This window comes from Pseudomonas sp. PDM16 (assembly GCF_014851865.1).
GTDB lineage: Bacteria > Pseudomonadota > Gammaproteobacteria > Pseudomonadales > Pseudomonadaceae > Aquipseudomonas.
In genome coordinates, this window is the sequence record NZ_JACVAM010000007.1 from 169,268 (window position 1) to 224,911 (window position 55,644).

Annotated in this window: 57 protein-coding genes (2 of these 57 only partly in view); 14 read left to right on the forward strand and 43 right to left on the reverse strand. The window is 63.3% G+C overall.

What is annotated here, in order from left to right:
- A protein-coding gene (locus IB234_RS21490; protein WP_192321847.1) for an SDR family oxidoreductase crosses the window boundary here: on the reverse strand, positions 1–664 show its 5' portion. 206 nt of this gene lie to the left of the window's left edge; the window shows 664 of its 870 coding nt (coding positions 1–664); its start codon is at positions 662–664; its stop codon lies off the left edge, out of view.
- Between the two features lie 14 nt (positions 665–678).
- On the reverse strand, positions 679–2,466 hold the full coding sequence (locus IB234_RS21495) for an acyclic terpene utilization AtuA family protein (protein ID WP_192321848.1): 1,788 nt from the start codon (positions 2,464–2,466) through the stop codon (positions 679–681).
- A 193-nt stretch (positions 2,467–2,659) separates the two neighbouring features.
- On the opposite strand from IB234_RS21495, the gene IB234_RS21500 reads away from it, so the two are divergent.
- The 3 genes from IB234_RS21500 to IB234_RS21510 all read left to right on the forward strand — a co-directional run bounded on the left by IB234_RS21500 (position 2,660) and on the right by IB234_RS21510 (position 5,091).
- Positions 2,660–3,283, forward strand: coding sequence for a TetR/AcrR family transcriptional regulator (locus IB234_RS21500; RefSeq protein ID WP_192321849.1), 624 nt, complete (start codon positions 2,660–2,662; stop codon positions 3,281–3,283).
- A 112-nt stretch (positions 3,284–3,395) separates the two neighbouring features.
- Positions 3,396–4,181, forward strand: coding sequence for a transporter substrate-binding domain-containing protein (locus IB234_RS21505; RefSeq protein ID WP_192321944.1), 786 nt, complete (start codon positions 3,396–3,398; stop codon positions 4,179–4,181).
- A 133-nt stretch (positions 4,182–4,314) separates the two neighbouring features.
- Positions 4,315–5,091, forward strand: coding sequence for an amino acid ABC transporter substrate-binding protein (locus IB234_RS21510; RefSeq protein ID WP_192321850.1), 777 nt, complete (start codon positions 4,315–4,317; stop codon positions 5,089–5,091).
- On the opposite strand, the gene IB234_RS21515 is transcribed toward IB234_RS21510, so the two are convergent.
- Positions 5,042–5,803 carry a CPBP family intramembrane glutamic endopeptidase gene (locus tag IB234_RS21515; RefSeq protein ID WP_192321852.1) on the reverse strand — a complete coding sequence of 254 codons (762 nt, stop codon included), beginning with the start codon at positions 5,801–5,803 and terminating at the stop codon, positions 5,042–5,044. The genes IB234_RS21510 and IB234_RS21515 overlap by 50 nt on opposite strands.
- A 24-nt stretch (positions 5,804–5,827) precedes the next feature.
- On the reverse strand, positions 5,828–5,995 hold the full coding sequence (locus IB234_RS21520; protein ID WP_192321854.1) for a DUF2897 family protein: 168 nt from the start codon (positions 5,993–5,995) through the stop codon (positions 5,828–5,830).
- Positions 5,996–6,241: 246 nt separating this feature from the next.
- On the opposite strand from IB234_RS21520, the gene IB234_RS21525 reads away from it, so the two are divergent.
- Entirely contained in the window at positions 6,242–6,436 is a 195-nt protein-coding gene (locus tag IB234_RS21525; protein WP_192321856.1) for a hypothetical protein, read from the forward strand.
- Positions 6,437–6,568: 132 nt separating this feature from the next.
- On the forward strand, positions 6,569–7,432 hold the full coding sequence (locus IB234_RS21530; protein WP_192321858.1) for an alpha/beta fold hydrolase: 864 nt from the start codon (positions 6,569–6,571) through the stop codon (positions 7,430–7,432).
- Here the strand turns inward: IB234_RS21530 and IB234_RS21535 are convergent.
- The 5 genes from IB234_RS21535 to IB234_RS21555 all read right to left on the reverse strand — a co-directional run bounded on the left by IB234_RS21535 (position 7,404) and on the right by IB234_RS21555 (position 11,506).
- On the reverse strand, positions 7,404–7,778 hold the full coding sequence (locus tag IB234_RS21535) for an MAPEG family protein (RefSeq protein WP_192321860.1): 375 nt from the start codon (positions 7,776–7,778) through the stop codon (positions 7,404–7,406). The genes IB234_RS21530 and IB234_RS21535 overlap by 29 nt on opposite strands.
- A 113-nt stretch (positions 7,779–7,891) precedes the next feature.
- Positions 7,892–8,683, reverse strand: a complete 792-nt coding sequence (locus IB234_RS21540) for an ABC transporter ATP-binding protein (RefSeq protein WP_192321862.1) — start codon at positions 8,681–8,683, stop codon at positions 7,892–7,894.
- 10 nt (positions 8,684–8,693) lie between these two features.
- Entirely contained in the window at positions 8,694–9,536 is an 843-nt protein-coding gene (gene ntrB, locus IB234_RS21545; RefSeq protein ID WP_192321864.1) for a nitrate ABC transporter permease, read from the reverse strand.
- 13 nt (positions 9,537–9,549) lie between these two features.
- Positions 9,550–10,833, reverse strand: coding sequence for a CmpA/NrtA family ABC transporter substrate-binding protein (locus tag IB234_RS21550; RefSeq protein WP_192321866.1), 1,284 nt, complete (start codon positions 10,831–10,833; stop codon positions 9,550–9,552).
- A 361-nt stretch (positions 10,834–11,194) separates the two neighbouring features.
- A complete protein-coding gene (locus IB234_RS21555) occupies positions 11,195–11,506 on the reverse strand; it encodes a hypothetical protein (RefSeq protein ID WP_043310176.1) in 312 nt (103 codons plus the stop codon).
- A gap of 135 nt (positions 11,507–11,641) precedes the next feature.
- On the opposite strand from IB234_RS21555, the gene IB234_RS21560 reads away from it, so the two are divergent.
- Positions 11,642–12,031, forward strand: a complete 390-nt coding sequence (locus tag IB234_RS21560) for a hypothetical protein (protein ID WP_192321868.1) — start codon at positions 11,642–11,644, stop codon at positions 12,029–12,031.
- A gap of 67 nt (positions 12,032–12,098) precedes the next feature.
- Here IB234_RS21560 and alaC read toward each other — a convergent pair whose 3' ends face one another.
- From alaC to acnB, 7 genes are all read right to left on the reverse strand, one after another.
- Positions 12,099–13,355, reverse strand: coding sequence for an alanine transaminase (alaC, locus tag IB234_RS21565; protein WP_192321870.1), 1,257 nt, complete (start codon positions 13,353–13,355; stop codon positions 12,099–12,101).
- Positions 13,356–13,486: 131 nt separating this feature from the next.
- The gene (locus IB234_RS21570) at positions 13,487–14,836 is read right to left on the reverse strand and encodes a pyridoxal phosphate-dependent decarboxylase family protein (protein WP_192321872.1); all 1,350 of its coding nucleotides are present in this window, start codon (positions 14,834–14,836) and stop codon (positions 13,487–13,489) included.
- Positions 14,837–14,997: 161 nt separating this feature from the next.
- Positions 14,998–15,576 carry an ANTAR domain-containing response regulator gene (locus IB234_RS21575; RefSeq protein WP_043310172.1) on the reverse strand — a complete coding sequence of 193 codons (579 nt, stop codon included), beginning with the start codon at positions 15,574–15,576 and terminating at the stop codon, positions 14,998–15,000.
- A 20-nt stretch (positions 15,577–15,596) separates the two neighbouring features.
- On the reverse strand, positions 15,597–16,808 hold the full coding sequence (locus IB234_RS21580) for a CmpA/NrtA family ABC transporter substrate-binding protein (RefSeq protein ID WP_192321874.1): 1,212 nt from the start codon (positions 16,806–16,808) through the stop codon (positions 15,597–15,599).
- 167 nt (positions 16,809–16,975) lie between these two features.
- Positions 16,976–17,185, reverse strand: a complete 210-nt coding sequence (locus IB234_RS21585; protein WP_192321876.1) for a YgdI/YgdR family lipoprotein — start codon at positions 17,183–17,185, stop codon at positions 16,976–16,978.
- Between the two features lie 82 nt (positions 17,186–17,267).
- Entirely contained in the window at positions 17,268–17,477 is a 210-nt protein-coding gene (locus IB234_RS21590; protein ID WP_192321878.1) for a YgdI/YgdR family lipoprotein, read from the reverse strand.
- Positions 17,478–17,598: 121 nt separating this feature from the next.
- Positions 17,599–20,208: a bifunctional aconitate hydratase 2/2-methylisocitrate dehydratase gene (gene acnB / locus IB234_RS21595; protein ID WP_192321880.1), complete on the reverse strand. Its 2,610-nt coding sequence runs from the start codon at positions 20,206–20,208 to the stop codon at positions 17,599–17,601.
- A 451-nt stretch (positions 20,209–20,659) separates the two neighbouring features.
- Here acnB and IB234_RS21600 point away from each other — a divergent pair, with 451 nt between their 5' ends.
- The gene (locus IB234_RS21600; protein ID WP_192321882.1) at positions 20,660–21,136 is read left to right on the forward strand and encodes a DUF1289 domain-containing protein; all 477 of its coding nucleotides are present in this window, start codon (positions 20,660–20,662) and stop codon (positions 21,134–21,136) included.
- A 128-nt stretch (positions 21,137–21,264) separates the two neighbouring features.
- Here the strand turns inward: IB234_RS21600 and ccoN are convergent, their stop codons facing one another.
- Positions 21,265–22,689 (reverse strand): cytochrome-c oxidase, cbb3-type subunit I, encoded by a 1,425-nt coding sequence (gene ccoN / locus IB234_RS21605; RefSeq protein ID WP_192321884.1) that lies wholly within the window; start codon positions 22,687–22,689, stop codon positions 21,265–21,267.
- A 352-nt stretch (positions 22,690–23,041) separates the two neighbouring features.
- Here ccoN and IB234_RS21610 point away from each other — a divergent pair, with 352 nt between their 5' ends.
- Together IB234_RS21610 and IB234_RS21615 are read left to right on the forward strand one after the other, a co-directional pair.
- Positions 23,042–23,395, forward strand: coding sequence for a CidA/LrgA family protein (locus IB234_RS21610; protein ID WP_192321887.1), 354 nt, complete (start codon positions 23,042–23,044; stop codon positions 23,393–23,395).
- Positions 23,392–24,090 carry an LrgB family protein gene (locus IB234_RS21615; protein ID WP_192321889.1) on the forward strand — a complete coding sequence of 233 codons (699 nt, stop codon included), beginning with the start codon at positions 23,392–23,394 and terminating at the stop codon, positions 24,088–24,090. Before IB234_RS21610 ends, IB234_RS21615 begins: the two co-directional genes overlap by 4 nt.
- A gap of 34 nt (positions 24,091–24,124) precedes the next feature.
- Here IB234_RS21615 and IB234_RS21620 read toward each other — a convergent pair whose 3' ends face one another.
- A complete protein-coding gene (locus IB234_RS21620; protein ID WP_192321891.1) occupies positions 24,125–25,069 on the reverse strand; it encodes a DMT family transporter in 945 nt (314 codons plus the stop codon).
- A 91-nt stretch (positions 25,070–25,160) separates the two neighbouring features.
- Between IB234_RS21620 and IB234_RS21625 the strand changes: the two genes are divergently transcribed.
- Complete coding sequence (locus IB234_RS21625; protein ID WP_192321893.1) at positions 25,161–26,585, forward strand: PLP-dependent aminotransferase family protein; 1,425 nt, start codon at positions 25,161–25,163, stop codon at positions 26,583–26,585.
- A 66-nt stretch (positions 26,586–26,651) separates the two neighbouring features.
- Here the strand turns inward: IB234_RS21625 and IB234_RS21630 are convergent, their stop codons facing one another.
- Complete coding sequence (locus tag IB234_RS21630) at positions 26,652–26,870, reverse strand: LysR family transcriptional regulator (RefSeq protein ID WP_412547943.1); 219 nt, start codon at positions 26,868–26,870, stop codon at positions 26,652–26,654.
- Positions 26,871–27,031: 161 nt separating this feature from the next.
- Between IB234_RS21630 and IB234_RS21635 the strand changes: the two genes are divergently transcribed.
- Positions 27,032–27,622, forward strand: a complete 591-nt coding sequence (locus IB234_RS21635; RefSeq protein WP_192321894.1) for a hypothetical protein — start codon at positions 27,032–27,034, stop codon at positions 27,620–27,622.
- A gap of 173 nt (positions 27,623–27,795) precedes the next feature.
- On the opposite strand, the gene IB234_RS21640 is transcribed toward IB234_RS21635, so the two are convergent.
- The 7 genes from IB234_RS21640 to IB234_RS21670 are packed head-to-tail and all read right to left on the reverse strand — an operon-like array spanning position 27,796 to position 36,510.
- Positions 27,796–29,241: a hypothetical protein gene (locus tag IB234_RS21640; RefSeq protein ID WP_192321896.1), complete on the reverse strand. Its 1,446-nt coding sequence runs from the start codon at positions 29,239–29,241 to the stop codon at positions 27,796–27,798.
- Positions 29,238–30,506: a glycosyl transferase gene (locus tag IB234_RS21645; RefSeq protein WP_192321898.1), complete on the reverse strand. Its 1,269-nt coding sequence runs from the start codon at positions 30,504–30,506 to the stop codon at positions 29,238–29,240. The genes IB234_RS21640 and IB234_RS21645 overlap by 4 nt, the downstream gene beginning before the upstream one ends.
- Positions 30,503–32,146, reverse strand: a complete 1,644-nt coding sequence (locus tag IB234_RS21650; protein ID WP_192321900.1) for a glycosyltransferase — start codon at positions 32,144–32,146, stop codon at positions 30,503–30,505. Before IB234_RS21650 ends, IB234_RS21645 begins: the two co-directional genes overlap by 4 nt.
- The gene (locus tag IB234_RS21655) at positions 32,143–33,648 is read right to left on the reverse strand and encodes a hypothetical protein (protein WP_192321902.1); all 1,506 of its coding nucleotides are present in this window, start codon (positions 33,646–33,648) and stop codon (positions 32,143–32,145) included. Before IB234_RS21655 ends, IB234_RS21650 begins: the two co-directional genes overlap by 4 nt.
- Complete coding sequence (locus IB234_RS21660; RefSeq protein ID WP_192321904.1) at positions 33,636–34,355, reverse strand: sulfotransferase family protein; 720 nt, start codon at positions 34,353–34,355, stop codon at positions 33,636–33,638. The genes IB234_RS21655 and IB234_RS21660 overlap by 13 nt, the downstream gene beginning before the upstream one ends.
- Positions 34,356–34,358: 3 nt before the next feature.
- Entirely contained in the window at positions 34,359–35,690 is a 1,332-nt protein-coding gene (locus tag IB234_RS21665; RefSeq protein WP_192321906.1) for an ABC transporter ATP-binding protein, read from the reverse strand.
- Complete coding sequence (locus tag IB234_RS21670) at positions 35,680–36,510, reverse strand: ABC transporter permease (RefSeq protein ID WP_192321908.1); 831 nt, start codon at positions 36,508–36,510, stop codon at positions 35,680–35,682. Before IB234_RS21670 ends, IB234_RS21665 begins: the two co-directional genes overlap by 11 nt.
- Before the next feature lie 435 nt (positions 36,511–36,945).
- On the opposite strand from IB234_RS21670, the gene IB234_RS21675 reads away from it, so the two are divergent.
- Together IB234_RS21675 and IB234_RS24490 are read left to right on the forward strand one after the other, a co-directional pair.
- Positions 36,946–38,109 carry a GGDEF domain-containing protein gene (locus tag IB234_RS21675; RefSeq protein WP_192321910.1) on the forward strand — a complete coding sequence of 388 codons (1,164 nt, stop codon included), beginning with the start codon at positions 36,946–36,948 and terminating at the stop codon, positions 38,107–38,109.
- Positions 38,110–38,168: 59 nt separating this feature from the next.
- The gene (locus IB234_RS24490) at positions 38,169–38,321 is read left to right on the forward strand and encodes a hypothetical protein (protein ID WP_412547944.1); all 153 of its coding nucleotides are present in this window, start codon (positions 38,169–38,171) and stop codon (positions 38,319–38,321) included.
- 317 nt (positions 38,322–38,638) lie between these two features.
- On the opposite strand, the gene IB234_RS21685 is transcribed toward IB234_RS24490, so the two are convergent.
- From IB234_RS21685 to IB234_RS21750, 14 genes are all read right to left on the reverse strand, one after another.
- Positions 38,639–38,860, reverse strand: a complete 222-nt coding sequence (locus tag IB234_RS21685) for a hypothetical protein (protein ID WP_192321912.1) — start codon at positions 38,858–38,860, stop codon at positions 38,639–38,641.
- Positions 38,861–39,085: 225 nt separating this feature from the next.
- On the reverse strand, positions 39,086–39,376 hold the full coding sequence (locus IB234_RS21690; RefSeq protein WP_192321914.1) for a hypothetical protein: 291 nt from the start codon (positions 39,374–39,376) through the stop codon (positions 39,086–39,088).
- A gap of 91 nt (positions 39,377–39,467) precedes the next feature.
- Positions 39,468–40,739: an acetyl-CoA hydrolase/transferase family protein gene (locus tag IB234_RS21695; RefSeq protein ID WP_192321916.1), complete on the reverse strand. Its 1,272-nt coding sequence runs from the start codon at positions 40,737–40,739 to the stop codon at positions 39,468–39,470.
- A 219-nt stretch (positions 40,740–40,958) separates the two neighbouring features.
- Entirely contained in the window at positions 40,959–41,237 is a 279-nt protein-coding gene (gene catC / locus IB234_RS21700; RefSeq protein ID WP_192321918.1) for a muconolactone Delta-isomerase, read from the reverse strand.
- Positions 41,238–41,257: 20 nt separating this feature from the next.
- Complete coding sequence (locus tag IB234_RS21705) at positions 41,258–42,559, reverse strand: MFS transporter (RefSeq protein ID WP_192321920.1); 1,302 nt, start codon at positions 42,557–42,559, stop codon at positions 41,258–41,260.
- Positions 42,560–42,803: 244 nt separating this feature from the next.
- Positions 42,804–43,691, reverse strand: a complete 888-nt coding sequence (locus IB234_RS21710) for an acyl-CoA thioesterase (RefSeq protein WP_192321922.1) — start codon at positions 43,689–43,691, stop codon at positions 42,804–42,806.
- Positions 43,692–43,700: 9 nt separating this feature from the next.
- A complete protein-coding gene (locus IB234_RS21715) occupies positions 43,701–44,402 on the reverse strand; it encodes a 3-oxoacid CoA-transferase subunit B (RefSeq protein ID WP_192321924.1) in 702 nt (233 codons plus the stop codon).
- A gap of 5 nt (positions 44,403–44,407) precedes the next feature.
- Positions 44,408–45,100: a 3-oxoacid CoA-transferase subunit A gene (locus IB234_RS21720; RefSeq protein WP_192321925.1), complete on the reverse strand. Its 693-nt coding sequence runs from the start codon at positions 45,098–45,100 to the stop codon at positions 44,408–44,410.
- 220 nt (positions 45,101–45,320) lie between these two features.
- Positions 45,321–46,022: an SDR family oxidoreductase gene (locus IB234_RS21725; RefSeq protein ID WP_192321926.1), complete on the reverse strand. Its 702-nt coding sequence runs from the start codon at positions 46,020–46,022 to the stop codon at positions 45,321–45,323.
- Positions 46,023–46,038: 16 nt separating this feature from the next.
- Positions 46,039–47,091 (reverse strand): cyclase family protein, encoded by a 1,053-nt coding sequence (locus tag IB234_RS21730; RefSeq protein WP_192321927.1) that lies wholly within the window; start codon positions 47,089–47,091, stop codon positions 46,039–46,041.
- A 125-nt stretch (positions 47,092–47,216) separates the two neighbouring features.
- On the reverse strand, positions 47,217–48,140 hold the full coding sequence (locus IB234_RS21735; RefSeq protein WP_192321928.1) for a LysR substrate-binding domain-containing protein: 924 nt from the start codon (positions 48,138–48,140) through the stop codon (positions 47,217–47,219).
- A gap of 120 nt (positions 48,141–48,260) precedes the next feature.
- Positions 48,261–49,151: an MBL fold metallo-hydrolase gene (locus tag IB234_RS21740; RefSeq protein WP_192321929.1), complete on the reverse strand. Its 891-nt coding sequence runs from the start codon at positions 49,149–49,151 to the stop codon at positions 48,261–48,263.
- A 135-nt stretch (positions 49,152–49,286) separates the two neighbouring features.
- Positions 49,287–50,153, reverse strand: a complete 867-nt coding sequence (locus tag IB234_RS21745) for an alpha/beta fold hydrolase (RefSeq protein ID WP_192321930.1) — start codon at positions 50,151–50,153, stop codon at positions 49,287–49,289.
- Between the two features lie 10 nt (positions 50,154–50,163).
- Entirely contained in the window at positions 50,164–51,360 is a 1,197-nt protein-coding gene (locus IB234_RS21750; RefSeq protein WP_192321931.1) for an acetyl-CoA C-acetyltransferase, read from the reverse strand.
- A gap of 262 nt (positions 51,361–51,622) precedes the next feature.
- Here IB234_RS21750 and IB234_RS21755 point away from each other — a divergent pair, with 262 nt between their 5' ends.
- On the forward strand, positions 51,623–52,864 hold the full coding sequence (locus IB234_RS21755) for an OprD family porin (protein ID WP_192321932.1): 1,242 nt from the start codon (positions 51,623–51,625) through the stop codon (positions 52,862–52,864).
- 502 nt (positions 52,865–53,366) lie between these two features.
- On the opposite strand, the gene IB234_RS21760 is transcribed toward IB234_RS21755, so the two are convergent.
- The 3 genes from IB234_RS21760 to IB234_RS21770 form a co-directional block, all read right to left on the reverse strand.
- The gene (locus IB234_RS21760) at positions 53,367–54,173 is read right to left on the reverse strand and encodes an HpcH/HpaI aldolase/citrate lyase family protein (protein ID WP_192321933.1); all 807 of its coding nucleotides are present in this window, start codon (positions 54,171–54,173) and stop codon (positions 53,367–53,369) included.
- Between the two features lies 1 nt (position 54,174).
- On the reverse strand, positions 54,175–55,335 hold the full coding sequence (locus IB234_RS21765) for an acyl-CoA dehydrogenase family protein (protein WP_192321945.1): 1,161 nt from the start codon (positions 55,333–55,335) through the stop codon (positions 54,175–54,177).
- Between the two features lie 66 nt (positions 55,336–55,401).
- A protein-coding gene (locus IB234_RS21770; RefSeq protein WP_192321934.1) for a MaoC family dehydratase N-terminal domain-containing protein crosses the window boundary here: on the reverse strand, positions 55,402–55,644 show its final stretch. The gene runs 585 nt beyond the window's last position; the window shows 243 of its 828 coding nt (coding positions 586–828); its start codon lies beyond the right edge, outside the window; its stop codon occupies positions 55,402–55,404.

Below are 55,644 nucleotides of genomic sequence, written 5' to 3' on the forward strand. Positions count from 1 at the left end.
GCTGCAGCGGCACGTGATCCTTGAGGTTGCGGATCATGTTCTTCATCGACTCGGGGTAGGTGTCCATGCCGCTGGAGGCGATCCAGCCTGGCGCCACGGCGTTGACCCGCACACCGGCGTGGCCCCACTCGTAGGCGGCGGTCTTGGTGAAGTTCTCCATGCCGGCGCGGGCGGCGCCGGAGTGGCCCATGCCGGGCATGCCGCCCCACATGTCGGCGAGCATGTTGACGATGCTGCCGCCGGTCTTGCTCATGCTCTGGCTGAACACTTCGCGGGCGATCAGGAAACCACCGACCAGGTTGGTGCGCACCACGGTCTCGAAGCCTTTCTGGTTGATCGACACCAGCGGCGCGGGGAACTGGCCGCCGGCGTTGTTGACCAGGTGGTGGATCGGCCCGCGCTCGGCGATCACTGCCTTGACCATGGCCTTGACCGCTTCTTCCTCACGGATATCGCACACGGCAAAGCTGGCGCTGCCACCGTCTTCTGCAATCTCGCCGGCGGTCTTTTCCAGCTTCTCCAGCTTGCGCCCGACCAGCACCACATGGGCGCCCAGGTGGGCCAGTTCATGGGCCACGCAGCGGCCGATACCGCTGCCGCCGCCGGTGACCAGGATGGTCTGGCCGCTGAACAGGCCGGGTTTGAAGACTGAGTCGTATGCCATTGTTATTGTCCTTGTTACAGGCTGTCAGCCAGTGCGCGCGGCACCGGAATCGGGAACTCCAGCAACTGCTGGGCGAAGGCCTTGCCCTGCGGGTCGATGCGCAGGCTGGCCACGCCGCCGCCGCCCAGGGCGTTCTCCAGCAGGAAGTTGAGGCTGTGGCTGCTCGGCAGGTACCAGCGGCTGACCTTGCCGGTCTGGCCGTCGATCACGTGCTGCATCCATTCGGCCACGGCACCCTCGCTGAGTGCAGCGGCGATCCAGGCCAGATACTCGGGCTTTCTCGCCATCACACCGATATTGCTGTGGTTGCCCTTGTCACCGGAGCGGGCTACGGCCAGCTTGATCAGCGGCACCGTGGTATCGGCCTGGCCGCTGGTGGCCGGCACGGCGACTTCGGCGGCGATCTGTGTTGGGTCGAAGGTGTCCAGTTGGGGCAGGGCGAGTGGGCTGCGCTGGCCACCCAGTTCCACTTCCAGGCTACAGGCGGTCTTGTCGGCCAGGAAGCTGAACAGGCGGATCACCGGGTACACGGTGGGGCGGCCGCCGACTATGCCGGTCAGGCCCGGCGCCATGCCGGTTGCGGCCTGGGCGATCTCGCGGGAGAACAACACCAGCGCTTCCTTCTTGGCATGGCGCACACCGATCTTCACCACCACTTCGCGGGTGTCGCGGCGCTGGCCGTGCGGGCCGTAAGTCGCTTCAGTGCCGAGCAGTTCGATGCAGACTTCCTTGTATGGCCCCCAGCCTCGCTCGGCGAACATCTCTTCGGTCTTGTTGATGATCGCCCGGCTGACCCGCTCGGCCTTGGCCACTGCGTCGATGCCGGCCAGCAGGCAGCTGGCGGTGCAGCGGAAGCCATCAGGGTGGGTGGCGCTGACCTTGTACTGCGCGGTCGGTGCCAGGCCGCGAGCGCCTTTCAGTTCGACGCGGTTGGCGCCGACCTGGGTCAGTTGCACCCGGGTGAAGTCGCAGACCACATCGGGCAGGTAATAGGCACGCGGGTCGCCAATCTCGTAGAGCATCTGCTCGCCCACCGACAAGGTGGAGATCAGCCCGCCAGTGCCTTCCGGTTTGCTGACCACGAAGCTGCCATCGGCCTGTACCTCGACGACGGGGAAGCCGATATGTTCGTAATCCGGGACGTCGCGCCAGTCGGTGAAGTTGCCGCCGGTGCACTGCGCGCCACATTCGATGATGTGGCCGGCCAGGGCGGCCTGAGCCAGCTTGTCGTAGTCGTTCCAGGCCCAGCCGAATTCATGCACCAGGGCGGCGCTGACCACGGCGCTGTCGACCACACGGCCGGTGATGACGATATCGGCGCCGAGCTTCAGCGCTTCGACCAGGCCCGGTGCGCCGAGGTAGGCGTTGACCGATACGCACATGGGCGGCAGCGGGGCGCCGGTGAACATCTCCACGGTGCCGGCTTTGGCCAGTTCGCCCAGCTTGGGTTGCAGGTTGTCGCCGTGCACCACGGCGATGGTCAGATCGACGCCAGCCTTGGCGCAGACGGCGGCCAGGGCAGCGGCGCAGGCGCTGGGGTTGACCCCGCCGGCATTGCTGATGACGCGGATGTTCTTCGCGGCGATGTCCTGCAGCAGCGGGGCGAGCACTTCGACGAAGTCGGTGGCATAACCTTCGTCCGGCTTCTTCATGCGCGCGCCGGCCATGATCGACATGGTCACTTCGGCCAGGTAGTCGAACACCAGGTAATCCAGCTCGGTGCCACGCACCAGCTGGGCGGCGGCAGTGGAGGTGTCGCCCCAGAAGGCGGAGGCGCAGCCAATGCGGATGGTCTTGCTCATTTTTATTGGGATTCCATCGTCGCCAGAAGATGAATAGGACATTACCAAGCAAGCGCTTGGTTTTAAAGTCCCTGGCGCAACTTTTTAGCCAAGCGCTTGCTTGGGTGGCTTGCGCCCCGTAAATTTCGTCCAATCAGTTTCCGCGACGCGCCAGCTCTGGCGTGCCGCCTATTTTCCTCTGGAGAAAACGAGTTTGGACGATCGCAAGGCCCGCGCCGTGATGCAGCAACTGGTGGCCAGCGGCCAGGTGACCGACCCGGAAAGCGCGCGCGGCAAGCTGCTGCAAACCGCTGCTCATCTGTTTCGCAGCAAAGGCTATGAGCGCACCACTGTGCGTGACCTGGCCGGTGCCGTGGGTATCCAGTCCGGCAGCATCTTTCACCACTTCAAGAGCAAGGATGAAATCCTCAAAGCGGTGATGGAGGAGACCATCCTCTACAACACCGCACTGATGCGCTCGGCCCTGGCGCAGAGCACTAGCCCCCGCGAGCGCCTGCTGGCGCTTATTCGCTGCGAGCTGCAGTCAATCGTGGGTGGCACCGGTGAGGCCATGGGCGTTCTGGTCTATGAATGGCGCTCGCTGTCTGAGGAGAGCCAGGCCTACATCCTAAGCCTGCGTGACACCTATGAGCAGATTTGGCTCGATGTTCTCGGCGAGGCGCGTGACGCTGGCTACTTCAAGGCCGATCCGTTCGTGTTGCGGCGCTTCCTTACCGGCGCGCTGAGCTGGACCACCACCTGGTTCAAGCCGGAAGGCAAGATGACTCTGGATCAGTTGGCCGAAGAGGCGCTGACGCTGGTATTCAAGGAAAGCTGACAACTAGGCTACGCTGCTACAAGCACTGGCCGCGGCCGGTAGTGGCACAGGGAGGCGCCGGACATCTGGCCGCTTTCCTATTGAGGTAACCGCGTTGCGTGTCTCTTTCCGCCTGCTGCTGATTGCCCTGGCCTTCTGTGTGCCCGCCGTAGCTGCCGAGCAGAGCGTGCGCGTTGGTGCCTATCATTTCCCTCCTTACGTGTTCAAACCGGAGAGCGAGGCGCCCGAGGGGCTGGTGCCCGAGTTGCTGGAGGCACTTAATGCTGCCCAAAGCGCGTATCGCTTCGAGTTGGTGCCGACCTCGGTTACCCGACGATACAGGGACCTCACTCACGCCCGCTATGACATGATCCTGTTCGAATCACCGGACTGGGGTTGGCAGGACATCCCGCTGGACAAGCTCAATCTCCAGGTCGTAGATGCCGAGGTCTATGTCGCTCGCAAGGAGGAGGGGCGTGATCAGCATTTCTTTGATCGCCTGGGCGACAAGCGCATGGCGCTGTACAACGGCTATCACTATGGTTTTGCCGGCTACAACGCCGATCAGGACTACCTGACGCGCAACTTCAACGCGGTGCTCACTTATTCTCACGACAGCAATCTTCTGATGCTGCTTCATGGTCGCGTCGACATCAGCGTGGTGACACGCTCCTATCTGCGTCTCTATCAAGATGAACACCCGCAAGAGAGCAGTCAGCTTCTGGTGTCCGAGCGCGCTGATCAGGTCTATTACCACCACGCTTTGCTACGCCCGAACGGGCCTATCGACGCGGTACGCCTGCAAGCGCTGCTCGCTCAGTTGCAGAGCAGCGGAAAGCTGGGTGATCTGATTCGGCGCTATCACTTGCAGGTGGGCAGGCCAGAGCGGTTGGAGCATGCCAATCCCATGCCGCGCTGAGTGGCCGCGATCCGGCGAATTGTGAACATTTACGCAATCATGGCACTGGGCTAGTCTTCGTTCAGCTCAGTTGTCTATGAGGTCAACAATGTATCGGCGTCGACAGGGATGGCCTGGCGCTTTGGTGCTGGCGATGGCAACGCTATTCGGTCCGGGCTTCTGTGTGGCGGAAGACGTGCTGATTGCTGCGGTGCATTTTCCTCCTTATGTGATCAAGCCCGAGTCCAACCCCAACAGTGGGCTGCTCGGTGAATTGGTCGAGGCTCTCAACAAGGCGCAGAGCGAACACCGCTTCGCCTTGCGTGCGACTTCACTGAATCGGCGCTTCGATGATTTCCGTCAGGCGCGCATCCACATCGCCATCTTCGAGAACCCCGACTGGGACTGGCAGGGCATCTCCGGTTCTCGCATCGACCTGGGACTGGAGGATGCCGAGATACTGGTTGCCCGCCGCGAGGCGGGCCGCGATCAACGCTATTTCGACAACCTGATGGACAAGCGTCTGGCGCTGTTCAATGGCTATCACTACGGTTTCGCCGGTTTCAATAATGATCCCCAGTGGCTGGAAGAGAACTTCCAGGCGGTGATTACCTATTCCCATGAGAGCAATCTCAAGCTGGTATTGCGGGGACGTGCGGATGTGGCGCCTATCACTCGTTCCTGGCTTGGAGCGCGCCTGCGCGAACGGCCACAATTACGTGATGAGCTGCTGATATCGGACTGGGAAGACCAGCGCTACCGCCACTACGCGATCCTGCATCCCAATGCACCGATCAGCGCGGACGAGTTTCGCCGAGATTTGCAGACCCTGCGCGACAATGGCGAGCTGGCCCGTATCTTTTCCCCCTATGGCATCGACGTTACCCAGACCGTAGCGGGTAGCTCAGCAAAAGCAGATGCAGAAGATTGACCGCACTGTGCAGGGCCACTGCCGGCCATAGCCTGCCGCTGTAATGGAAGGTCAGCCCGTACCCCAGACCAGCGACAGCAGCGACCAGCGCAAACAGTTGACTGAAGGGAGCATGGGCGGCTCCGAACAGCAGGGCGGTGGCGACTATTCCTCCTGCTGCACCAAGGCGTGCAATCAGCACCGGCTGCAGCCAGGCGCGGAACAGCAGTTCTTCGGCCAGGACGACGGCGCCCAGATTAACCACTACCCATAGCCACAACTCCTGTGGCCACTTTGGCTGCCACCCCACCAGGCCAAGCAGCAGGGCCAATGACGGGATCGCCAGCAGGGTGGCGATGGCGACCAGTAGGGCAATGCGTGGTCGTTCTGCGGGGCGTAGCGGCTGGCCCATCCACCAGGCCAACAGCGTCAAGCCGAGCAGCAACTTGTCCCAGGACAGGCGCAAGGCATAGGGCGTGGCATCGGTGCTCAGACGTCGTGCCGGCCACAATGATGTAGGCGTAAAACCAGGCACCAGATGTGCAGCAAGGGCTATGCCTCCGAGTAGCCCCCCACACCACCACAGCCAGCGCGGCAGTCGCTGCTCGCCGAACAGGATCCAGGCGACATACGCCGTACCCAGTGCTAGTCCTGGCAATGTGATGAAGCCCAGGGCCAGGCCTGTGCCGAGTGCTAGCACCGGCAGCAGCAAACGCAGGTGTAGCGGTGGCATGCAGCGTCCTTGTCGGGGGGCTAATCAGCGGTCTTGAGCGTCCTTGGCGTCCATTTCCACATTGCGCTCATGAATGCGCTTGAGCTGTTCCTCGGTCAACGGCAGCTTTCGCGCGCTGTCGCGCAGCAGCATCAGGCTGCCGACTATGGAGCCGAGGGCCAGGATGATGATCAACCAGGCGTACCAGGGCATGGGCGTCTCCCTTGAGGGTTTAGGTTAACGATAGCCCCGGCTGTCACATCGCGGCAACCTGTCACTGCTTGAATGCGGAGCGTCCGGCGCTTCGCTGATCAGAAGGTGAAGCCTGTGACAGAGCGGTTGCTTTGCCTTACAGAACCAGCGCCAGCTGTTATGGGGCTAGATGAATTCGAACCTTTGAGCGCCTGTGTTCCCGGCCTAAGCTCGCCTGGCCTGGATATTTTCATAAGGAGATCAAGCATGGATATCACCGTGACCGAAGCCGCCAACCATGGCTGGATCGTGAAGTTGGGCGCGTGCGACGTGCCTTTTCGTTCTCAAGCAGACGCCGGCCTGTTCGTCGAGCGCCTGCAGGAGCGCCTAGACGCGCCCCATGAATTGCCGATGCTGCAGCTTCATCAAGCTGTCACACAACCGGCGCAGCATCGGACCTGACTACTCAGGTGCTGCTTTCCGGCTGAACCTCTCCTGCCGCGATCTCCGCGGCTTTTTTTTGCCTGCAAAAAGGGTTGTGGAGTGATTAGAGCTTTTGCTCTAAATTCGATGCAGCCCTTGCAGGAGAAAAACATGGTCGACGCCTTGCAGTTCGCCGATGGCAATTTCCATTGCCCAGTCAACCTGTACCCCGCTGCTGGAGAGGGGACGCACACACTGGTTGTGCTGCCTGCGTTGGGCGTTGCCGCGCGCAAATATGACGGGCTGGCCCAGCGTCTGATGGCAGCTGGCTACAACATTCTGGTGGCAGACTGGCCGGGGCAGGGCGAGAGCCAGCCGAGGCCGAATCGTCGTTTCGATTACGGCTACCGGCAATTGGTGACTGAGTTCGTGCCCAAGCTGCTCGATCTTGCCGGCCAGCATTTCCCCTCGTCCGTTCCGGTCCTGCTCGGCCACAGTCTGGGTGGACACATCGCTACGCTCCATGCCGCGGCTCATCCGGACAGACCTGTGCCGGTGATCGGTGTGGCTTGCGGCAATATCCATTACCGCCACTGGGATGGCCTGGGCAAACTGCTTACGCCCAGCGCTGCACTGGCGTTCACTCTGATTACCGCCGTACTGGGATATCTGCCGGGGCGACGCCTGGGTTTTGGTGGCCAGGAGGCTCGCTCGCTTATGCAGGACTGGGGGCGGGTGGCCTTCAGTGGTCAGTACCGGCATCTTGGTCTGACGCTTGCTTCTGCTGCACAGAACCGGGTTGACTCGTTGTATATCCAGATGGAAGGCGATCACTTTGCTCCACCAGCATCCACCTTGGGCCTTGCCGCACTGATCCAGGCCCGGCCGCACATCGAGCGACTGCCCTCGCCCCGGCCACCCGAAGAAAACCCGCACAGCGCCTGGCTGAAGGCGCCGCAGAGCGTGGTCGACTGCATCGACGGCTGGTTGCGGCGCGATAGCCGCCTCAGTGAGGAATCAGCAGGAGCAGCGTGACCGCCAGCAGCACCAGCATGGTCAGCGCGTGGCTGGCCTGGCGCAGCAGCAGGATGCGGGCGAACAGGCCGGTGCAGTAGAGCAGGCGCAGCATGATGAAGGCGAAGCCGAGGGCAGCGGTCAGCGGTCCGCCGACCTGCCCGGTGGCCTCGCCGAGATACAGCAGCACGATGAACAGCACCGACTGCTCCAGGCTGTTGCCATGGGCGCGTACGGCCTTGGTCAGGTCTGGCTTGCCGCCGTCGCCGAAGGCCACCTGGTGGCGCATGCGCAGGCGCGAGATGTTGAGCGACAGGGCGATCAGCAGCAGTGCCAGGATGGCGGCGATATAGACGCTGTAGAGCATGGTGGTTCCTCTTGTTGTCGTTGTGCCCCCAGCCTAGGGCCTGGCGCGTGCGCGGAGAAGGGGTGGAAACGACAAAGCCCGGCATGTAGCCGGGCTTTGTCGAACCGCTTGCCTCAGGCTGCGGGTCGTTGCTGGCGCTGGTAGAGGAATTCCAGCACCGCCGTGCGGTACTCGTGGTAGCGACTGTCGTTGGCCAGCGCCAGACGATCGCGCGGGCGCTCCAACTCCACCCGCACGATATCGCCGATGGTCGCCGCCGGGCCGTTGGTCATCATCACGATGCGATCGGACAGCAGCACCGCCTCGTCGACATCGTGGGTGACCATCACCACCGTGCTGTGGGTCTGGCCGACGATACGTAGCAGCTCGTCCTGCAGGTGGGCGCGGGTCAGCGCGTCCAGCGCGCCAAACGGCTCGTCCATCAGCAGCACCTTGGGCTCCATGGCCAGGGCGCGGGCGATGCCGACGCGCTGTTTCATACCACCGGAGATCTCGTTGGGGTGTTTATGCGTGGCATGGCTCAGACCGACCATGTTAAGCGCCGCGTTGGTGCGCTCCTTGAGTTGGGCCTTGCTCTCCTTGGCGCCGAACACCCGCTCCACCGCCAGGTGGACGTTGCCGAAGCAGGTCATCCAGGGCAGCAGGCTATGGTTCTGGAACACCACGGCGCGTTCCGGGCCGGGGCCGTCGATCTCGCGGCCGTTGCAGATCAGGCCGCCTTCGCTGGCCTCCAGCAGGCCGGCGATCAGGTTGAGTACGGTGGATTTGCCGCAGCCCGAGTGGCCGATCAGCGAGACGAACTCGCCCTTGGCGATGCTCAGGTTGACGTCGGCCAGAGCCTGGAAGCGGCCTTTCTTGGTGTCGAAGTGTTTGCTGACGGCGGTCAGCTCGACGAACTTGTCCATGGCGGTCTCCTTAGCTGGCGTAGTCGAAGCGCTTGGCCAGCAGGAGCAGGGCCTGCTCCAGGGCCAGGCCGACCAGGCCGACGATGATGATGGCGATGAGGATGTGTTCGACGTTGAGGTTGTTCCACTCGTCCCACACCCAGAAGCCCAGGCCTGTGCCACCGGTGAGCATCTCCGCGGCGACTATCACCAGCCAGGCCACGCCGATGGCCAGGCGGATGCCGGTCATCAGGTGCGGCAGCACGGCGGGAAACAGGATGCGCGTGAGCACCTTGAACTCGGAGAGCTTGAGCACGCGGGCCACGTTCAGGTAGTCCTGCGGCACGCTGGCCACGCCGGCGGCAGTGTTGAGGATGATCGGCCAGATCGAGCTGATGAAGATCACCCAGATCGACGCCGGGCCCGCGGCCTCGAACACCAGCAGGCCGATCGGCAGCCAGGCCAGCGGCGATACCGGGCGCAACAGGCTGATGATCGGCGAGAGCATGCCGGCGAGGAAGGCGAAGCGGCCGATGGCGAAGCCCAGCGGAATGCCGATCAGCGCCGCCAGGCCGAAGCCGACGCCGACCCGGCCGAGCGAGTGGAGGATGTTCCAGCCGATGCCCATGTCATTCGGGCCATTGTCGTAGAACGGATCGGCGAACAGCACGACGGCCGAGTGCCAGGTCGACAGCGGGCCTGGCAGGCCCTCGCTGCGCGCGGCGATCAGCGCCCAGACGCCGATGAACAGGGCAATGCCGAGCAGTGGCGGGGTGATCGCCTTGACCAGGCTGGTGAGCATTTGCGCCGTGATCAGGCGGCGCGACGAAGTGATGGGAGCGACTGGCAACGGTGTTTTCAGGGGCGCGTTCATGGTGGCCTCCGACTCAGGCTTTGATCGCGAACGAGGCGGCGTAGGCGGCAGGGTTGGCACCGTCCCAGACCTTGCCGTCGATCAGCGTGCTGGCGCGCAGCGGGCTGCTCGGTACTGCGATGCCCAGGGCGCCGGCGGCCTCGGCATAGAGCTTGGTCTGGTTCACCGCAGCGGCCACGGCGGCGTAGTCCGGGTCTTCCTTGAGCATGCCCCAGCGCTTGAACTGGGTGAGGAACCACATGCCGTCGGAGTGGTAGGGGAAGTTGACGTTGCCGTCCTTGCAGAAGGCCATGGCGTGCTGGTCTTCCCAGCTGTTGCCGAGGCCGTCTTCGTAGTGGCCGAGGAAGCGCTGCTCGATCACATCGACCGGGGCGTTAACGTAGGCCTTGCCGGAAATCAGCTTGGCCGTGGCCTTCTTGTTCTCGGCGCTGGCCTCGATGAAGCGGCTGGCGTCGAGGATGGCCATGACCAGGGCACGGGCAGTGTTGGGATTCTGCTCGACGAATTCGCGGGTGCAGCCCAGCACCTTCTCCGGATGGTCGGCCCAGATCTGCTGGGTGGTGGTGGCGGTGAAGCCGATCTTGTCGAAGATCGCCCGCGCGCCCCAGGGCTCGCCGACGCAGAAACCGTCCATGTTGCCGACGCGCATGTTGGCCACCATCTGCGGCGGCGGCACGGTGATGGTCTTGACGTCGGTGAAGGGGTTGATGCCGTGGTGCGCCAGCCAGTAGTACAGCCACATGGCGTGGGTGCCGGTGGGGAAGGTCTGGGCGAAGGTCAGCGGGTTGCCACCTTTCTTGATGTGCGCGGCGAGCTGCTCGCCGGTGATCACCCCGGCTTCCTTGAGCTGCTTGGAAAGGGTGATGGCCTGGCCGTTCTGGTTCAGGCCCATGAGCACGGCCATGTTCTTCTGCGGGCCGGCTACGCCGAGCTGTGAGCCATACATCATGCCGTACAGCACGTGGGAGGCATCCAGCTCGCCGGTGCCAAGCTTGTCGCGCACGCCGGCCCAGGAGGCTTCCTTGCTCGGGGTGATGGTCAGGCCGTACTTGCTGGCGAAGCCCTGGGTGGCGGCGACCACCACCGAGGCGCAGTCGGTCAACGGGATGAAGCCGATCTTCAGCGCGGCTTTCTCCGGGGCGTCGGAGCCGGCGGCGTAGGCGGCGCTGCGTAAGAAGGCGGGGGCAGACAAACCGAGGGCGGCGAGGCCGCCAACGGTGCCGGCGACGGCGATGGACTGCTTGAGGAAGTTGCGGCGGCTGTTGTCGACCGGTTTTTTCGAATCACGCTCACTCATGGAATGCACCTTTTCATGGGCAATAAAAAACGGCGTACGTCGAAGCTCCCGATGGGGGAGGGAGCTCCGACGGACGCCGTTGTCCGTGATCCGCGGCTCACCGCCGTTGGTGTGCTGCGCTGGAATCTACGGGGTTATTAGCAAGTGGCTTGCCAGTTTTCTGAGTGAGCTTCGAATAGCGCGTGAAACAGGCTGTGTCGGCGGCTCTTAGAGGGGTGTATGGCTTGTAAATCAGGCGATTAGATCTGCTGCGAGATCGCCGCTGGCGATCTCTGGAGAACGGTGGGCAGGTGGCGGCGTGCACCGTGCGGTAGCCGACCTGGCACGCCAGTGAGCGCTTTTGGTTCGACGCAGGGCGCGATCACACGCGCTGGCGCTGCGCCTCCTCGGCGTATTCCTTGAGCCAGCGCAGCACTTCCACGGCTTCCCAACGACTGGGGTCGAACAGCGCATAGACCTGGCCCTGGTAGCCGACCACATCGACCGGGCGGTGGTAGCCGGCCCGCTGCAGCAGCGCCTCGATCTCGGCGAAGCAAGTGTTGAAGTGCACGCGCTTGAACGGCGTCCGATTGCCGGTGACCAGGCCCTCCAGGCGCAGCTCCTCGACCGTGGCGCGGATATGCTCCAGTGGCATCTGGTTCACTTTGTTCTTCAGCTGCAGTACGTCCAGCATGATCGAGCTCCTCGGGTTTCTGTGGCCGCAAAAGAGTAAGCGAAAAATACTGTACAAATAAACACTACTGTATAATAGTACAGCTCAAGCGCCGTCGAGATCACAGAGACCGAAGCCGGAACAGGAGCTGCCTATATGCACCACAAGCTGATGACAATTCTGCTGTTGGCCATGTTGGCGGGCTGTGCCCAGCCACAGGTGGAGCAACCCCGAGCGAAGGGTGCCTATCTGGTGATCGAGGGGGCCAGGGCCTGGGCTGTGCTGGTGCGCGACGGCAAGCGGGTAGAGGAAGAGGTCGGCCGCGTACTCGATGTGGTCAAGCTGCCGGGGCAGAACTCCAGCATCTCCGCCAGCTACGTGATCGATACGCCCAACTGCGGGCGCCTGCAGTGGCTGACCGAGCGTGGCGGCGAGGGCGAGGTCACCCGCCTGGCGCATGCCGATGACGAGGCCGGCGAGCGCCCCGGCTGCACCATTGCCAGCGACCTGTCGCAGGCGTGGACGGCGCTGGATTACTCTGGTTGATAGGAACTGGTTGATTGCAACCGGCTGATATGAAAAGGCCCCGACTCGTGTCGGGGCCTTTTGCGTTTTAGGTCGATTCAGGCTTGGCCTTACCGGTTTCTCGCTTCGGCTTGGCGGCGGGCGCCTCGAGCAGGCCATCGGCGCGGAACATCGCCTTGATGCCGCGGATGGCCTGGCGGGTGCGGTCCTGGTTCTCGATCAGGGCGAAGCGCACGTGATCGTCGCCATAGTCGCCGAAGCCCAGGCCCGGCGAGACGCAGACCTTGGCCTCCAGCAGCAGCTTCTTGGCGAACTCCAGCGAGCCCAGGTGGGCGTAGGGCTCGGGAATCTTGGCCCAGATGTACATGGAGGCTTTGGGCTTCTCCACCATCCAGCCCGCCTCGTGCAGGCCCTTGACCAGCATGTTGCGGCGCTCGCGGTACTGCTCGGCGATGTCGCGTACGCACTGCTGGTCGCCTTCCAGTGCGGCGATGGCCGCTACCTGCAGCGGAGTGAAGGTGCCGTAGTCGTGGTAGCTCTTGATCCGCGCCAGGGCTGCGACCAGCTCCGGGTTGCCGACCATGAAGCCGATACGCCAGCCAGCCATGTTGTAGCTCTTGGACAGGGTGAAGAACTCCACGGCGATGTCCTTGGCGCCTTCCACCTGCATAATCGACGGCGCTTTCCAGCCGTCGTAGACGATGTCGGCGTAGGCCAGGTCGTGCACCACCAGCACGTCGTACTGCTTGGCCAGGGCCACTACGCGCTCGAAGAAGTCCAGCTCCACGCACTGCGCGGTGGGGTTGGAAGGGAAACCGAGGATCATCATCTTCGGCTTGGGAATGGCCTCGCGGATGGCGCGTTCCAGTTCGGCGAAGAAGTCCACGCCGGGCACCAGCGGTACCGAGCGCACCTGGGCGCCGGCGATCACTGCACCGTAGATATGGATCGGGTAGCTGGGGTTGGGTACCAGCACGGTGTCGCCATGGTCCAGGGTGGCCAGCATCAGGTGCGCCAGGCCTTCCTTGGAGCCGATGGTGACGATGGCTTCGCTTTCCGGGTCGATCTCCACGTCATAGCGGTCCTTGTACCAGCGCGAGATGGCGCGGCGCAGGCGTGGGATACCGCGGGAGGTGGAGTAGCCGTGGGTGTCTTCGCGCTGGGCGACCTGCACCAGCTTCTCGACGATGTGCGGCGGAGTGGCGCCGTCCGGGTTGCCCATGCTGAAGTCGATGATGTCTTCGCCACGGCGGCGGGCGGCCATCTTCAGCTCGGCGGTGATATTGAAAACGTAGGGGGGGAGACGATCGATGCGCGCAAAGCGGCGCTTGGCATTGTCAGCCATGCTTTCCTCGGAGTACGTAAGCGCCCGGAACCGTCCGAGCGACGTTGGCCACATGCGTGTGGCCTGGGGCGAAGATAAGGGGGCGGGCCCGCCGCTGTCCAGAGCAGTTCGCGGGCAAATGAGCGGTGCAGTCAGCCCAGCTGGCGTTTCAGGCGCAGCAGCAGGTCGGCCAGCAGGCGCACCTCGGCATCGCCAGTGCGCCAGGACGACAGGCTGAGGCGGAAGGCTGGGCGACCCTGCCAGACGGTCGGTCCGAACCAGACTTCACCAGAGGCCTGCGCCGCCTCGCGGATGGTGGTGGTCTGATCATCCGAGTCGCCGCGTACCAGCACCTGGTTAAGCACCACGCGGTTTAGCACCTGGTAGCCGCCACCCCGCAGGGTCTCGGCCAGCTCAAAGGCCTGACGGATATGCCGGTCGATCAGCTCGCGCAGGCCGTCGCGGCCGAGGCTGGCCAGCGCGGCCCAGATCGCCACGCCACGGGCACGGCGGGAGAACTCCAGGGTCAGGTTCTTCTGTGCGTCGCGACTCGCCGTGGCATAGGCGGCGTCGCTGTTCATCGCCGCGGCCAGGGCATCGGCGTCGCGGCAGATGGCCATGGCGCTGTCGTAGGGGGTGTTCAGCCACTTGTGGCCGTCGGTGGTCCAGCTATCGGCCTGTTCCACACCCTCGGCCAGGTGGGCCGACGAGGAGGCCTTGGCCCACAGGCCGAAAGCGCCGTCGACATGCACCCAGGCGCCGGCTTCTCGGGCCTTGGGGATCAGCTCGACGAAGCGATCGAACTCGCCGGTGTTGACCTCGCCGGCCTGCAGGATCAGTAGGGTACGTTCGTCGAGTTCTGGCAGGCGCGCTGGGTCGATGCGCCCGTGCTCGTCCACCGGCGCGTAGTGCAGGCGGTTCATGCCGAAGCCGAGCACGCGCAGGGCTTTCTTCACTGTGATGTGGGCGGTTTCGGAGAGCACTACGCGGATCTCCGGGGCGCCCATCAGGCCGTCGGCGTCGAAGTCCCAGTCCTGGCGCGCCAGCAGCTTGCGCCGAGCTGCGGAGAGACAGGCCAGGGTGCAGGCGGTGGCGCTGGTGCCGAAGCCCACGGCGCTCTCTGTTGGCAGGCCTAGCGCCTCACAGACCCAGCGGCCGGCGACCTTCTCCAGGCGGTCGGCCACCGGAGAGTTGTCGAAGGAGGAGGCGCACTGGTCCCAGGCCAGTACCAGGCGTTCGGCGGCCGCCGCGGCCGGCAGGGTGGCGCCGATGACGAAACCGAAGTAGCGCGGGCCGTTGCTCGCCACGGTGGCGGGCGAGCCGATCTCGTCGAGTTGCCGCAGCACCTGCTCGGCGGCCTGGGCGTGCTCTGGCAGTGGCTGATCGAACGCGGCCAGGGCGGCGATGGCCGAGGCGTCCGGGTACACCCGACGCTCGGGCGTGCCGTCGAAGTAGGCGAGGGCGCGGCGGTCGGCCTCGACCAGCAGATTGCGTTCGTTCATGACCGGTACTCGGCAGGGAAGATGCTTTCTACCCTAGCCGAGAGGTGCGAGAGGCCGGCAGATACAGGCGCCAGCCGAGTTGAGCGGAACAGTGGCGGCTAAGCGTGTGAGGGGACCGGTACAGTCGTGCTGGCGGGCGGTACAGTCGCACCGCCCGGACTTCAGTTACCCAGCATGTCGTGCATCGCGATGATCTGCTCGGCCACCTGGATCAGCTTCTGCTGGCGGCTCATGGCCTGGCGGCGCATCAGGGTGTAGGCGTCTTCCTCGTTGCAGCTCTTCATCTTCATCAGCAGACCCTTGGCCAGTTCGATGCGCTTGCGTTCGGCCAGTTGCTCGTCACGGGCCTGCAGTTGTGCACGCAGGGCCTGGTCGCTCTCGAAGCGGGCCATGGCCACGTCGAGGATCGGTTGCAGGCGCTCGGTCTGGATACCCTCGACGATATAGGCGCTGACCCCGGACTGGATGGCTTGGCGCATCACCTGTGGGTCGTGCTCATCGGTGAACATGACGATCGGCCGCGGCTGGTCGCGGGTCACCAGCACCACCTGTTCCATCACGTCGCGGCCGGGAGACTCGGTGTCGATCAGCACCACGTCCGGGCGCACGGCCTCGACCCGCTCGGGCAGGTCGATGGTCAGGCCGGATTCGTCGACTACCTCGAAGCCGGCCTCGACCAGCGCGCTCTTCAGGCGGCCAACCTTCTTCGGCGTATCGTTGATCAGGAGTATGCGTAGCATCGTGCTGGTGTCTCGGTCCGTTACAGGGCGATGGCGGCAGGGCCGTCGGTGCGGGCGTGGATGGTGAAGGAGCGGGCGTAGCCGGCCGGATCGCTGCCGTCCCAGGTAGTGCCATCGAGCAGGGTGGAGCTGCGCATTTCTGCCGCCGGCACGTGGATGCCCAGGGCCTCGGCGGCGCTGCGGTAGATATCCAGCTGGTGGATGCGGCGGGCGAGGCCGAGATAGTCCGGATCGTCCTTGAGCAGGCCCCAGCGGCGGAACTGGGTGAGGAACCAGATGCCATCGGACAGCCAGGGCGTGTTCACCTCGCCGTCGGCGAAGAAACGCAGCGGGTGGGCGTCCAGCCAGGCGTGGCCGAGGCCGTCCTCGTAGTGGCCGAGGAAGCGCGGCTCGATGGCGGAAAGCGGGGCGTCGACATACTCGCTGCTGCTGATCAGCTGGGCAGTGCCGCGGCGGTTCTCTTCGCTCTCGTCGATGAAGCGGCTGGCTTCGAGCACGGCCATGGTCAGGGCGCGCGCGGTGTTGGGGTATTGCTCGACGAATTCGCGGGTCACGCCGAGCACCTTCTCCGGGTGGTCGGCCCAGATGTTCTGGCTGGTGGCCAGGGTGAAGCCCTGTTGCTCCTCGACCGCCAAGGCGCCCCAGGGGCCGCCGGCGCAGAAGCCGTCGATGCGCGCAGCGCGCAGGTGGGCGACCATTTGCGAGGGCGGCACCACTACGGTGTTGACGTCTTCCAGCGGATGGATGCCCTGGGCGGCCAGCCAGTAGTACAGCCACATGGCATGAGTGCCGGTGGGGAAGGTCTGGGCGAAGGTCAGCTTTGCACCACTCTGGCGCGCGCGTGCGGCGAGTGCCTCGGCGCTGGTCACGCCGGCCTGCTTGAGCGGTTGTGACAGGTTGATGGCCTGGCCGTTCTGGTTGAGGCCCATGAGGATGGCCATCTCGGTGGCGGAGCTGCCGAGGCCCAGGTGTACGCCGTACACCTGGCCGTAGAGCATTTGCGCGGCATCCAGCTCGCCACACAGCAGGCGATCGCGCAGGCCGGCCCAGGAGGCCTGGCGCTGCAGGTTGAGGGTCAGACCGTAGGGTTGGGCGAAGCCCTGGGTAGCGGCCACGATCAGCGAGGCGGAGTCGGTGAGGGCCATGAAGCCCAGATTCAGTGCGCTCTTTTCCGGGGCATCGCTGCCCGCGACCCAGGCCAGTGCATCGTTACGGGTGTTGCTGTCGGTCATGTCTTGTTCCGCCCTTCAACAAAAAGGCGCCGCTTCAGGCTGCCGCGTAGCGGTTGCCGGAAGCGACGCCATTGTCTGTGAACTGACTCCGCCGTTGGAGAGAGTTCTGCTACATAGACCTAAGCAAGGCATATGCCAGCACAGTGGGTGGAACCAAGGGGCTCGTCTCAGCGTTCCATGATCTGTTTGATCTGGCTCTGGGGGATCTGTTGCTTGCGACCCTCGCTGTCCTCGAATTCGAGCATGCCGGTATCCTCATCCAACTCCGGCTCGTCGTCGCTGGTCAGGAGTTGGCCGTCGGTGGTGAGGATCAGGTGTTCACTGGCGCAGCCAGATAGGGCGGTAAGGCAAAGCAGGGCGGCTATCCAATGCTTCATGAGGTGCTCCAGATGACGGAATTCACCTCAAGGTATCCGCACGCCGCCGCGCTTGGCAAGGCGGCGTGGGATCGCAGGCATCTCAGCGTTCGATGATCTGCTTCACCGAGCTTTGCGGAATCTGCTGTTCGTTACCTTCGGCGTCCTCATAGGTGATCAGCCCGGTATCGTCGTCGATCTCCGGCTTGTCCTCGGCGCTGAGCATCTGGCCGTCGGTGGTGGCGATGATGTAGTCGGTGGCGCAGCCGGTTAGGCCGAACACGCAGAGCAGGGCAAGAATCCAGGGTTTCATGGTGAACTCCTTATGAAAGGGTGCCCGCGAGGGGCTTCAGAACTTCCGACCACACCACCTCCGGTTTCGCTCCATAAAAAAAAGCCCCGCACTAGGCGGGGCTTTTTCATTGCGCTAACGTTTAGATCTGTACGGTCGGGATCTTGGCATTGGCAGCGGCTTCGCGGAACTCGGCGATCTGGTCGAAGCTCAGGTAGCGGTAAACGTCGGCAGCCATGCTGTCGATGTTCTTCGCGTACTCCATGTACTCCTCGACGGTCGGCAGTTTGCCGGTGATCGAAGCGACCGCTGCCAGTTCGGCAGAAGCCAGGTACACGTTGGTGGCGTCGCCCAGGCGGTTCGGGAAGTTACGGGTCGAAGTGGAGACCACGGTGGAACCGGTCTGTACGCGAGCCTGGTTACCCATGCACAGCGAGCAGCCCGGCATTTCCATGCGTGCACCGGCCTTGCCGTAGATGCCGTAGTAGCCTTCTTCGGTCAGTTGGTGGGCGTCCATCTTGGTCGGCGGAGCCAGCCACAGACGGGTCGGAATGCCGCCCTTGACCTTGTCTAGCAGCTTACCGGCAGCGCGGAAGTGACCGATGTTGGTCATGCACGAGCCGATGAACACTTCGTCGATCTTTTCACCGGCAACGGTGGACAGCAGACGGGCATCGTCCGGGTCGTTCGGCGCGCAGAGCACCGGCTCTTTGACGTCGGCCAGATCGATCTCGATGATCTCGGCGTACTCGGCGTCCTTGTCGGCAGCCAGCAGTTGCGGGTTGGCCAGCCAGGCTTCCATCGCCTGGGCACGACGCTCCAGGGTACGGGCATCGCCATAGCCTTCGCCGATCATCCAGCGCAGCATGGTGATGTTGGAACGCAGGTACTCGGCGATGGCCTTTTCCGGCAGCTTGATGGTGCAACCGGCGGCGGAACGCTCGGCCGAGGCGTCGGACAGCTCGAAAGCCTGTTCAACGGTCAGCTCGTCCAGACCTTCGATCTCGAGGATGCGGCCGGAGAAGGCGTTGATCTTGCCCTTCTTCTCGACGGTCAGCAGGCCCTGCTGGATGGCGTAGTAAGGGATGGCGTGGACCAGGTCACGCAGGGTAATGCCCGGTTGCAGCTTGCCCTTGAAGCGCACCAGTACGGATTCCGGCATGTCCAGCGGCATGACGCCGGTGGCGGCGGCGAAGGCCACCAGGCCGGAACCGGCCGGGAAGGAGATGCCCATCGGGAAGCGGGTGTGCGAGTCGCCACCGGTACCGACGGTATCCGGCAGCAGCATGCGGTTCAGCCAGCTGTGGATGATGCCGTCGCCCGGACGCAGGGACACGCCGCCGCGGGTCATGATGAAGTCCGGCAGGGTGTGGTGGGTGTTGACGTCGATCGGCTTCGGATAGGCCGCGGTGTGGCAGAAGGACTGCATCACCAGGTCAGCGGAGAAGCCCAGGCAAGCCAGGTCTTTCAGCTCGTCGCGGGTCATCGGGCCGGTGGTGTCCTGGGAGCCGACGGTGGTCATCTTCGGCTCGCAGTAGGTGCCCGGGCGTACGCCTTGGCCTTCCTGCAGGCCGCAGGCGCGACCGACCATCTTCTGGGCCAGGGTGAAGCCCTTGCCGCTGTCAGCCGGAGCAACCGGCTTCTTGAACAGGGTGGACGGAGCCAGACCCAGCTCGGCGCGGGCCTTCTCGGTCAGGCCACGGCCAACGATCAGCGGGATACGGCCGCCGGCGCGGACTTCGTCCAGCAGCACGTCGGTTTTCAGCTGGAAGCTGGTGACCAGCTCGTCGCTACCATGGCGGCGAACTTCGCCTTTGTACGGGTAGACGTCGATAGCGTCGCCCATGGCCAGGTTGGTGCAGTCGAACTCGATCGGCAGGGCGCCGGCGTCTTCCATGGTGTTGTAGAAGATCGGGGCGATCTTGGTGCCGAAGCAGAAGCCACCGGCGCGCTTGTTCGGCACGTTCGGGATGTCGTCGCCGAAGAACCACAGCACCGAGTTCGTGGCGGACTTACGGGAAGAACCGGTACCGACCACGTCACCGACGTAGGCAACCGGGAAGCCTTTGGCTTTCAGGGCTTCCATCTGCTTGATCGGGCCGACGGTGCCGGGGGCGTCCGGGTTGATGCCATCGCGGGCCATTTTCAGCATGGCCAGGGCGTGCAGCGGGATGTCCGGGCGGGACCAGGCGTCCGGAGCCGGCGATAGGTCGTCTGTGTTGGTTTCGCCGGTGACCTTGAACACGGTCAGGGTGACTTTTTCCGGAACGGCAGGGCGGTTGACGAACCACTCGCCGTCGGCCCAGGACTGCATCACGGCCTTGGCGTTGGCGTTGCCCTTCTTGGCGCGTTCGGCGACGTCGTGGAAGGCGTCGAACATCAGCAGGGTGTGCTTGAGTTGCGCGGCGGCGACTTCGGCCAGTTCGGCGTTGTCCAGCAGCTCGACCATGGTGGCGATGTTGTAGCCACCCTGCATGGTGCCCAGCAGTTCAACGGCGCGTTGCTTGCTGATCAGCGGGGAGCTGGCTTCGCCCTTGGCCACGGCGGAGAGGAAACCGGCCTTGACGTAGGCGGCTTCGTCCACGCCTGGCGGAACACGGTTGGTGATCAGGTCAACGAGGAAGGCTTCTTCGCCAGCCGGAGGATTTTTCAGCAGCTCGACCAGGCCTGCGGTTTGCTCGGCGTTCAGCGGCTGGGGAACGATCCCTTGGGCGGCACGCTCTTCTACGTGTTTGCGATAGGCTTCAAGCACAGTTATTACCCTCATCAGTAGTCGCGGCGGCCCGCAACGCTTATCCATAAAGCTGCCGCACGTCGCGCCGCTGCGCTTTGTGAGCGCACTGGCCGGTGTGTCGACAACCCCATACTAGAAGCTGCTTTCAAAGTTTTACGCCGCAGAAAGCGAGAGGGGATGAGGGCTGGCGCAGGGTTCGATGAACCCGACGCCAACGACGCTTCTGACGGAACGACTGTGCTCGTGACGCTTTGAAAACAGCTTCTGACGGACATCGGCGCCTAAAAAGGCGGTCCGATTCTACTGGATCGAGGCGCCAAAGTTAAGCGCAAACCCCGATCCAATCGGGCTCTTAGGCTACTCCTCGTCGTTTGTCTGACAAGTCGACAAAGGTCTGGTTGGTCATGGTGACCCTGCCAGGGGGAGTCGCTATCATGGCTCGCCTGTTTCACAGTGCCCCGCCTGCCTTATGTCCAATCAACGCATCAAGACGCCTTGCGTCGGCCTCTGCTCCACCGTCTATGGCGATCTGGTGTGTCGCGGCTGCAAGCGTTTCCACCATGAAGTGGTGAACTGGAATGCCTACGGCGATGATGAAAAGCGGGCCGTCTGGAAACGCCTGGAGGTGCTGCTGGTGCAGGTCATGCAGGGCAAGGTGGAGATTTTCGACCCAGCGCTCCTGCGCTCGCAGCTGGAGCAGCGCCAGGTGCGCTTCGTGCCGGAGCAGTCGGAATACTGCTGGGCTTACCAACTGATCGCCCGGGCCTCGCGCCTGATAAGCCGGCTGGATGCCTATGGTCTGGTTCTGCTGCCCGAGTTCCGCGGCTGGGAACTGCCGGCGCTGCGCGAGGCCATTGATCGGGAGTTCTTCCTGCTCTCCGAGGCACATTACGAGCGCTATATCGCTCCGCGCTTCCTTCGGGAGGGTGTGGAGAGCCGCGTTTGACTCTGCTCACATAAAGAAAGCCACCGTGAGGGCGGCTTTCTGGTTCGTTGTGCCTGTCAGGCAGCATGTCTGGACGGCGTCTCGCTGGCCGGTGATGGTCGCCGTAGCAAGTGGCTTGCCGATTCAGGTCATGCTGGTACTGCCTTCCGCTGGGCAACAGGGCTGGTGCCGCGCAGGGTCATCCATGTGTTGAGCGCCATCAACAGCATGCCGCTGAGGAAGCACAGGCCTCCGGCCAGGCGTACGACGTAGCCTATGTGGCTGGCCTCCAGCGCTTCGACGAAGGAGTAGGTGAGGGTGCCGTCTTCGTTGACCGCACGCCACATCAGACCTTGGGTGATGCCGTTGACCCACATGGAGGCGATGTACAGCACGGTGCCGATGGTAGCCAGCCAGAAGTGCGCGTTGATCAGCCCGATGCTGTGCATCTGCTCGCGGCCGAACACCTTCGGGATCAGGTGGTAGAGCGAGCCGAAAGTGATCATTGCTACCCATCCGAGGGCGCCGGCGTGCACATGGCCGATGGTCCAGTCGGTGTAGTGGGACAGAGCGTTGACGGTCTTGATGGCCATCATCGGGCCTTCGAAAGTGGACATGCCGTAGAAGGCTAACGACACCACCAGGAAACGCAGGATGGGGTCGGAGCGCAGCCTATGCCAGGCGCCGGACAGGGTCATCATGCCGTTGATCATGCCGCCCCAGCTCGGCGCCAGCAGAATCAGGGACATCACCATGCCGAGGGACTGGGCCCAGTCCGGCAGGGCGGTGTAGTGCAGATGGTGCGGACCGGCCCAGATGTAGAGGGCGATCAGCGCCCAGAAGTGCACGATGGACAGGCGATAGGAGTACACCGGCCGGTCCACCTGCTTCGGCACGAAGTAATACATCATGCCCAGGAAGCCGGTGGTCAGGAAGAAGCCCACGGCATTGTGGCCATACCACCACTGCACCATGGCGTCCGTGGCGCCGGCGTAGAGCGAGTAGGACTTGAACCAGCCAACCGGCACGGACAGGTGATTGATCACATGGAGCATGGCGATGACCAAGATGAAGGCTCCGAAGAACCAGTTGCCCACATAGATGTGGCGGGTTTTGCGCCGGGTCAGAGTGGTGAAGAAGACGATTCCGTAGGCGACCCAGACGATGGCCATCCACACGGCGCCGGTGAACTCGATCTCGGCGTACTCCTTGGTGGTGGTCATGCCCATGGGGAGAGTGATCAGCATGATCAGGATGGTCAGCTGCCAGCCCCAGAAGGTAAACGCCGTCAGTCTGTCCGAGAACAGTCTTGCTTGGCATGTGCGCTGCACCGCGTAGTAGCTGGCGGCGAATTGCGCGCTACCGGCGAAGCCGAAGATCACCAGGCTCGTATGCAGTGGGCGCAAACGACCGAAGCTGAGCCAGGGCGTGTCGAAGTTGAGTTCGGGCCATACCAGTTGGGCGGCTATGAGCACGCCGGTGCACATGCCTATGACACCCCAGACGATGGTCATGAGGGTGAATTGCCGAACGACCCTGTAGTTGTAGGGTGGGTGGGTAACAGTGATTTGCATTCGAATGACCTGCCAGGCAGTAGCACGACCGGGGCCGCAAGGTGGCTGCACTCTATGGGGGGGAGAAAAAAGCAAACAGACTCAGAAATGACTCCGGAGTGCATATCAGATCGGCGGTTGGGCAGATATTGGGCTAGCCATAGGAGCCGGTAATACCCTGCTGAGATTGGTACGGTAGGGCCAGATGTTGTGCGGCTCGTGGAAATCATCTGATCAGCTCTTTTTTGCCATTTCTGACGCTGTTCTCGATCCGGTAGGGCCGGCATAGTCGAAGACTCGCGATCAAAAGGGCGATTCCCGTGTACCAATATGACGATGGCGGCCGGTATCTGGCGCGGGGAGAGACCGCACCATGATAATGAAAGGGCTGCTTTGGCTGGTGCTGCTGCAATTGCTGGGGAGCATGCTCAACCAGTGGCTATTGCCCATGCTGCCAGGCTCGATCATCGGCCTGGTGCTGCTCTCGATATGGCTGATGTGGCGCGGCCAGGTGCCTGAGCCTCTACAACTGGCGACGAGCAGCCTGCTGGCCTATCTGCCGTTGCTGCTGGTGGTTCCTGCCTCTGGCATCATGAGTAGCGGTCGCGTTCTGCTCGAGGAGCTGCCGGTGATCGCGGCTGCCCTCGTGCTTTCGCTGCTGGTCACCGTGCCGTTCTGCGGTTGGTTGCTCCAGGTGCTGGCCCGACGCCAGGAGCGCGAGCGGTGAGCTGGAACAGCCTGCTCGACCACCCATTGTTCGCCATCGCACTCACCCTGGCAGCCTTCCAGATGGCCGTGTGGCTGCAGCGCCGTACCGGTTGGCTGGTGTTGCAGCCCGTATTGATAGCAGTGCTGCTAGTGGTAGGGACGCTATTGCTGTGCGATGCGGACTACGCCACTTACCGCGCAGGGGCCGAGCCCTTGGCGCTCTTGCTTGGACCGGCAACGATTGCTCTGGCAGTGCCTCTGCAGCATAACTTCAGGCGCATCCGCAGCTTGTTCTGGCCGGTTGTGATCACGTTGCTGGTTGGTGGTGTGCTATCGGTGACGCTCACCCTGTCCATCGGCTGGCTGCTGGGTGCTGATTGGGCGGTGCTCATGAGCCTTGCTCCGAAATCGGTGACCATGCCCATCGCGATGCCGGTGGCCGAGCAGATGGGGGGTATTGCTTCGCTGGCGGCCGTGATGGTGATGCTTACCGGAGTGATCGGAACATCGCTTGGCCCTCTACTGCTAGGGTGGGCCAAGGTCGAACATCCGGCGGCGCGCGGTCTCAGCTACGGTCTCAACGCCCATGCAATCGGCACCGCCCATGCGCTGCAGGAGGGCGAGGAGTGCGGAGCCTTCGCCGCTCTCGCCATGAGCCTGCTCGGCGTGATGACGGCGGTTCTCATGCCGGTGCTGTACCGTGCTTTCCTTTGAGCAGGCCAGCAGCATGCGCCCGGCTCGGGATACTTCAGTCTTCCTTCCGTAGGCGATTTTCCATCGGCATTTTGGTAATCGCGAAGCCGATCAGCAGCAGCGTCGAATACAGCGCCAGATCGTGAGAAATCGGCTGTCCCTCGTACCAGGAACCGACGATCACCGCGAACACCGGGAAGATGATGAAAACGAAAGACAGTACGACCGGGCTCAGGCGCTTGAGCAGGAAGAAGTAGACGATGAAGCCGCCTACCGACGCACAAAGGCCGAGATAGATCAGTGCCATCCAGGAGCGCGCGCTGAAGCCGCTGATATCCGGTTGTTCCACTCCCAGGCCGATCAGAAACAGCATCAGGCCGGCCAGGCCGATAGGTAGCGTGTTGTAGGTGATCACCCCGATCTCGGCCCCCTGTTTCTTGGTCACCACGTAGCACAGTGCGTGCATCACCGCCGCGGCGACTATCGCCAGCACACCGGCGAATTCGTCGTGCGCCAAGGTCATGCCTTGACTGCGCAGGATCATGAACAAGCTACCGAAGCCAATGGCGATGCCCATCACCTGGGAAAGATGGATGCGCTGACCCAGAAACAGTGCGGAGAAGATCAGGATGAATACCGGCATACAACTGAACAGTAGAGCGGTGAGGCCGGAGGAGACATGAGTTTCGCCGTAGTTGAGCAGATAGTAGGGCAGACTGAAGTAGCAGAGGGTGACGAATGCGAAGAAGCCCAAGTGGCTGCGTGGAAAGAGGATCGAGTCGCCGCGTATCAGGGCGAAGCAAAGAAACAGCGGGAAGGCGAGCAGGAAGCGTAGGCCAGAGGCTGTAAGCGGTGGCACAGTCTCAACGGCGATCTTGATGCCCAGCCAGGTAGTGCCCCAGCTTAGACAGACGGTTAGAAACAGCAGGGATGTGACGAGCGTGGGGAGCCATCGCCGACTGGATCTGCCGATGCTTCCAATGGTTGTTGATATTGACATGATGACAATCCTTCGTTTTTGCTAAATTTGCCTCTGTTTGCTCGGTATTAATCGCCATTGATACCGAAAATTCAGGCTATTTGGACGAAAAATGACTGTCAAACCGATTATTGACACGGTTTCAATTCTTCAAGAGGCTCTTGGCTCTGGCCATGGCGCTAAATACAAGCGACTCGCTGCTGCCATGGAGGCTGGCATCCTGGCAGGGCATATCGCAGGCGGAGCTAAGCTATTGCCTCACCGCAGGCTGGCAGACCGACTAGGCGTGACGATCGGCACGGTCAGTCGTGCCTATGCCGAGCTCGAGCGCATGGGGCTGGTAGTGGCGCGGGTAGGCGACGGCACTTTCGTCCGCCAGCGTGATCTGGAGCGCAAGCGCGACGCCGGCTTCAGTAACTTCGTCGAGGAGCGGCCGGAGCAGTTCGACATGAGCCGCAACATGCACATCTCCGGGCCGGAGACCAGCCTGTTCGCGCAGAGTCTGATGGACCTGGCGCGTGACCCGCAGGCCCTCGCCGGGTTGACGCTATACACTCCGGATGCCGGCCTGCTGCACCACCGCCGGGCCGGCGCCAGCTGGCTGGCTCACGGTGACTTCCAGCCCTTGGCCGAGCAGGTGTTGTGCGTCAATGGTGGTCAACATGGTCTGCTCTGTACCCTGATGGCGCTGTTGCGCGCGGGCGATAGCCTAGTCACCGAACACCTCACCTACCCAGGCTTGATCACGGTCGCACGCATGCTTGGCATCAAATTGCTCGGCGCCAGCATGGATGAGGAGGGCATCGTTCCCGACTCCCTCGACGAGCTATGCCGGCACAACCGGGTTACCGCCCTGTACTGCACGCCAACCCTGCAGAATCCCACCGCCGGGGTGATGTCCTCGGGTCGTCGTGAGGCAATCGCCGCCGTGTGCCGCGAGCATAACCTGCTGATCATCGAGGATGAGGCCCACGCGGTGCTGGTGGAGGACCGCCCGCTGCCCATGAGCCACCATGCACCGGAGCGCAGCGTGCTGATCGGCAGCCTGAGCAAAGTGGTGGCTGCCGGCTTGCGAGTGGGCTACCTGTATGCGCCGGCGACCCTGATCAGTCGTATCTCCGCGGCGCTGAGAGCGACTTGCTGGATGGCAACCCCGTTGCCGATGGAACTGGCCAGTACCTGGATCGAGAATGGTGTCGCGAGGATGCTGCTACGCCAGCAAGTCGCTGAAATCGGGCGGCGCAAGCAACTGGTGGAGAAGCTGCTCACGGGGTTGAACTACAGGTCTCATGCGCAGAGTCCGCATTTCTGGATCGAGGTACCCGAGCCATGGCGCGCCTCGGATGTGGAGGCCGAAATGAAGTTGAAGGGATATCTGATTGCCACGGCGGAAGTCTTCGCCGTTGGCCGGGCAGTGGTACCGCAATTCATCCGGGTCAGCGTCAGCAATACTTCGCATGATGATCGACTGCTCGTGGAGGGCATCGAGACTCTGGTCGCAACCTTGCGCCAGGGCGGCGGGCCGTTCGACGAATGATCGCTGGGGCCGTCGCCTCCTGCTGTGCTTCGGAGATCGCGGCTAGCGCCGTGTGCAGCTGCTCCACTAGTTGAGTGCCGACCTGAGTGATGCGCAACTGGCGAGTCGTCCCTCTATCAGCCTTACGCCCAGTCGAGCCTCCATCGCGGCAACTCTCTTCGAGATCACAGAAGGGGCGCGCTGCAAACTACGCCCGGCAGCAATGAATGGGCCTTCACTGGCGACGGCGAGCAGAGCCGCAATCTCGTCACTGTGGTGACGATTGACGAGTGGGGCCGAAAGCATGGCGCATCCTGCTGAAATGTCCGGAGGCAGTATGAGTTCAGGAGATTTAGGCAGCCATTGTGGGGCCTTGCATTGCGTTGCCGCATGCTGTGCAAGAGTACTGCGAGGTGTTCTTCGTCAGTCACGGCTGCTCAAGTTTTCGATATCTGAACCGATAGCCGATGAATACATCGGCCATCTCGGAGGTAGCGATGCATATTCCTTCTTCCACTTTTGCGACGACCAGTGCGAGCGTGGCGGCGAAGTCACCGCAGCCCGCTGCCAAAGCCGCCTCGTTCAAGGCGATCCAGAGTTCGCAGGGTGTGCCGGGCATGAACACGGACCAGCTGAATTTGATGCTTCATACCTCCCTCAAGATGCAATCGATCCGCAACGACGCGTCCATTCCCGAAGAGGTCAAGAAGAGGTTGCTGCTGCCTCTGGAGCAGGCCAACAGGGATGCTCTGGCCGTAGCCGATGCGAAGGCGGAGCAGGAAGAGAAGTCGAAGATCATCGAGGCCTCGAGTGAGGACGCGGAGGCAATTCGGACGGCGGGTGAGGAGATTGCGGCCTCTGCCGAGACAGTGGGCGTGCCACCGGTTGCCCCACCCAATGCCGATGGAACGGCAGGTGTCACCGAAGCTGCAACGATAGATGCAGCAACCCAGCCACTTGCCCCTGTTTCCTTGCCGAAGCCCGAGGTGCGTTCTGCCATCTACGCGACCTCACCCTCCGCTTCAGCCGTTGGCGAGAGTGTCGATGTCGTCGCCTGATCGGGTAGGCAGATAACCTGTCGGGCAGCCGACTTCAGGGGGGATTCCAATGCACAGTCTGCGCCGACATGATGCGCGCCCCGGTGTTGCACCTCAGCCGTCGGTTTAATCCGGTTTGCATATTGCTGCGGCCTGCTGGGGGCCAAGTGCTGGCAGGAAAAGCCGTTACCCGCTTAGGAGGAGTGCCGCCGAACTCCACCAAACAGCACTGCCAGCGCCAGCAGCATAACCAGCGGAATGGCCGCGAATAGATACCTGAAGTCAGCAGCGATCGCAGTCGGTAGATAGGACGCGTACATCGCCAGCGTAGCGGTAGCGATCAACGCGCCGACGAACGAAAGGCGTTTGGGCAGACCTGTACACGCCCCCCAGATGATGATCACGACCAGCATCCCTAACCAGAATATGTGGTGATAGATGGGGGATGAGAAGTAGTGCTGGGCTATGTCGTAAATCAGTTGCGTACGCTGGGTTCTTCCTTGCTCCATTCTCACTTCGCGCAGATAGGCGGCATTTCCCTCGATACCTACATGAATGGGTAATGTTCCTTCGATGCCGTCGAGCCCCATCAGCTTGGAAAATGCAGCGAATCTATGGGTCAGATATGCGCTGGGGTTCTGCTTGAGCATGGCCCACCAGGCGGCCTTCAACTCCTCATCGCTCAATGGCTTTGTCCAGGCCTTGGCAAGCGGAAGATGTGAGATCGTATCGACCCGCTCAGGCGTGTAAGCGGCTTTGATCGCGCTAAATTGTTCCGGTGTCATAGGCAGCGCATATTCGCCGGCCGGCCGACCGGAGTTGCTGACCATTCCCGCCAGATCGAATGTCATGAGGCTGCGCAGGCCTACGGAGGTGGCGTCGGCTGCTGGAGGCTTGATGGACGAGTCGACTTGGCGCTGCAGCACCGCCACCGTAATCATGAACACGCCGATAACGGCAATGCTCATGCAGATGCCTTGGCGCAGGCGCCCTGGCCATAATGCGGCGATCACGGCCAAGACCATGAGGGGCACCATGAACATGCCCTGTTGCCTGGTCAGCAGTGCTGCGGACAGGAGCATGATGGCAGTGAGCCCGCAAATAGCGCGTCGATAGATAGGCCCTACGCAGGCGGCAATGGTGAGCGCGCCTGCGGAGGTCAGTAGCGACGCGAACAGGACATCCTTCCAGACGATGCCGGCGTACAGAAACACCAGGGGGTTCAAGACCACTATCGCAGCCAAGACGGCACGCCAGGCGGGCAGGGTGTCTCGTTCGTTCTCTATTCTCAGTTGGGCAAGTGAAACTGCCGCCAGAGCGAACCCTCCATAAAGCAGCCCTGTATTGATCAGCACCAGCAACGCGGTCGCGACAGACCCTCCGCCTAGCCAGCGCAACAGTGCCGACATGAACGGGGGATTGAAGCTGATGGATTGCCCGGTGAGGGCTTCATACAGTTGGACACTGCTATCCATCGATACTTGCCCAGGCGCATGAATTGCAATGCTCAGGCATGCCAGCACGCAGGCGATAAGCGCGATGGCGGTCGCGGCTGAACCGGGCGAGAGGATGCACCAGCGAGCGATTCGTGGGATCAACGATGCAGCCACCGCTCTTGTTGGCGGCTCATCCCCGTTCATTTCGACACTCGCCTCACGATGCCGGCTACACCCTCGGTACGCAGGATTTCCCAGGCGTGCTTGGCCATCTTCACACCATGCAGGGGATTACTCAGAGCACTGCCGACATGCTTGCGCATATGGCTACTACTGAGTGTCGGCTTGGTGCCACCTGCTTGGTAGCCAGGAGTCAGCGCCCGGCTGATGCGGATCATTTCCTCGGACACCGTCTCTTCGTCGAACAGGCCCGGGTACTCATGGGGGCCCTGTGATTCCCACCAGGCTTTGTAGCCGCCACCGTCAGTGGCGAATGGGTTGGGGAAGACACGTTGCAGGTCCAGGCGCTCGCGGTAGATGAGGCGAGCAGGTTTGGGTATGAGGCTGCCATCGTCGAAGGACGAGAACGCCCAGGTAACCTGGCTGAGTGGATCCTTGCCAAGCTCCTCGATGAGTGTGCTGTACCAGCGTATCAGTGCGGGAACAGCCTCCTGCTGGCCTGCATTCTTGCTGGCCATGATGCGGTGATCGCCGCTATCGAATCCGGTGAAATGATAGAAGCCCAGCGGTTCACCATCGACCATGATCTGATCCGGCACCCGGCCGGTGACCGTGCGATTGGTCATGTTCCAGGGGGCGACGTTCAGGCGTGGTGTCCGCAGGATGCAAACACCTTCGAAAAACGCAGGTACCAAGTCGATCCAGCGCTGGTCGGTGAACAGCCCGTTATGGGTTTCAGCGCGGCAGAAGTAATAGAGGCGTTCTGACCACCACTTCGCAAAGTGCTTGCCGGTCTCTGTCGCTGCAACGGCCAAAAAGCCCAGGTTGTAGGTGCCGTGCTTGAGGCTAGCGATCTCATTGTCCATCACACCTGAAAGTGTCGTGTCAGGAATGGTCACATGAGGTGTTAGCGCGATATTCGATTGACCGATGGCCTCCATGACGTCATGGAGCGGTGAGAACAGCACGGTGTCCGGATCGAGGTAGATCACCGCCGAGCAGTCATCACGTTCCAAAAGCTGTGCCAGCAGGAACGGTTTGATTGCCGTCGACAGCTCGACGATGGTGTGGCAAAACGCCCAACCGCGCGCGTTGGGAATACCAAGGGTATCCAGCGGATGAATCTCATCGAACACTTCGTTCGACAGATCCAGACCCGCTGGTATTTCGTCCGAGAGCGCCAGGTGCACGATCCAATCGGGATGAAATCGCCTGATCGACTCGACCAGGGCGCGAGCCTTTGGAACGTAGTTGCAGGCTGCGCTCGTATATACGTGGATCTTTTTCAACTGAGTACCTTCAGGCGCAGGGGATTGAGGTGGCGGTCGAATGCGATGAGCTCTTTGAGCAGCCCCGGGCCATCCTGGCGCGGGGATACCCATCCGGAGGGCAGGCTACGTGCCAGGTCGGCCTGTGCACCCAGATCGAGGCACAGGAGCGGAAGTCCTAGCGAGACGATCTCATGCGCGACGAAGGAGAACGTTTCGGGGCAGATGGACGGCAGCAAGGCTAGGTCGATCTGGTTTTTTTCGATCAGGTCCGGCAGGTCGTCCCGCTGATACGGCCCGGTTTGTGCGACCACTTCAGTCGGACAGGATGCATCGATGCTGCCAACAATCACGATTCGGATGTTTGCGCCGGCTGCGATGATGGCGTTGGCCAGGTCGGCAACGACCCGCGCTCCCTTGTGTTGAGAGATTGCTCCGATCACTCCCACCGTCAAGAGCGACTGCTCCCGCTTCGGCAGATGCACCGGGCGCAGGTGATCCACCCGATGCGGGCGAAGTGTTGCTCGCCCGGCCGCGAACGGGTAGGCACTTGCGAGCAGGCGCTGGGTAGACGCCGAGAAGCAGAGCACCTCATCGGAAACCATGAGAACTTCGCTCCACATAGAGCGCCATCGTTCGATGGAGCGCTCTCCGGCCAGTGAGGCGAAGCCGTCGAGGTGAGAGGGTAGGCAGGCATGGCAACGGTCTATCGATGGCACACCGCAGAACTGATCACTCGTGTCGAGCAGGAATGCCGAGGGGCATAGCAGGAAGTACTCGTGCATCGCCACCACCAGGCGCGTTGAGAAACGGTGCTTGAGGGAGAGTATGAGTTGTTGGACTTCCTCTGCGCAGGGGAAGGAAACCGCGCAGTTGAAGAAAATCTCCGTCAGAGTCGTCCCCCTCAGGATGTCGGTTACCTCGTCGAGTCGTTGCAGCGTTAGAGCGATCTTGTTCTGGAGTGTGCTTACCTCGATGAAGGGGACCATTTCGGCGAGACGAAAGCTGAGCAGTACCACCGCGTCTCCAGAGGCCAGCCAGTCGGATACCATCCGCTCGCGGAACAGGTTGGCACCACCGCCCATGGAGTGATCGATCACCAGACGGCACTGCCTTCCATGCAGAACTGCCGCCAGGTCATGGCCAATTTCGCCGGCCGGCTTTGCATTGAGGGGCAGACGATTGAGGGCTTTGCGGACCAATTCGCCGATTCTGCCCTGGCGCAGGTGAGCCAGAACCCGATCGACCAGGTAGCGAGGTTCGGGCGAACATGCCAGCTCGCCCGTCGTGCTGATGGTGCTCAGGCTCAGCTCGATGCGCTGCAGGCAGCCATCGAACATTTCGAAGACCAGCTCGGCCCTTCTGGGGGCTTTCTTTCCCCACCCCGCCATGAACATGAAGCCTGCCTGAGCGGCCTGCGGGTAGTCGGGAAAGGCTGTCGCGACATCTTCCCTTGCGCGCTCCATCGATATCCGCGTGGATATGCCACTGCTATCGGCGAACTGCAGCTGAAGCATGCCACGCATGATGTTACCGGCACGGTCCAAGGCCCAGCCGTAACCAAAAATGGCATGGGTGTTGTGCACGACGCGGTCGATCTGGCAGATAAAAGTCGACGCCGAGGATGGCGACTGTGAAGGATCGGCAGAATGGTGGGTCATGTCGCCAGTCTCGCCTTCTCCAGTTCCGCTAGGCGCTCCAGGGCTAGTCGTTCCGCGCGCGCCAATCCTTCGCTGGTCAGTTTGAGCTGCTGATCGAGCCCGTGGATACATCGCAGTCGCTCTTCGGCCACGCGCTCGAGCTCGGAAAATCGTTCGGCCCAAGCCCTCTCCCGTTCGCCCAAGGCCTGTTCCACTCGCATCCAGCGCTCGCTGCGCTCACTCATTTCCCGATCCAGCGCCTCGATGTCTGCCAGGCGTTGCAGGGCAAGCTTTTCTGCTCGAGCCAGAGCGTCAGTCGTTTGTGCGAGCTGTTGGTCAAGGTCGTGAAGGTCCCTTAGCCGATCTTCGGCCAGGTGCTCGAGTTCGGAAAAATGCTCGGCCCAAGCCTTCTCCCGCTCGCCCATGGCCTGCTCCATCTGCGTCCAGCGTTCTCCCCGGATCGTCATTTCTCGATTCAGTGCCTCGATCTCGTCCTGCCGCTGCAGGACCAGACTATCTGCGATTGCCAATGCCTCCGAGGTGCGCTTCAGCTGCGTGTCCAGGGAGGTAATCTGGTCGAGCCGCGCCACGGCAAGCTGCTCGCTGTTGGCTAGTCCATGGCTCGTTGCCGCTATCCTGGCGTCGCTCATCAAGGCTTGGCGATCGCCCTCGAAGAACCGTTGCACAGTTTCCAGATCGGGTTTTATCTCGTGTTCGAAGGCTTGCCGGATGGCTAGCCACTCGGGGCTATGGAGCCAATCTGTTGCGAACGGTTTGCCGCATGCAGTAGTTCGCCAGTAGTCATAGGCGCGAATGACCAAGGGGTGGAGACCAGTTGCCTGGGCATTTGTGCTTCGTGCGAGCCGAGGGGAGATGAAGTCATCGGCGAAGCGCTCGCATGCTTCATCATCCAGTGGTAGCTCAAGCCAGTCTCGCAGCTCGACCAATTGTCGAGCCGGCTCGCCCAGCAAGTCGGCGAAATCGATCAGCCTGCTGTCGTCGGCGCTCCGCGCGTAGTCCAGTGCCCCCAGCAGGTATGTGAACCACAGCCAACCCGCTCGGCGGATGGATATCCCGTCACGGTGTGCCAGGGAGTTGGCGACTTCGGCCGGATGTCGGAGGACCAGGAGCATTCTGGGCCGCAGTTGCATTGAGCTGAAGACTGGCTGCCAAAACGGTGCGAGCAGGCACATTCGGGGATCTTTGAACCCCCACACGGATGCGCCGGCGAACAGCTCGTGGAGCAGTGCTGACGCCGATGCCACCTGCCCGAAACACTGAGCTTGCAGCGCTGAGGGCGCAGGCAGGGGCGCGTCCCAGCGCAACCCTTGCATCTCCAGCAGTAGATTGTTGAAGGCGACGATTCGCTGCTCCTCGAAGTACCCTTTGGAGTTCCATTCATCGGCAGCGACGAGCGCGTCACCCATGTTCACGCCCAGCCGCTCCAGGCAGGCGGCCACGGCGCTGGTGCCACTGCGATGCATGCCGAGAACGAGCACGCCATTGTCATTCATCGAGGGCAAGGCTGGATCTCCTTCCACGCTGAGAAGTCTTCACCCAGCAGGTTGCTCAGCGCATCGATCCTGTCTGCGTACAGATCCAGCAGGACTTCGAGCAAGGCCGGGCGCAGTGCATATCCTGGGCCTTCGAATACCGGTTCGGCCAAGACATCTTGATCTGCTTCGGTAAAGAATGCGCCCAGGCCGATGTGTCTCAGCGCCTTGTTGGCGAAGATGATCGGTTCACGGAAGACGTCTTCGTAGCGTGCGATCAGGAAGCGTTCCCTGGGGTAGACCGAGAACCAATTTTCCAGGCACTTCGCATAGTCACCACGCGACAGGGAGCTTGCCGACCTGAAGTGGTCGATGAACCACTGGTCCGAGGCCTCCGGGTAGCTCATTTCAGCCCTCAGTACAGCCATTCGAGCAGCGGACCAGGCTCGCTCAATGGGGTTTCGAACTAGGTAGATGAAAGGTATTGACGGGAAGTTGGCGTGCATTTGACGGATGACATCCACTGGCAGGATCGCATAGGCGGGAGTGATGTCACCGTTGCAGTGGCTGTCGTCGAGGAATAGCTCTTTGTACCAGCTGATTCCCTTGGCCAGATGAGCATCCCAGTAGTGAACTTCCTTACCGCCGGGGAATGCGATCGATGGATGGCGGCTCAGTGTCGCATGGAGCCAAGTCGTACCGCTTTTCTGCGCACCTATGCAAATGAAGTTCAGCATGGACTACTCATCCAATGACCAGTGCGGAGTGCAGGAAAAGTCCACGCTACCAAGCCCGAAGCCGGTGTTGTCTGGGTTGACTCGAAAGCACAGCGCATCCAGCACTCGGTGAAGGTGCTGGAAGCCATCTCCACAGTCGCCAGAGACGCCAGCATTGAGGAAATAAACGCCTTCGTTGAGGTGGCAGGTGAAACGGTACTCGACGGAAAGAACCGAGCCGCAGGTAATGGTCGGAATGCCGTTGGCGATCTGCTTGGCGGAGGTGGCACCGCCGAGCTCCACCCCCGTCGTGGTTTTCAGTAGCATACCGAAGCGGACATTGTTTGCGTCCCGCTCGAAGTGAACGCGGTACCGGTAGCTGTAGGTATCGCCGGTCTTGAGGCAATTAACCTTCTGGCCCTGAGAGTTGTACAGTCCAGGGTCGGTAATCTGTGCACCGCGTGGTTCGTAGGAAAGTACCGTCTGGGAAACGAGATGCGGATCGAAACTGTCTTCTGCCGCTGGGCTGGCGAGTAGCATGCCGTGGGCGGCCGGTGTCGACTCTATATCCGTCGCAACTACGCCTGCGAGAATCTGCTCTCGCAGCTGGGTGGCCTTTTCCGCTGGAGCGTTGAGTAATCGCTGGTAGTGAGCAATGACCACCTTGGGATGGCCCTCGGCGAGTTTCCTGCCTCCATCTAGCAAGATCGCGCGATCGCAAAGGCCCAAGACGGTATTGCTGGCGTGTGACACAAACAGGATGGTTGCGCCTTGAGCCTTGATTTCCTCTATTTTGGCGAAGCATTTGCGCTGAAAAAGCTCGTCGCCCACAGCCAGCGCCTCGTCGACTATCAGGATTTGTGGGTCGACATGAATGGCGACGGCGAATGCCAGGCGAACCAGCATGCCACTGGAATACAGCTTTACCGGTTGGTCGATGAACTCGCCGATGTCCGCGAATGCTTCGATGGCTGAAAATCTCTCCGTGATCTCCATGTCGGAAAGCCCCATCACCGAGGCATTCATGTAGACGTTCTCGCGACCGCTGAATTCGGGCTTGAACCCCGCCCCGAGCTCCAGAAGCGCTGCTACCCGCCCCCAGATAGATACCTCTCCCTCGGAGGGCGTCAATGTTCCGCAGATGATCTGTAGCAGCGTCGACTTGCCGCTGCCGTTTCGCCCGACGATGCCAACGGTCTCGCCTTTTCGGATAACGAAGGAAACACCTTGGAGGGCTGGGAACTCCTTGTAGAGCTGTTTCTTGCGGAAAACCTGCAGCAGCCGGGAGCGCTGACTGTCGTATATGCGAAAGACCTTGCCGATGCCGCTGACGCTGATGGCGATGTCAGAGCACATCGGCAAACCCCGTGCGTGACTTCTGGAAACAGACGAACCCTGCCCAGAACACCAGCAGGGCCAACGTCCAATAGACCAGCAAACCGGCTAGATCCGGCATTTGGGCCCAGATCAGGACGGCACGTGCCTGCTCGATCACGAACGTCAGCGGATTAGCCATGATCAGAGGATGAAGTGCTTGAGGTATGTTCTCGATGGGATAAAACACCGGCGAGAGGAACAATAGAATGGCTGTGATGATCGAGGTCGTCTGCCCCACATCGCGGAAACTGGCTCCCACGGCCGCCAGGACCCAGCTTACGCCGAGCGAAAGCAGAACCAGTGGAAAAATAATCAGCGGAAGGAACAGGGCGTGCCAGTCGGGCACCCCCACGCAAACCAGGTAGAAAAGCAGCCAGACCAGCAGGCTGATCAGGGTATGAAAAACTGCCGCTCCCGTGACCACCACCGGCAATATTTCCAGCGGAAAGACCACTTTCTTCACGTAGTTGACGTTATCCGGAATCAACGTCGCCGAGCGGTTGAGGATTTCGGAAAACAGGCCATGCACGATCATTCCGATGAACAGGATGATGGCGAACATCACCTTGCTTTCACCTTCATGCGTGCCCCAGCGCGCTTTGAAGGCGATGGAAAACACAAAGGTGTAGACGCTCAACATCAATAGAGGGTGGACGAGGGACCAGCCCAGCCCGAGTGCCGAGCCCTTGTATCGGCCGATCACTTCACTGCGAATCATTCGCCCGATGAGCTGGCGAGAGCGCCACAGTCCAGCCAGCAAGTAAGTTAACGATATCGAATGTCGAGCGTGAGGATTCATTCCTCGCTTCCTCGTCGTAGGTAAGCGTAAATGCCTCACAGGCACTCAGACTTCAGGGGCGCGGTAGTCTATGCCATCGGTGCAGCCCCCTCAAATTGTACGGGGCACCAGTTCATGGTGTTCGACGGGCTATGATGGCAGGTTGTCTGGCCAGGTCGCGAGGGCTGCCGGCTATCGGGCGATAGGCCACTTATTGTCGAGGTCCTGCAGTGTAGTGGTGTACCTAACCGGGTACGCTCGCCATTGCTATGGCGACACCCTGAAGTCCGGTGTTGCCCCCCTCGGCCTCGCTCCCAAGGGGATAGCGCACGCGCGGCTGAGTGATTGCCTTCCTGTGTTATAAACCCGATCTGTGGTGCACCTGGATTTCCCGAAATATGGGCTCTTCCAGTTCTTCGGTGCTCGGCTCCTTCTGCTCTTCAGTTGCGCGATTCCATGGTTACCACCGTTATTCTCGGCATGCTCTGCGTGCACCTGCTTTGTTTTTGCGTGATGTTCCTGTTGATCAGCACCCGGCTGAACGGCAAGAAGATGGGCATGGAGGTCTTTGCAGCGGGCAACCTACTGCTTGGGCTGGCTTACATCATGCAGTTGCTGGACGCCCCTGCGAGTGGGGGCGTGATGAGTATCGTCGACCATACGCTGACGATCTGCGCTCCTGCAGCCTATGTGCTGGGCGCGATGCGATTCTTTGATCGCCCGGTCCCGGTGTGGGGTTCGTTGCTCGGGCTGGCTGTTAGCTACACGGCGGTACAGGTGCTGGTGCAGTCGATGCTCGGTACTGAGGCGCGTCATGCATTGTTGGCTGGTGCGTGTACTTTGCTTTTCATGGCCATGACGGTGGCAGTGCTCTATGCCAGACGGACGCTTGCGAAAGATCTACGCGTCGAGATGGTCGTTTTCGCCATCTTGATAGGCGGTATCTGTGCGCTGAATGCCGCGAAGTTGGTGATAATTCTCTCTGGAGGATTGGAGGCGCTTGATATGAACAGCAGCTTCCAGCAGATCTTCTATATCTACATGTCATTCTTGGGGACGGTACTTCCTCCTTGCGCTGTTTGGCTGGTCCTGCGTCGTCTCACGGATGAGCTGCGTACCATGGCTGCCCATGACCCACTCACACGCTTGCTGAACCGCCGCGGCCTGCTGGACCAACTGGATGCGCACTTTTGCTCCCGAACTGCCGGAGCTGCCCATCTGCTGATCGTGGACATCGATCATTTCAAGCGCATCAACGATACCTACGGCCACAAGGTAGGTGATCTGGTGCTATGCCACATTGCCAAGGTGCTCAATACCACTGCCCGCCAAGGTGATCTGACCTGCCGGCTGGGTGGGGAGGAGTTCGTAGTCATTGCCCTGGATACTGACAAGATCGGTGCCATGCAACTGGCAGAGCGCACGCGAGCAGCGATCGAAAGCAGCGAAGTATCGGGCGCTGGTCTGGATCGGCCGATCCGATGCACTGCAACCATTGGTGTCTCGGATGCTTTCTCCAGCGTGCAAGCTCTCGACGAGTCGATGCAGCAAGCAGATGCCGCGCTTTACCGAGGCAAGGGTTCGGGGCGCAATCGTGTCGAATGGGTGCACGCGCAATAGTCGGGGAAGATCGCCATGTCTGCCCGTTCTATGAAGACTCTCGTTTGCCCGGAGTTGGGTTGGCCATCTTCAGCTGGTACAGCTGGGGGGATCTGCACTGGGTCGAGATGCGCAGTGCCGGTATCCGCCAGGAGGAGTCCGTTCAGCTCTCCAGCCATGTGAGCCTGGAAACGGTGGATCTGGACGCGGTACTCAACGAGTTGTTCGAGTAGAACATTCCCAACCTGTACGAGCATATCGAGGAGACCGATCTTTGATCGGCCTATCGCTTCTGCCGTGGCAATCAGTTGCAGACGGGACGCGTGCTGGGGATAAGCTGGAACATCGTGCGGGCCCGGCTGGAAAAGATCGGTGAGCTTGTCTCGGCCAAGCGAGCGGGGTGAGTCGCTCGTCGCTGTCCCGAGGTGTGACCATCTCGAACTGTGCTGTCGGGGTGCGCATGGCGAAAGCGGAGTGAATACCCGAAGCGAGTCCATTCGCTTCATCGGTCGGTGCCGAAGCAGAGCGCCTCACGGCGCAGGTGTGCTTGCTACCTGGAGGCTGCCAGTACGTCGATGTTGACGATTTCTACCTTGCAGCGGTCCAGCCACTCGGCGGACGAGAAGTCGCCGAGCGGCAGTGGAGGCTGGTTGTCGTAGGCATCCATCAACACCCTCTCGGCCACTGCACGGTGGTTGGGCATCTTGATTTCGTGCACGGGTACTTTCTTCATGAGGCCTTCGGCCGTGCGATAGGTAATCAGCCAGTTCATTGTTGTTTTCTCTCGCATCAGATCCGAGCCTCCCAACGGAGCGGCAGGAGGCTCTACTGCAATGATGAGGACCGCTCGTCGCTAAATGACCCCAACGAGACGGTGAAGGTTCGAACTGTCGATCTCGGAAAGGCATCCCAGTTAATGCTCCTTGTCAGGATGACCTTTGCTCTACAGCAGACCGCCACTTCGTGTGGCGTTTTTTTTGCCCCGGTATGCGGGGGGCTAGCGCCGGAGGCCGAGGGACGGAAGAGCACAGGCGGAAAGCAGCAGCCCCTCCTGTCCAGCGTTGCGCACCAGCACGAGAAGGCTGATTGTCAGAACCACGCCGCTAGGAATCGCCAACGTCAGTCCATCACTTCCCCGACCGATGATCGCGCCCGCGCCAGTCAGGCCGCCGATACTGCAGAGCTCCATGGAGTTGGACATCAGTGGGACACCGGCTGCCTCCTGCACTTCCATGCCAGTTGATACATCGATTGCACCGCATACCAGCAGACATAGCCCGATGAGCATGGGGGCCTCGAGGAAGGAGAGCAGAGGCAGGGCAATCAGCCGACAGATGGCGCGACCTGGTTCTAGGTCGCCGCGTTTATGGAGGCATTCTTTAATTCGCGGATGCCGGGTTCATTCGGGATAGCTCCCTTTCCAGCTGGTCCTGATGCTGGGGACTGGCGATGTCGAGCATGGCCTGGAGCCGCTCTTTCATGGTTTTTCCCCTCAGGTCGGCGATACCGAACTCGGTCACGATCAGGCCAGCCTCGCTGCGTGGAATGGTCGCCGGGCCGTTCAGGCGCGCAACTATCCGGCTGGTGCTGCCGGCGGTGGAGGGCAGGGCGATAATCGGCAGCCCACCACGAGAGCGGCGAGCGCCCTGCAGGAAATCCAGTGCGCCGCCGACTGCACCGATGTAGCTGCCGGCGGCTACCTCAGAGTTGACCTGGCCGCTGAGGTCGACCTCCACTGCCGCGTTGATCGCCACCAGGCGACTCTGGGCGGCGAGCACATCGGGATCGTGGGTGTAGGCGGTAGAGCGCAGCAGTATCGCCGGGTTGTCGTGGGCGAAATCGTGCAGCAGGCGGCTGCCAAGGAGGATGCCGCCGACGCTTACGCCGCGGTCCAGCGACTTGCGCGCGTTGGTGATGGCGCCGCTCTGCATCAGCTGGGCGACGCCGTCGCCGAGGCTGCCGGAGTGCACGCCGAGGTCCTGGTGGTCGGCGAGGGCGCCGAGTACCGCATCGGGGATCGCACCGATGCCCATCTGCAGGGTGGCGCCATCCTCGACCAGCCCGGCGATGTGCCAGGCGATCTGTGCGTCGGCCTCGCGAATGCGGCTGGGCGGGTTCTCCAGCGGTGCCCGGTCGGTATGCAGGATGTAGTCGATGTCATCGGCGCCCAGGGTGCGCTCGCCGAAGGTGCGCGGCGCCTGCTGGTTGACCTCGGCGATCACCACGCGGGCCGTGTCCAGCGCCGGCAGCAGGTACTCGTGGGCCAGGCTCAGGCTGTAGCGGCCATTGCTATCGGCAGGGGCCAGTTGCAGCAGCAGTACGTCGATGCGTAGGGCGCCGCTGCGGATCATCTGCGGCAGTTGCGAGTAGTGGCAGGGCAGGATGTCGAGCACCCCGGCATTGGCCAGTTCGCGGTTGGCACCGGCGCCACAGTAGGCGAGGAAGTCAATGCAGTCGGCGTGCTCGGGGCGGCAGGTGCTGCTGTTGGCGATGCCGAGCATCACCCGGAAGCGGCCGATGCGCTGCCGCTGCGCCATCAGCGCGGTGGTCAGCGGCAGCGGCTCGGCGTTGGCCTGGCCCCACAGCACCGTGTCGCTGGGGCGGATCAGCGGGGACAGATCGAAGGTGTCGGGCTGCAGCAACGTGGCCATGGCGAACTCGTGAAGACGATGCGGCCGGCATTGGCCAGCCGCGAAAAAGGGGGAAGAAAAAGCGCTGTATCCGTTGGCGCCTCAGGCCGTGGGGTGCGCCGTGCGCGCCAGAAGCCTGCGTTGAAAAACCTGCTGGTGGCTTTGCCGCGCGCCGAAACGCTTCCGGCAACGCGTGCCTTCAATACACATGCGGCGACCGGATGGTCGCCGCATGCAGGCTCAGACGATGGACGACGGATGCTTGGCCAGCGGCGTGACCTGCATGGTCATGAACGGGAACAGCGGCAGGCTCGACAGCAGGGCGTGCAGCTCGTCGTTGCTCTCTACATCGAAGATGCTGATATTCGAGTACTGACCGACCACACGCCACAGGTGCGGCCACTTGCCTGCCTGTTGCAATTCGATGGCGCGGGCCTTTTCCGCCGCCTTGATGGCTTCGATCTCGTCCGCGGGAATGTCCCGCGGAATGTTCACATCCATCTTTACGCAATACAGCATGACGCTCTCCTGTTCAGGGGTCAGATCTTGCTCTGGCTCAGTTGGCCGTTGAGCGGGGTGTCGGCATCGTCGGTATCACCGAGCACCTTGGCGTCGACGTCTTCCAGGCGAACACCACGGGTCTCCGGCAGCAGCAGGACGGCGGTGACCGACAGGGCGTAGGCGACTAGGCAGAAGGTGCCGATCGACTGGGTCAGGCCGATGCGCTCGGAGAGTACACCGACGCCGGCGATGGACAGTGCGCCGAGGGACTTGCCGAGGTTGTAGGAGAAGCCCATGCAGGTGGTGCGCACATGGGTCGGGAACAGCTCGCTGAGGAATGGGCCGAGGACCGCGAAGATGCCGGTGGCGAAGGCGCCGACCGGGAAGGCCATGACCAGCAGCAGGTTGGTGCTCAGCGGGACCAGCATGTAGATCACGGTGAAGATCCACGCCCCGACGCTGAACAGCAGCAGGGCCGGGCGGCGGCCATAGCGGTCAGCCAGCCAGGAGGTGACGACGAAGCCGGCGAAGGCACCTGCGCACATGACCAGCATGGTGAAGATCACCGGGCCCGGGGTGAGGCCGCGCTCGGACACCATCAGCGTCGGCAGCCAGGCCATGATGGTGTAGGCGGCGGCCTGCAGACCGGTCACCAGCATCGCGCCGAGCAGGGTCAGGCGGATGATGCCGGGACGGAAGGCGGAGAGGAACGAGGCTTTTTCCTGCACCTTGGCGGTGGCCTGCTTGTAGATCTCCGGGTCCTTGACGTGACGGCGGATGAACAGCACGAAACCGGCCGGAATCACGCCGACCCAGAAGGCCACGCGCCAGGCGATTTCCTGCGGCAGCCAGGCCAGCAGGGCGGTCATGATCACGGCGGCCAGGGCCCAGCCGAGGGCGAAACCGCTCTGCACGAAGCCGAGTGCCTTGCCGCGATGCTGCGGACGGATCACCTCGGCCATCAGCGCCGCGCCGACTGCCCACTCACCACCGAAGCCGAGGCCCTGCAGGGTGCGCACGACCAGCATCTGTTCGTAGGTGGTGGTGAAGCCGGCCAGGGCACCGAAGAAGGTAAACCAGCAGATGGTGAAGATCAGGATGCGCACACGGCCGTAGCGGTCGGCGAGGATACCGGCGATCCAGCCGCCGAGGGAGGCGGACAGCAGTGCCGCGGTGCCGAGTACGCCGGCTTCGCCCTTGGAGATCTGCCACAGCGCCATCAGCGCCGGCAGCAGGAAACTGAACATCTGTGCGTCGTAGGTATCCAGCGCCCAGCCGGAGAAGCAGGCCCAGAAAGTCTTGCGCTCCCGTGAGGAGCCTGTTTTGTACCATTCGAACATGTTGACCGTCCTTCTTGTTATTGGATGTCGGCTCATGGCGCATCACGCCATGACGTCTGTTTCGGACCCGGCCTGAGCCGGGCATGGTAGCCGTCCTGGCCGAGGGTGCCGCTTGCGTCGTGCGCGTCGAGGCGCACGTACGCGGTGTCTTTTTTCTACGATTCGGAGCATGCGGCAGATTGTTCCTGCCGCCCATTTGCCTTTACGAAAGCCTGCCTTTCGACTCCCCTAAGTGCCTGTGAAATCAGGCATTGCGCGGCGAAATCAGCATGTCCTGGGCCATGCTCGCGACCAGCCGGCCATCGCGCTGGTAGATGTGCGTCATCGCCAGGCCACGGCCGGAGAGGCTGCGCACCGCATCGTTGACGAACAGCAGCCAGTCGTTGGCGTTGAGTTCGAGGCTGTGGAACCACAGCGTGTGGTTGAGGTTGCTGATGTAGTAGTGCTGCCACAGCTCGAACATGCCCAGCGGCGGTGCCAGGCTGCCGTTGAGCCAGCTGTCGGACATGTACGCCAGCGCCGCGTGGTGCAGGCAACCCTCGCCGACCAGAGGCTGGTTGAGGCGAATCCAGTAGGCGATCTCGCGTTGCTCGGCGGGGTGCTCGAAGTAGCCTTCCGGGTGGATCGGCCGTACGTCCAGCACCGGCCTGCCGGAGAAACGCAGCTGCACCGCTTCACTGTGCTGCGGGTAGCGTGCTGCCAGTTCGGCAAGGGTTGGCAGGTTCTCCGGGTCGGGCGCCGTGCGGGCCAGGCGATGCGGATCGCCGGGGTGCGCCTGGGCCACCTGGAACGAGGCGTTGGCGCTGAACACCAGGCCGGTGCCCTGCACGCCGTACAGGTGGCGGGTGGAAAAGCGCCGACCGTCCTGCAGGGTTTCCACGCTGTATTCGATGCCATCCTGCGGGCGGGCACCCTGCAGGAAGGTCATCTGCAACATGCTCGGGCTGCGTCCCGCTGCCGTCTGCGCCGCTGCCCACAGGGCCTGGCCGAGCAGCTGGCCGCCGTACACGCGGCCATTGGCATTGGTGTCGCAGACCTCGCTGCGGTAGCTGTTCTGCCCGTTGTGTTCGAGCGAGAGCAGTTCGGTGAGGTCGCGCTGGTCCCAGGCGCGGGCGTTGGCGGCAGTAGCCATGTCAGCGCGTCACTGTGCCGGGCTCAGCGCGGCGCTGGCACTGCGGCTGAGTTCACGCGGTTGCGCGGCGACGGCGGAGAAATCCAGCGGCACCGAGGTGGCGTCCTGCAGCGCAGCGGCGCTGATGTCGCCGACCAGTTCGATGACCTTCACCCCCTCGGCGGTGATCTCCAGCGTGGCCAGGTCGGTGTACACCCGGCTGACGCAACCGAGCCCGGTCAGCGGGTAGCTGCACTGCGGCAGCACCTTGCTGCGGCCCTGCTTGTCGAGGTGCTCCATCATCACGTAGATGCGCTTGGCGCCGATGGCCAGGTCCATGGCGCCGCCGACCGCCGGGATCGCGTCCGGCGCGCCGGTGTGCCAGTTGGCCAGGTCGCCGGTGGCGGAGACCTGGAAGGCGCCGAGCACGCAGATGTCGAGGTGGCCGCCGCGCATCATGCCGAAGGAGTCGGCGTGGTGGAAAAACGCCGCGCCGGGCTCCAGTTTGATCGGCTCCTTGCCGGCGTTGATCATGTCCCAGTCTTCCTCGCCGACCGGCGCGCCGGTCCAGCGGCCGAGCACGCCGTTCTCGCTGTGCAGGAAGATGTCCTTGTCCGCCGGCAGGTGGTTGGCCACCATCGTCGGCAGGCCGATGCCCAGGTTGACGTAGGCGCCTTCGGGGATGTCGCGGGCCACGCGGGCGGCCATGGCGTTGCGTGTTTCCTTGTCCATGTCGCTTACCCTGCCTGCTGCTGAGTGGATGCCGGCGCGCGGCGCTGAACGATGCGTTTGACGAAGATGCCGGGCGTGACCACCTGCTCCGGATCGATCTCGCCGAGTTCGCAGATGCGCCCGACCGAGGCGATGGTGTGGCGCGCGGCCATGGCCATCACCGGGCTGAAGTTGCGCGCGGTCTTGCGGTACACCAGGTTGCCCCAGCGGTCGCCGACCTCGGCGTTGATCAGTGCGTAGTCGACATGGATCGGCGCTTCGAGCACGTAGTGGCGGCCGTCGATCTCGCGGGTTTCCTTGCCCTCGGCCAGCAGCGTGCCGTAGCCGGTCGGGGTGAAGAACCCGCCGATGCCGCAGCCGGCGGCGCGCAGGCGCTCGGCCAGGTTGCCCTGGGGGATGATCTCCAGTTCCAGCTTGCCGGCGCGGTACAGCTCCTCGAACACATGCGAGCCGCTCATGCGTGGATAGGAGCAGAGGATGCGCCGCACCTGGCCGGCCTTGAGCAGCGCGGCGAGGCCGGTATCGCCCTGGCCGGCGTTGTTGCTGACCAGGGTCAGGTCGCGGGCGCCCTGGGCGATCAGTGCGTCGATCAGGTCTTCGGGCATGCCGGCGCCGCCGAAACCACCAACGGCGATGGTGGCGCCGTCGGGGATATCGGCCAGCGCGGCGGCGGCGCTGGGGGAAAGCTTGTCGATCATGCGGTTGTCCTTTCTCTTCTTGTGACGTCGGGGACCGGCGTGTGCCTGCGTTGCAGAGGCCCTGCAACGGGTTTTCCCCGCATGAAAATCAGCTTGCCAGCGCGTTCGGAAGGCGACAATTTCAGTCTGCGGAAGGGCTGCTTAACCGGCGGTTAAGGCGTGCTGCGGGCGTGGACGAGAGAGGCGGCGGGCGCTCCGTGCGCCCGCTGAACGGACGGCTTCAGACGCCGGCTACACCGACGGTCATGCCGCCGCAGACATACAGCACCTGGCCGGTGACGAAGCCGCTGCGTTGATCGAGGAAGAACGACGACGCCTGGGCGATATCCTCCGGCACGCCGAGGCGCTTGACCGGCACCGAGTCGATGATCGCCTGGGTGCGCGGGCTGTCCGGCGGGTTGGCACGCTCGAACAGTTCGGTGCGGATTGGCCCCGGGCCGATGGCGTTGGCAGTGATGCCGTGGCGGCCCAGTTCCAGCGCCCAGACGCGGGTCATGCCGAGCAGCCCGGCCTTGGTCGCGGCGTAGGCGCTACGCAGCTCCTTGCCCAGAGCGGCGCGCGAGGACATGTTGAGAATACGCCCGAAACCGGCCTCCTTCATGCCCGGCAACAGCGCCTGCATGCACTGCAGCGAGCAGCGCAGGTTGAGCGCCCAGACCCGCTCCAGCTCCTCGAAGCTCTGCTCCTCGGCGCTGGCCGGGCAGACCATGCCGACGTTGTTGACCAGGCGGGTGATCGGCCCATCGGCCAGGGCTTCCTGCAGGGCGGCAGCGGTGGCGGCGGTGTCGCTCAGGTCGGCGATCAGGCCGTCGCCGATGCGGTCGATGATGACCGGCTCGTAGCCGTCCTGGCGGCAGCGTTCGGCGATGGCGGCGCCGATGCCGGAGGCACCGCCGGTGATCAGTACACGTTGTTTGGACACGAACATTTCCTCGACTTCAGACAGTGGCGACAGGGTTCAGCGGCGCACCCACGGCACCCGGCAGGCGCAGCGGCGGGGCGGTGAGCAGGAAGCGGTTGCGGCCGTTGGCGCGCAGCCAGTTGGCCAGTGGCGTGAGGTGCCACAGCTCGCCCAGGTGCACGCCGAGCTTGAACAGGCAGTGGTGGTGCAGCGGCATCACCGAGCAGCAGCTGCCCGGCTCGCCGGAGGGGAAGATTTCCACTGAGTAGTTGTCGGCGGCGATGGCCACCAGGTTGCTGTCGGTGATCCAGTTGAGCAGGCGCCCGTCGTTGCCATCGAGCACCGCAGCGAGGCGCTCCAGCTCCTTCGGGTCGGGGTTCTTGTTCATCCCCAGCAGCGCCTCGGCGTAGCCTGTGTGCAGGCAGACCAGGTCGCCGGCCTCGACCTCGACCTTGTCGGCCTCCAGTACGCGCATCAGCTGGTCGTAACCGACGTGGGTGCGGCCCAGGCCGTAGTGATGGTGAAGGTCGATCATCACGCCGCGGCCCTGCACGCAGGTCTCGGCCATGCGCTCGATACCCAGGGCGTGGGCACAGGAAGTGCTGTGCGGTTTGATCGCCCCGGCGATGCCGCAGTCGGCCAGGTCGTCCGGCCCCTCGACGTCGCCACCGGCAGTGAAGCCGTTGTAGTACAGCGGTTCGGCCACGCCATCGCCGTCGGCGTCGAACAGCGCGCCGACGTGGGACAGCGCGTCCCACTGGGTCGAGTACTGCAGGTGGAGAATCGCCAGGTCGTCGCTGAGCACGTCCGGGCGGCCTTCTTCGATGCGCTCGTAGGCGTAGTTCATGTTGACCCCGCCCTTGCGCAGCAGCGGGCGCAGGATCGGCGGCAGGCGGTTGACGTTCATCGCATTGCCGCCGGGATAGTCGAGCGGCAGGCTGAGGCAGAAGGCCAGGCCCTCGCGGACCTCGGCGATGCCCTGACGGACCTTTTCCGGGGTCAGCAGGTTGAGCCGGCCGATCTGGTCGTCGGGGCCGAAGTCGCCCCAGTTGGAGCCGTCGGGGCGGTGCTTCCAGCGGTGTGCAGGCATGGCAGGTTCCTTGTTGGCAGGCGCCGGTGATGCAGGCAGGCGCGCGTGCAGGTCTGGTCGACAAGGCTCCCAGACCCATGCGGGGCAGACAATTTCACTCTGCGAAAGCCCCGCTTAACCGCGGCTTAAGCCTGGATGGCGGGGGTGTCCGGGGTGCGGTACCAGTCGATCAGGCTGTCGGCGAAATCGCGGGCGAAGGTCGACAGGCCGTCGAAGTCCTGGGCGCAGAGCTGGAAGGTGCGCACCGCCCAGGGGTCGAGCAGCTTGCAGGAGCCAAGATCCTGCCGGCCCTTGAGCCGCTCGAAACCGGCTTGCGGCACGATGGCGATGCCGGCGCCGGCCTCGACCATACGGAAGATGGCGTCGGAGCTGGCGACCTGCACGCGGATATTCCACGGGATGTGCAGCGCCGAGGCGGCGCGGTTGAGGAATACGTGCAGGGCGCTGCCTTCGAGCAGGGAAACGAATTCGTAGGCCAGGGCATCCTTGAAGAACACCTCTTCCTGTTCGAGGATCGGGTGGCCCTGCGGAGCGATGATCATCAGCCGGCTGTAGACGAACGGCACGCTCTGCAGGCCATCGGTGACCACGCTGCCGGAGACGATGCCGAGGTCGGCGCTGCCCTCGCGGATGGCACGGACGATGTCGTCGCTGAGGCGCTCACGCATGTCGATGTGCACGTCCGGGTGGCTGCGCAGGTATTCGCCCACCACCGGTGGCAGGTATTCGGTGATGGCCGTGGTGTTGGCCAGCAGGCGCAGCTGGCCCTTGAGGCCTTCGGTGAACTGCTGCAGGTCGCCGGTGAGCAGCTCCAGTTGCGAGAGGATCACTCGCGCGTGCTGCAGGTAGGTCTTTCCTGCGTTGGTCAGCGTCACACCCTGGGGCGAGCGCTCCAGCAGGCGCATGCCGAGGTTGTCTTCGAGGTTCTTGATGCGGTTGCTGGTGGCCGGCACCGAGAGGAATGAGCGCTCGGCGCCGCGGGTGAGGCTGCTGGTTTCCGCGATGTTGATGAACAAGCGGAAGTCGGTGATATCGAAATGCATCGCCATGGTCGAGTACGTCCTGCCAAGTGATGAATCACGGTACTGGCTGGCAGCGGCCCTGCCTAGGCGACATTCGTCGGCAGGGCAGCGCCACCGTCTACCGTGCAGGACCGCTGGTCGGCGGGCTTACCAGCCCGAGGGCTCGAAGTGGAAGCCGTCGCCCTGGCGGCGGATGAAACCGCAGTGCGGTTCACCGAAGTGCACCGGCATGATCAGCGCTTCGCTGTCGGCCGCGCGGTTGAGGAAGTCGAGGCGGGTCTTGCGCGCGATGTCTTCCCAGATGCAGTAGCCGGAGTTGATGTCGGGGCGCACGATCTGCACCGGGCTGTGCAGGATGTCGCCGCAGAAGATGCCTTCCTCGCCATTCGAGCGCACGCGGAACACCACCTGGCCCGGGCTGTGCCCCGGCGCCGGTTCGACCACCAGGCAGTCGGCGATCTCCTGGCCGGGCACGGCCATCTGCGCCAGGCCTTCGTTGATGATCGGCATGACGCTGTCGAAGAACGAGTCGCCGAACACGTCGATCACCCCGGCTTCCTTGTTCTTGCCCTGGGCGCAGAAGTCGAAGTCGTCCTTGGGCAGGTAGTAGGTGGCGTTGGGGAAGGTCGGCACCCAGCGGCCGTCCTGCCAGGTGGTGTTCCAGCCGACGTGGTCCGAGTGCAGGTGGGTGATGACCACGTGGGTGACCTTCTCCGGCGGCGCACCGGCGGCGATCATCCACTCGCGCACCAGGGTGTTGAGCATGTTCATCCGCGGGATGCCGGCACGCGGCTTGAAGTTACCCACGCCGGTGTCGACCACGATGATGTTGCTGCCGACGTGGACGATCCAGAACTGGATGGTGACGATCAGCTTGTTCATGTGCGGCACCCAGTGGTTGGGCGCCATCAGGTCGCGGTGCTCGTCGAGCACGCTGTTGTCCATCTGCGGAAACAGGAAGGCCGGATCGTGAGTCGGGCCGGCGTATTCGAGAATGCGGGTGACCTTGATATCTCCGATCATGCGCGACTGCATCATGGCGGTTGTCCTCATCTTGTTCTTGTAAGCGGCGGCGCGATGGCCGCCTGGCGTGTACGGATTATGTCGCGGCGCGGGCGCTGCGGCTGTTGCGATCTGCTTAAGCGCGTCTTAGGGCGCCGCTAATGCCGGCTCTCAAGCCGCATGCTGGCTGGCGCCGACGCGGTGCTCGGGTGTAGCCATGAAGGCGCGGTAGATCTGCGCACCGCTGCGCCCGTCGAGCACGTACTGGCTGAGCAGGGCCAGCACCAGGCGCGGGCTCTGCACCGGCATGAAATGCCCCGAGGCTACCGGTAATGCCTCGATGTGCGCGGAGAAACCGGCCAGGCGGTCGATCTCCTGCGGCGGGCGCAAGCCGTCGTACTCGCCGGCGACCAGCAAGGTGCGCGCCGGCAGGCGCGGCAGATCGGCCTCCAGGTTCAGGTCGGCAAGCATGGCGAAGGTCGCGGCGAAGCCCTCGGGGTCGGCCGCCAGCCAGCGCAGGCGATAGGTGGCGAACGCCTCGGCATTGCTGCGCAGCGGCGCCGGCCAGGTCTTCTCCAGCAACGCCGAAATCAGCTCGCGCAGGCCTTCCTGGCGCAGCGCAGCGGCACGGGCGCGGGTCGCTTCACGGGCAGCGTCGGCCACGCCGCAGGCCGGCGCCATACCGATCAGGTGGCTGCTGCGCTGCGGGTGGCAGGCGGCGAAGCGGATGGCGATGGCGGCACCCACGGCAACCCCGGCCAGGGCCACCGGGCCAGGGATATCCAGGGCATCGAGCAGCGCGGCGAGGTCGGCGACATGGCTGTCGATGTGCAGCTCACCGAGTACCTTCTCCGACAGCCCGGCACTGCGGGTGTCGTAGCGCAGCACCTGCATGTCGGCGGGCAGCTCGGCGAAGTGCCGGTCCCAGCTTTCCAGGCTGCCGCCCATCTCGTGAATCAGTACCACGGTCGCGCGCGGTTCAGCCACACGGCGCAGTTGGTAGCGCAGGGCGCTGCCGTTGATTTCGATCCAGTTCATCGAACGCTCCTCACACCCGTTCGAACAGCGCGGCCATGCCCTGGCCACCGCCGATGCACATGGTTTCCAGGCCGTAACGGGCGTCGCGGCGCTGCATCTCGTGGAGCAGGGTGGTCATGATGCGGATGCCGGTGGCGCCAATCGGGTGGCCGAGGGAGATGCCCGAACCGTTGACGTTGACCCGCTCGATGTCGTCCATCTGCCAGGCGCGCAGCACGGCCAGGGCCTGGGCGGCGAAGGCCTCGTTGACCTCGATCAGGTCCATCTCGGCCAGGCTGCGGCCGGTGCGTTCGAGCAGCTTGGCCACCGCCGGTACCGGGCCGATGCCCATGCGCGAGGGTTCACAGCCGGCTGCGGCCCAGTCGACCAGGCGCGCCAGCGGTTGCAGGTTGTAGCGCTTGGCGTACTCCGGCGACACCACCAGGCAGGCGGCGGCGGCGTCGTTCTGCTGGCTGGAGTTGCCGGCGGTGCACACGCCGTCGGGCAGCAGCACGCGCAGGCCGCTCATGCTCTCCAGGCTGGCGTCGGCGCGGATGCCTTCGTCCATCGCCACCGTGGTGCTGGTACCGCGCTTGCCCGGCACGTTCAGCGCCACCACTTCATCGGCGAAGCGCCCGTCACGCCAGGCGGCCGCGGCGTTGAGGTGGCTGCGCACGGCGAAACGGTCGGCGTCCTCGCGGCTGATGGCGTAGTCGCGGGCCAGGTTCTCGGCGGTCTCCGGCATGCCGGAGATGCGCCCGAAGCGCTCCACCGGCTGTGAGCGTTCGCGGCCGCGCTCCAGGCGGTCGTGGAATTTCACGCTGCCGGCGCGCGCGCCCCAGCGCAGGTCGGTGCTGTAGTACTCGATGTTGCTCATGCTCTCCACGCCGACTACCAGCACCGCCTGGGCGTGGCCGGTCTGCACGTGCATGGCGGCATCGGCCAGCGCCTGCAGGCCGGAACCGCAGCGGCGGTCGAGGGTGTAGCCCGGCACTTCGATCGGCAGGCCGGCGGCGAGCGCGGCGTAGCGGCCCATGCAGGGCGCTTCGCTGGAGGCATAGGACTGCGCGACGATCACCTCGTCGAGGGAAGTCGGCGGCACGTCGAGGCGTGCCATCAGGGTCTGGATCAGCGTGGCGGCGAGCTGGTCGGCGGTCAGCGGGGCGAGGGCACCGCCGAACTTGCCGATGGGCGTGCGCAGGGGCGAAACGATCAGCGCGTCTTTCATAGCAGCGAAACCTTGGGGCAGTGGCGAGTTCGGGCCAGCATGGGCAACTCGCCAGGGGCGGACAATTTCGCATCGCGAAAGCCGGTCTTTCGCATTGCTTAAGCGCTGCCGCCAGATGGGGCCTGTACTGCATGTTTACCTGCGCCGAACGGCCACTTAAGGAAAACCCAATACCTGAGGCGCGAGCGGCCTGCGCATGCTTGCTCGCACCGGTGTTTGCCCCGGAAGACCTACAAAAACAATCAAGACGGAATCCAACACGATGTCTAAAAGCTCGCTCGCGCAGCTCTGCGGTCTGCTCGCACTTCCCCCGATCCTGGCGCTGCCCACGCAGGCCAGCGCAGACTTCATCGAAGACAGCACGGTCAACCTGGCCATGCGCAACTTCTACTTCAACCGCGACTTCCGCCAGGACAACGCCGCGCAATCCAAGCGCGAGGAGTGGGCGCAGGGCTTCATGTTCAACGCCAAGTCCGGCTACACCGAAGGCACGGTCGGCTTCGGCGTCGACCTCTACGCCGCCCTCGGCGTGAAGCTGGATTCCTCCGACGCGCGTGCCGGCACCGGCCTGCTGCCCAACGCCTTTGGCGACGAAGGCCCGGACACCTACAGCGACCTCTCCGGCGTGGCCAAGATGAAAATCTCCAAGTCCGAACTGAAGGTCGGTGGCTTCATGCCCAAGTCGCCGGTGCTGCTGTCGAGTGACGCGCGCCTGCTGCCGCCGATCTTCAATGGCGCCACGCTGACCTCCACCGATATCAACAACCTGGCGCTCGACATGGGCCGCTTCAACAAGGTCAACTTCCGCAACTCCAGCGGCAACCACGACGAAATCCTCGCCGGCAACTACGGCGTGGGCGGTGATCACTTCGACTACTTCGGCGCCATCTACTCGTTCAGCCCGACACTCAACGCCTCCTACTGGCGCGCCGAGCTGGAAGACGTCTACGAGCAGAACTACTTCGGCCTGCAGGCCAGCAGCAAGCCGCTGGGCGGCTGGATTCTCGGCGCCAACCTGGGTTATTTCGATTCGTCCGAGAACGGCGCGGCGCGCGGCGGCAACATCGACAACGGCCTGACCTCGATACTGCTCTCGGCCAACCATGGCGCACACACCTTCCGCGTCGGCTACCAGGACAACAGTGGCGACAATCCCTTCCCATACCTGCAGGACGCCGACGCCAACGTCGCCAACGTGGTGCAGATCCTCGACTTCACCCGTGCCGAGGAAACCTCCTGGCAGGTGCGTTACGACATCGACTTCGCCACCTTCGGCGTGCCCGGCCTGACCTTCTTCGCCCGCTACCTGCGCGGTGACGGCTACGAGATCGCCGGCGAGAACGGCAAGGAATGGGAACGCAACCTGGACCTCAGCTACGTGGTGCAGGAAGGCCCGCTGAAGAACCTCGGCATCCGCTGGCGCAACGCCATGGTGCGTTCCGACGGCGCCGGCGAGCTGGACGAAAACCGCCTGATCCTGTCGTACACCATCCCGTTGAAATGAGTCACGGGCGCCGGCCTCCACAAGAAGCCGGCCACCTGCACCCGAGGCGCCGGGATGGGCCCGCGCCTCGGTGACCCGCAGTCCGCCCTGCTGCGGCACGTTCCTCGCGCTGAACACAGACGCCCGACCCTCACGAGGGGTTGGGCGTTTCTGTTGGTGTGCATCCAACAAACGGTTGCCTGGCGCGCACCGGTGATACGCGCGGGCTTGCCGGTGCGCATGGCGCACCCTACAACGGCGGCGTGCCGTTGGTGGGCCGCCACCTCACACGAGAGCTGCGTCGTAGGGTGCGCCGTGCTCACCGGGGATATGTGCGGGCTTGCTGGTGCGCATGGCGCACCCTACAACGGCGGGCGTCGTGTCGTTGGCGGTGCCGCGACTTCACGCGTGAGCTGCGTCGTAGGGTGCGCCGTGCGCACCGCCCAGGCGCCTCGGTTCCTCGATGTTTATCGCAGGCAAAAAAAGACCCGGCAGAGCCGGGCCGAGGAAGAACTCCGTTATGTCACCCCGCGCTGGCCAGCAGCCGCTGGGCTCGCGCAATGACTGGTGCATCGATCATCTGCCCGTCGAGCTGGTAGGCGCCGCTGCCTCCCGAGGCGGCTAGCACCCGCTGTGCCCAGTCCAGCTCGGCAGCGCTGGGTGCCAGGGCCGCATGCACGGCGGCGACCTGCTTCGGGTGGATGCACAGCATGCCGGCAAAGCCCATGTCGCCGGCATCACGGGCGAAGCGGGCGAGGCCGAACAGGTCTTCGATATTGGGGAATACCGTGTCCAGCGGCGGTGCCAATTCGGCCAGGCGCGAGTGCACCAGCAGCACGAAGCGCGCCTGGTCGAGCAGCCGTTCGGCCGCCGTGGTCCCGGCCACCAGGCCCAGGTCCAGGCTCAGATCGAGGCCGCCGAAAGTCAGGCGCTCGACACCGGCGACACGCGCGATCTGCGCCACCTCGGCCAGTCCGCGTGCGCTCTCGACAATCGGCATCACCGGTTTACCGAGCGCGGCAACGTGCGCCACCTGCTCGGCGCTTTCCGCCTTGGGCAGTAGCACACCGAGCACGCCGGCGTGTCGGCACAGCTCCAGATCGGCGGCATGCTCGGCGTGGCTGGCCATGTTCACCCGCACCCACACACGCGCCTCGGCATTGCTGTCGAGAAAGGCGCGCAGATTATCTCGCGCCTGGGCCTTGAGCGGCGCTTCCACGGCATCCTCGAAGTCGACGATCACCGCGTCGGCGCCCGTGGCCAGGGCCTTGGCGAAACGCTCGGGACGGCTGCCTGGGACGAACAGTGCGCTGCGCAGCACGGTACTCATCTCAGAACGACCGCGGCAGGTCGAGCAGGTGCTCGGCCACGTAGGACATGATCAGGTTGGTGGAGATTGGCGCCACCTGATACAGGCGTGTCTCGCGGAATTTGCGCTCGACGTCGTACTCGCAGGCGAAGCCGAAACCGCCGTGGGTCTGCATGCAGGCGTTGGCCGCGGCCCACGAAGCTTCGGCGGCCAGGTACTTGGCCATGTTGGCAGCGCCGCCGGCATTCAACCCTGCGTCGTATTCCTCGCAGGCGCGCCAGCGCATCAGGTCGGCGGCTTCCACCTCGATGTGCGCCTTGGCGATGGGGAACTGCACGCCCTGGTTCTGCCCGATCGGGCGACCGAACACGCTGCGGTCGCGGGCGTAGCCGCTGGCCTTCTCGATGAACCAGCGGCCGTCGCCGATGCACTCGGCGGCGATCAGCGTGCGCTCGGCATTCAGGCCGTCGAGGATGTAGCGGAAGCCCTTGCCCTCTTCGCCGATCAGGCTGTCGGCAGGGATTTCCAGATTGTCGAAGAACAGCTCGTTGGTCTCGTGGTTGACCATGTTGGCGATGGGCTGCACGGTCAGGCCGTTGCCGATGGCCTCGCGCAGGTCGACCAGGAAGATCGACATGCCGTCGACCTTCTTCTTCACCTCGGCCAGCGGTGTGGTGCGCGCCAGCAGGATCATCAGGTCGGAGTGCTGCACCCGCGAGATCCACACCTTCTGCCCGTTGACTACGTACTTGTTGCCCTTGCGCACGGCGGTGGTCTTGATCTTGGTGGTGTCGGTGCCGGTGGTTGGCTCGGTTACGGCCATGGACTGCAGGCGCAGCTCGCCGCTGGCCAGCTTCGGCAGGTAGTACTGCTTCTGCGCATCGGTGCCGTTACGCAGCAGGGTGAACATGTTGTACATCTGCCCGTGCACGGTGCCGGAGTTGCCGCCGCAGCGGTTCACTTCCTCGAGAATCACCGACGCCTCGGCCAGGCCCAGGCCCGAGCCGCCGTACTCTTCGGGGATCATCGCCGACAGCCAGCCGGCGTCGGTCAGCGCCTTGACGAAGGCTTCGGGGAAGCCCTTTTCCTCGTCGATCTTGCGCCAGTACTCGGCGGGGAATTCGGCACACAGGGCGCGCACGCCGTCGCGGATGGCATTCAACTCTTCACTGTTGCGGTCGATCATGGGGCTTCCTCGGAAACAGGCGCCCGCCGATGGCGAGCGGTTTTTCATGGGGTCGTTATGGGGTCAGTCGAACTGCACGTCGGCGCGCTGGCATAGGCCGCTGGCGTTGCTCGCCCACAGCTCGGCATGGCCGGGCTGGGTGTGGCGGCCGCCCACCTGGAAGGCATCGGGCGCGATCAGCGGGCGCACGCCGCGGAAGGCGAAGCGGCGCAGGCGCGCCAGCGGGTTGGCCTGCACGAAGGCATTCAGGCTCAGGGTGGCGGTCAGCGGGCCGTGCACCACCAGGCCGGGATAGCCCTCGGCCTC

Bases quoted from the DNA above. Each gene is read 5' to 3' on its own strand.
- IB234_RS21495 (WP_192321848.1), bottom strand. From the start codon at position 2,466: ATGAGCAAGACCATCCGCATTGGCTGCGCCTCCGCCTTCTGGGGCGAC.
- IB234_RS21510 (WP_192321850.1), top strand. From the start codon at position 4,315: ATGGCAACGCTATTCGGTCCGGGCTTCTGTGTGGCGGAAGACGTGCTG.
- IB234_RS21515 (WP_192321852.1), bottom strand. From the start codon at position 5,803: ATGCCACCGCTACACCTGCGTTTGCTGCTGCCGGTGCTAGCACTCGGC.
- IB234_RS21520 (WP_192321854.1), bottom strand. From the start codon at position 5,995: ATGCCCTGGTACGCCTGGTTGATCATCATCCTGGCCCTCGGCTCCATA.
- IB234_RS21525 (WP_192321856.1), top strand. From the start codon at position 6,242: ATGGATATCACCGTGACCGAAGCCGCCAACCATGGCTGGATCGTGAAG.
- IB234_RS21530 (WP_192321858.1), top strand. From the start codon at position 6,569: ATGGTCGACGCCTTGCAGTTCGCCGATGGCAATTTCCATTGCCCAGTC.
- IB234_RS21535 (WP_192321860.1), bottom strand. From the start codon at position 7,778: ATGCTCTACAGCGTCTATATCGCCGCCATCCTGGCACTGCTGCTGATC.
- IB234_RS21540 (WP_192321862.1), bottom strand. From the start codon at position 8,683: ATGGACAAGTTCGTCGAGCTGACCGCCGTCAGCAAACACTTCGACACC.
- ntrB (WP_192321864.1), bottom strand. From the start codon at position 9,536: ATGAACGCGCCCCTGAAAACACCGTTGCCAGTCGCTCCCATCACTTCG.
- IB234_RS21550 (WP_192321866.1), bottom strand. From the start codon at position 10,833: ATGAGTGAGCGTGATTCGAAAAAACCGGTCGACAACAGCCGCCGCAAC.
- IB234_RS21555 (WP_043310176.1), bottom strand. From the start codon at position 11,506: ATGCTGGACGTACTGCAGCTGAAGAACAAAGTGAACCAGATGCCACTG.
- IB234_RS21560 (WP_192321868.1), top strand. From the start codon at position 11,642: ATGCACCACAAGCTGATGACAATTCTGCTGTTGGCCATGTTGGCGGGC.
- alaC (WP_192321870.1), bottom strand. From the start codon at position 13,355: ATGGCTGACAATGCCAAGCGCCGCTTTGCGCGCATCGATCGTCTCCCC.
- IB234_RS21570 (WP_192321872.1), bottom strand. From the start codon at position 14,836: ATGAACGAACGCAATCTGCTGGTCGAGGCCGACCGCCGCGCCCTCGCC.
- IB234_RS21575 (WP_043310172.1), bottom strand. From the start codon at position 15,576: ATGCTACGCATACTCCTGATCAACGATACGCCGAAGAAGGTTGGCCGC.
- IB234_RS21580 (WP_192321874.1), bottom strand. From the start codon at position 16,808: ATGACCGACAGCAACACCCGTAACGATGCACTGGCCTGGGTCGCGGGC.
- IB234_RS21585 (WP_192321876.1), bottom strand. From the start codon at position 17,185: ATGAAGCATTGGATAGCCGCCCTGCTTTGCCTTACCGCCCTATCTGGC.
- IB234_RS21590 (WP_192321878.1), bottom strand. From the start codon at position 17,477: ATGAAACCCTGGATTCTTGCCCTGCTCTGCGTGTTCGGCCTAACCGGC.
- IB234_RS21600 (WP_192321882.1), top strand. From the start codon at position 20,660: ATGTCCAATCAACGCATCAAGACGCCTTGCGTCGGCCTCTGCTCCACC.
- ccoN (WP_192321884.1), bottom strand. From the start codon at position 22,689: ATGCAAATCACTGTTACCCACCCACCCTACAACTACAGGGTCGTTCGG.
- IB234_RS21610 (WP_192321887.1), top strand. From the start codon at position 23,042: ATGATAATGAAAGGGCTGCTTTGGCTGGTGCTGCTGCAATTGCTGGGG.
- IB234_RS21620 (WP_192321891.1), bottom strand. From the start codon at position 25,069: ATGTCAATATCAACAACCATTGGAAGCATCGGCAGATCCAGTCGGCGA.
- IB234_RS21625 (WP_192321893.1), top strand. From the start codon at position 25,161: ATGACTGTCAAACCGATTATTGACACGGTTTCAATTCTTCAAGAGGCT.
- IB234_RS21630 (WP_412547943.1), bottom strand. From the start codon at position 26,870: ATGCTTTCGGCCCCACTCGTCAATCGTCACCACAGTGACGAGATTGCG.
- IB234_RS21635 (WP_192321894.1), top strand. From the start codon at position 27,032: ATGAATACATCGGCCATCTCGGAGGTAGCGATGCATATTCCTTCTTCC.
- IB234_RS21640 (WP_192321896.1), bottom strand. From the start codon at position 29,241: ATGAACGGGGATGAGCCGCCAACAAGAGCGGTGGCTGCATCGTTGATC.
- IB234_RS21650 (WP_192321900.1), bottom strand. From the start codon at position 32,146: ATGACCCACCATTCTGCCGATCCTTCACAGTCGCCATCCTCGGCGTCG.
- IB234_RS21660 (WP_192321904.1), bottom strand. From the start codon at position 34,355: ATGCTGAACTTCATTTGCATAGGTGCGCAGAAAAGCGGTACGACTTGG.
- IB234_RS21665 (WP_192321906.1), bottom strand. From the start codon at position 35,690: ATGTGCTCTGACATCGCCATCAGCGTCAGCGGCATCGGCAAGGTCTTT.
- IB234_RS21670 (WP_192321908.1), bottom strand. From the start codon at position 36,510: ATGAATCCTCACGCTCGACATTCGATATCGTTAACTTACTTGCTGGCT.
- IB234_RS21675 (WP_192321910.1), top strand. From the start codon at position 36,946: ATGGTTACCACCGTTATTCTCGGCATGCTCTGCGTGCACCTGCTTTGT.
- IB234_RS21685 (WP_192321912.1), bottom strand. From the start codon at position 38,860: ATGAACTGGCTGATTACCTATCGCACGGCCGAAGGCCTCATGAAGAAA.
- IB234_RS21690 (WP_192321914.1), bottom strand. From the start codon at position 39,376: ATGCTCATCGGGCTATGTCTGCTGGTATGCGGTGCAATCGATGTATCA.
- IB234_RS21695 (WP_192321916.1), bottom strand. From the start codon at position 40,739: ATGGCCACGTTGCTGCAGCCCGACACCTTCGATCTGTCCCCGCTGATC.
- catC (WP_192321918.1), bottom strand. From the start codon at position 41,237: ATGCTGTATTGCGTAAAGATGGATGTGAACATTCCGCGGGACATTCCC.
- IB234_RS21705 (WP_192321920.1), bottom strand. From the start codon at position 42,559: ATGTTCGAATGGTACAAAACAGGCTCCTCACGGGAGCGCAAGACTTTC.
- IB234_RS21710 (WP_192321922.1), bottom strand. From the start codon at position 43,691: ATGGCTACTGCCGCCAACGCCCGCGCCTGGGACCAGCGCGACCTCACC.
- IB234_RS21715 (WP_192321924.1), bottom strand. From the start codon at position 44,402: ATGGACAAGGAAACACGCAACGCCATGGCCGCCCGCGTGGCCCGCGAC.
- IB234_RS21720 (WP_192321925.1), bottom strand. From the start codon at position 45,100: ATGATCGACAAGCTTTCCCCCAGCGCCGCCGCCGCGCTGGCCGATATC.
- IB234_RS21730 (WP_192321927.1), bottom strand. From the start codon at position 47,091: ATGCCTGCACACCGCTGGAAGCACCGCCCCGACGGCTCCAACTGGGGC.
- IB234_RS21735 (WP_192321928.1), bottom strand. From the start codon at position 48,140: ATGGCGATGCATTTCGATATCACCGACTTCCGCTTGTTCATCAACATC.
- IB234_RS21740 (WP_192321929.1), bottom strand. From the start codon at position 49,151: ATGATGCAGTCGCGCATGATCGGAGATATCAAGGTCACCCGCATTCTC.
- IB234_RS21745 (WP_192321930.1), bottom strand. From the start codon at position 50,153: ATGAACTGGATCGAAATCAACGGCAGCGCCCTGCGCTACCAACTGCGC.
- IB234_RS21750 (WP_192321931.1), bottom strand. From the start codon at position 51,360: ATGAAAGACGCGCTGATCGTTTCGCCCCTGCGCACGCCCATCGGCAAG.
- IB234_RS21755 (WP_192321932.1), top strand. From the start codon at position 51,623: ATGTCTAAAAGCTCGCTCGCGCAGCTCTGCGGTCTGCTCGCACTTCCC.
- IB234_RS21760 (WP_192321933.1), bottom strand. From the start codon at position 54,173: ATGAGTACCGTGCTGCGCAGCGCACTGTTCGTCCCAGGCAGCCGTCCC.